This window comes from Sphingobium subterraneum (assembly GCF_014199435.1).
Taxonomy (GTDB): Bacteria; Pseudomonadota; Alphaproteobacteria; order Sphingomonadales; family Sphingomonadaceae; genus Sphingobium; species Sphingobium subterraneum.
This window is the reverse complement of sequence record NZ_JACIJP010000008.1, coordinates 1-55,338: the sequence shown is the minus strand read 5'-3', so window position 1 is coordinate 55,338 and position 55,338 is coordinate 1. Positions and strand designations below refer to the sequence as shown.

Here is a 55,338-nt window from a genome sequence, read left to right as displayed (position 1 = left end):
TTTTGCCTTCAACGAAGCGATAGCGGCGTGGAAGCCGCTGATCTCGCTTCCCTATGATCCCAATCCCTACAAGGCACTTCTGTCCGGCCAGGTCCCATCGGGGCTTTCCGCGCTCGCAATCGAACTGGAACTGCTGTTCTGCCTGGCGCTTTCCTTTGGGACCGGCTGGGTCTGCGAGAGAATGGCGCGCGCCAAGCCGATTACGACCCGAACCGCGCCCTTGCGCTTCGGATGGCTCCTGCCGATCGTCGAGAAGGTCGAGGCCGGTGGCCATGTCGCGGTCGGTTATGTGCGCACGACGAGCGGCCACAACGGTGCCTGGGTCGCCTATGAAGGCAGCATCCGGCGCCTGACGCTCGACGATGACGACGGAATCCGCATGGTGGTGCTCGAGCAGTGCGATCGCTTCATTGTCCGGATGACGGACGACAAGATCGAGCGGGTCGACATGGACAGCGCGCCGATCGCCATGATGCATCTTGCCGCCGACCAGATCGCCGATTTCGCAATCGAACTGTTCGAGGTTCCCGAGATCGGCGCTGACTGAGGCGAGCGGCGGCGTTCTGCTCAAAACATGCGGCACAAGGCGCGACACATCTGTGCCGCATGGTTTTTCCCCGTTCGTCATCATCCGCAAAATTTGCCCTTCCCTGCCGTTCCAGCAGCCCTGTACTTACCATAATCTCCCATTATGGTAAGTGAGAAAATCACGCGGGGAGGGCGGTTTACGCGGAGAATCGGCCTTGCACATCCCGCCTGGCCGGATAGCGGATTGGCGCCGTTCTTGTTTTGATAACGCCGAAGCGCTATATGCGCTGAACGATCCACGAGATCATGGTACAGGTTAGAAATGGCAAAGGCGGTAAGCTTGGTGTTGGCGACGGTGAACGCTCCTTATGGGGCGAACCTTTCCGCGCATCAACTCGCTGCGCTGATCGCCGACCCAAAGAGCGCGAGCGATTTCAACGCGCCCGTGTTTTCCTTCTTCTCGGAAGTAAGCCCGGCTCTGCAGCTGCAGTTCGTCGAGGAAATGGGTGTCGACGCCGACAAGGTCTGCGCGGTCGCCGACCAGTTCTCCCACCTCTCGGGCTACGCGCTCCCGCTGGCGGCGTAACGCATGGTCGAGCGCGGCCCAAGCCAGTGGCCGGTCCTGTTCGATCTTGCGATGGAAATCTTCGCCCAATTCGAGGAGAACGTCGGCTTCGTGCCCTCGTGGAGCTTCGGCGGCGGGACGGCGCTCATGCTCCAGATCGATCATCGTGAAAGCCACGACATCGATATCTTCCTTGATGATCCGCAAATCCTGCCTTTTCTCAATCCAGAGATCCAGGATTTCGCAATGACCCGTCGGCCGGACGAATATAAGAGCGACGGGACGCAGGCGCTCAAACTCGCCTTTGACGAACTGGGTGAGATCGACTTCATTTGTTCGTCCGCCATCCTCGATGTTTCCAGTGAGCGCCACGATGTGAGGGGGCGGACGGTCGACCTTGAAACTCCGGCCGAGATTGCAGCGAAGAAAGTTTACTTCCGGGGCTGGAACTTGCAGCCACGCGACATGTTCGATCTTGCTGCCATCGCCGAGCACCATGGTGACGACTATGTCGTGTCAGCATTGCGTGAATGCGGCCATGAGCGATGCCGCAAGGCGCTGGAAGTCGTCGAGAAGGTCAACCCGAAGGCTGTCGAGACGGTGATTGGCCAGCTGCTGTACAGGGAAAAGAACAGCCATCTGGTCGCAGAGGCGCAGGCGATTACGCACCGAATTTTAGGGGCTTCACTTTCCGATTAAGACGGTCGCAGCACGGGCGCGAGGAGCCGTTCGGCACGAGCCGAACCGTATTCCTTCACCGCACGCGCGAGCTGCGCGCTATTCATCTCCCCTGCCTTGGCAAGCGCACGCGGCAGGATGGCCACCTTGTCCTCGGGCAGCCTGTCGATGTTATGGAGGAGGTCGACAAGCAGGACTTCCTTGGACAGCCGCCTGGGCACCGACGGCCGCATCCGGAAATCGTACATCCGGCCATCCAGTTTGAACCGGCCATGGCGTTTGCGATTATAGACCACGGGCTCGTTGTGGAGCTGGGTCGTGCACACGCCAAGCCCATTGAATGCGCTTGGAGAGACCAGCAGGAACCGATCGTCGCCGAGAAATGTGAAGCTGCGATCCTACCGCGCCGCAGCCGCTCGAGGCTGAGCGTGTGCGCCTCGTACATAAGGCTGCCGCCGGTTTTCGCTGGTCACGATGCTCGGCTGAAGCGCGGCGCGGACCGCATCCGTGACCGTATAGACCGCATGACGCTGCGCACCGCGGTTCTCATGGTCCACGAAAAAGCCCTGGTAATGCCGTCTGATCAGTCCTGCCTTCACCAACTCCGACACCGCCCGGCTGATCGCCGTCATGCCGGTTTCGCGGATGCGCTCGCTGAGTTCCGCGTCGACGCGGCGCGCGGCCTCCACCGGATCGCCCGGCAATTCTCCTTTGGCTGCGAGCGCAGCCCGGACCTTATCGGCGGTGGCCCGGCGCTGGTGGTGACGCGCGCCGCTCGGCGCAATCGCCGCGGCCAGCCATTCGCGGATGGGCACCAGAACCTCGCCTTCTCGAACCAGAGGCCCCGCCTCCCCGTTCGTCCGGGCGGCCCTGGCGATGAGATCGAGCACCATGAAGGTGTAGCGCGGCCGACCCGAGTGCTCCGCGATGATGCGCACGATATCCGGCAGGCCAACTACTGGTGCTGGCGCCGGGGTTGGGATCGATGGCGCGAAGAGATCGAACTGAAGCATGGAACGAATCAAGCACAAAGCACGACTCTTGTGAATCCCCCAATCGCTCACAGAAACGACCGAAAGACGTTTTGCCATCCGTGTCACTTTACCCGACCGGTACCTGAAGGGTAAAGTGACGCAGCCGTCATTGATCGATGCATCTGCCCCGTGGCCACAATCATTGACATTTTGTGGCCACGCCCTATAACCATCGTCATTGGCAGCGAAGGTTGGTTGGTATGGACGTGCAGCTTCTAGCCGGAATCGAGAGGATCTGCTCCCTTCCAGAGCATCAGCTAGAGGTTGAACTCGGCAAACTGCTCGAAGGTCGGGCTCCGATGGCCACTATCACCATTCGCGCCGCGCGTGACAGCTTCACCAAGCTGCTTGCGCGTGCGCGTGACGGATCGGTTCAGCTTGTCGGCAAAGACAAGGGAGAGCAGACCGTGATCCTCTCGGTTGCGGCTTTGGCGAATGTCATTAAGGCAGCCGCTGGCGGTATTTCCGCCGGAGAATTTCTTGCCGCCACGCAGTTCCAGCCGTCACGCGGAAAGCTCGTCCATGTCGAGAGCGACGACGACAGCAGCCAGGAATTCACTGTCCGATCCGGAGAAGCTTCCTGGCAGCAGGCCAGCGCCTAAGCGGCCATGTATCTTCTTTCGACCCAATGCCTGCTTGACCGGATCACGGGTCAGGCGCCGGCCTCGATCGATGCGCTGCCTGCCCGAGAGATCCACCTGAGCGCGGTTTCCCTCGGGCAGGCGCTGCTGGCCATCGAGCAAAGCCCGGCGGGTGAACGCCAAGGCCACCGCGATGCGCTGCGCGGCTATGTCGGCATGGTGCGCAGCTTCGATAATATCGTGCCGTTCGACGAAAAGGCCGCCATGCTGTGGCCTGGTCTGCGGGCTCAGAAGCTGATCGCCACCAACCCGGCCGGTGCCGTGATCCCGGTCAGCGAGGCGACGACGATGGTCGTTGCCTCGGCTCTCGCTACCAATCTTGTCTTCGTCGACTATCCGCAGCCCTACCATAGCGGCGTCAGCGGGCTGACGGTGGTGAACCCTTGATATGACCGAGAGCGACGTCGGGATCAGGGAAGGTGCGCGCGCGCAGCCGGCCAAACGGTTCCGCATTCTGGCGCTGACCGGAGGTGGGTATCGTGGCCTCTTTACCGTTCGGATCCTCGAACAGATCGAGCGGACGATCGGAAAGCCGATCAAAGACCATTTCGATATCATCGCCGGCACTTCGATCGGCGGCATCGTGGCCATCGGCCTGGCCCAAGGCATTCGCCCAGCCGTGATCGGCGCCGCGTTTGAGAAGCACGGCCAGGCGATCTTCCCGAAGCGGGGTTTACTCGGTCGCTGGGGGCTGGCGCGCTCGCGCTATGACGCGGCTGGCCTCGCGCAGACGATCGACGCCGTTCTTGGCGAAGCGGGAAAGACGCCCCTGTCCGGCCTGAAGACACCCCTGATCGTGACCGCGGTCGATTTCGGCGCCTGGGCGCCGGCAATATACGAAACCACTGGCATGTCACCGAAGCTCGAAGGAACCTCGCTACGGGACATTGCCCTCGCCACCTCCGCGGCGCCAACCTATTTCCCCGACCATGTGATCGACGGGCATTCCTATGTCGACGGCGGACTGATCGCGAACGCTCCGGATAGTATCGCCCTGATGCGGGCGCTTGGGCGCTATGGGCGCACGCCCCAGGAAATCGACCTCATCAGCGTCGGGACCGCAGGAGAGCTGCGATGGGATGTGCCGCGTGCGCCCAGGCGCCGCGGCGGTGTGATGCTGATCGCAAAAGACGAGCTCGTGTCGAGGACGATGAAGGCGCAGGAGAGCCTGTCGCTCGACCTCGTGCAGTCCGTCCTGGGCTCGAGCTACGTCCGCATCGATAGGGTGCCTTCGCTCCAGCAGCAGAAGGAACTTGCGCTCGATCGGGCAACCGACAAAGCGGCCGAGATCCTGGGACAGCTCGCGCGCGACGCCTATGCGGGAGCCTCGGCGAGCAGCACGTTCAAAGCGATGCTTCGATAGGGGACGGGTGGCGGACTGACCAAGCCTTACGTTCCAGAAAATGCTGCCTGTCCGTCAAGCATCTGCCCAACATGACCTCAACACGGATCTACTCTGACGATGGCGAAGAAAACGACCAAAAGAACGCCGAAGGTCTTCCTGGATGCGAACATCGTCATCAGTGCCGGCAAACCACCAGGCGGGCCTGAAATCGCCCGTGTCGTCGATCTTGTCGATGCCGGTCTGATAACGGTGTTGACCACCGATCTCACCATCACCGAGGTTGCCAAAAAGTACATCCAGAGTGATTTCGACGCGATCAAGGAGATCAGCCAGCCGCATTTCCGGAAGATTGTCGAGGGAGCGACCGGCGTTGCGCTTCCCGCGCTCAAGCGGCCGGAGCTTCGCGCAAAGCTGAAATCGATCTACGATGAGTCGACTACGCAGATGTTCGATGCGCTGGAGGCCAAGACGCTCCAGATCGACGAGGTGAAGCCGTCGGCAGTGTTCAGCGCCTATGCGGCAGGGGAAGGTTTCTTCTCAGGCGACGGCAAGAAGGACCAGTTCCCCGACGCCTTTGCCTTCGAGTGCCTCAAGAAGGAGGCGTCGAGAAATAGCCCGGTGATCATCGTTTCGAACGATGGCGACTTTGATGGCCCGGTCGGGTCTGCGAAGCATATTTCGCTGGTGAAGTCGTTGCCCGAACTGTTCGCGGCGCTTGGCCTCGAGATGGCCGCGCCGCAACTCGATCCCTTCCTGGAGACGCAGGAGGAACAGATCGTCGACCTCGTCAGTCAGGAACTTACGAATTGGGGACTGCACAGTAGCGACGTCATGGATGCGGAGATCGACGAGATCACCGTCAATTCGGTCGAAGTGAAAAAACTCACCGCCTTCAAACCAAGTGAGGCAGGTAAATCAATCCTTGTGGTCGGCACGATCGAGGTCGCAGCATTGGTGTCTTTCACTCATCCCAACTGGGATGAAGCGATGTATGATTCCGAGGACAAGGTGCTTATCCCGTTCGAGGATGAGAGCGGGGAGACCGAGATCGAGCTTACCATCGACGTCGCCATGTCGATCGCGGTCGACGAGGCAGGCAATCCCGAGGAGATTGAAGCCTTGCGGTTTCGCAACAGCGATTTTCAGTATGTGACGCTCTATCCACCCGACATGTACAAATAGGGTCCGTGGATGAGACGATTCGAGGTCGAGAAGCAGTTCTGCGACATGGTCAGCCGGATCACATCGTTCAGGTCGAGTCGGCGACTCTGTTTCGGGTAGAAAAAAGCCGCCCACAAGGAGGCGGCTTGATAGTTGGGAGAGGATGCCTGAAAGGCCCGTCTCTTGTGCATTGCATCATAGAATATTGCAACTGCGAAATTCGCAACTATGGACACGCCTGATACCGGCGTTTGCCACTAGGTGCCGGCAAAAACTATCGCTCATGGCCTGTCCGGCCAATAAGCCGGAATCCTTCAATAAGGTCGAGCATTGAGATAGCGCCGCACGCTCCTCGCCACTATTAGAGGAATCCCGAAAAATTGCAGAAGGAACAGCATGATGAACAATAGCGACCTTGCCGATCATCTCGCCGGTGCGACCGGGGCCACCAAGGCTGATGCCCGCAAGGCGGTCGATCTCGTCTTCGCCGCAATAGCTGACGCCGCCGCCAAAGGCGAAGAGGTGAGCCTCAACGGCTTCGGCAAGTTCAAGGTCAAGGACGTTCTCGCCCGCGAAGGCCGGAACCCGGCCACCGGCGAAACCATCAAGATCGCAGCGTCGAAAAAACTCTCCTTCAGCGTGGCGAAGGCCGTCAAGGACCGGCTCAACAGCTAAAGCGGGCTTGACGCCTCGATACCAAGAGATCGAGGCGTCCCCCTTCCCCGCAAGAGGCTTCCCGCAAGACCGCCACTCGCGGCTTTAATGATCGAACGACGCGATAATCTCCGGGAAGAACATTGCAACGGCCTGTATCGGCGAACGGCGTGACCTGCCTGGACCTGCTGACACGACAGATCGCCATCCATGTTCCAGCATTGCAGGATTGGTCGTTCGTAGCGGTCGATGTCGAGCTGGCGGTACATGACATTGCCCCTCGCGAGCAAGGTACGCAAATTCTCGCGGCTATCGTAGGGATTGTCCCGCACGCAGAGCAAGTGCTGAATTCGGGCACGTCGATACCGTAAAGCCGGGAGTGACCAAACGCCTCGCACCGGATTATAGTCGCCGTCGTAGATGTAGGGGCGGATGCACGGCACGGGCTTGGTCTGCGCGGTCGAGAAATGACCACATCCTGAGTCCTGAAGTAGTTTGCCGGTGCTCTAGCACCGACATTTGGTAACGAGTCTTTGCAATGACTGTTGACAAAACACGTCCTCTATCTGTTGGCGCCATCGCGCAACGTAGCGGAGTCGCGGTTTCGACGATCCATTTCTACGAGGCGAAAGGCCTCATCAAGGGCGAGCGCACAGCCGGCAATCAAAGGCGGTATCCTCGATCCGTATTGAGACGGATCGCCATTATCAGAACCGCCCAATATGTCGGGCTTTCGCTCTCCGAACTAAAGGATTTTCTTGACCGGATTCCAGAGGGGCCGGTTACGTCAACGGATTGGCGTCGGCTCAGTGCCGAGTGGAGTACGCTATTGAACGAGCGGATAGCTAGTCTCATGAGGCTGCGTGACCGCCTCGAAACCTGCATTGGATGCGGCTGTATGTCCCTCACCGACTGCCCCTTGCGAAACCCCGAAGACAGGTTGGGCGCAGTTGGGTCAGGCCCTCAGCTCCTCTTGGTGAATTTCGCTCGTGAACCTCGTGATGATGAAGATAGCCCCGTTCATTTTCGCACCAAACGTCGCTCCTTGGCGGCGGTCAAATCCACTCTTGACGTTAACCAAGACACAAAAGGGAACGATGACTCATAGCTTGGTGCCCTTCCCCGGTCGTTCGGGGCGGTGCTTCAAAAATCATCCTTCCGGCATCACTCTTCGCATGAATGCATCGAACAGGGGCACGGTGAACGCTGTATCTCCATGCGCGGGACTATAGAGCATTCCTTTCGCGATCAGGCTGTTTCGCGTCGGCGCCACGCTTGAAACCTTCACGTGCAAGGCATCGGCAACATCTCCCGACCTGTGCGGTCCAGTGCCCAAAGTGGCCATGGCGCGCAGATAGCGCTTCTCGGCAGGGGTCAGACGATCGAACCGAACGCGGAAAAAGCTGGCGTCAAGTTCCGCGAGCGCGCTACGCGTTGCCGCCGCAACATCGTCTTGGGTGATCGGCGACGCCTCAGCTGCATCCCAGCTATGCTTTCCCCACTCCTGGAGGAAATAAGGGTAACCTTGGGTCTGCTCGCAGATCGCGTCCAACGCCGCATCATCGACAGCTTCGCCTTCCCGCTCGATTGGAAGCCGAATGGCATCGCGCGCGGCGTGATCATCGAGCGGTCCGACGGAGACGAACTCGAAAAGTCGCTCCGCATAGGACTTGGCCCGGCCCATCTGCCCAACGAGTTGCGGCAAGCCAGCGGCGATCATTGTAATGGGAAGCTGCTTCTGGCTGGCCCGGTGGAGCGCACTGATCAATGCGGCCAATTGCTCTTCAGGCACATATTGGAGCTCGTCGATGACGAGTACCACAGCTGACCCCTTCTCTCGCGCCGCCTCGCCGATTGCAACCAACAGATCGGCGAGATCAGCTTCAAGGTCGCCGCTGTCGGCCAGGCCCGGCTCGACGTCGAAATCGAGTCCCACTTCGAGATCGTCATATTTGACCTTGAGCTTTGCGAACCCGGCCAGCGCGCGAAGCGCGCGCTTAACGCCGTCCGAAGCTTGCTTCATGCGATCGAGCCTCAGCAGCGTCGCCCGAAGGGCAGGCACGAGGATGCCGGGGAGCGAACGGTTCTCGGGAGCCTCGATGGCGACGATAGCCATGCCCTCCCCCTCGGCTGCGTCACGCATCGTCGTGAGCAGAACGGTCTTGCCTACACCGCGCAGTCCATAGAGGACGCTCGGGCGTGCCGCGCGCCCCGCGCGGATTCGGTCGAGCGCGACCGCGTTGCGTTCAAGCAACGCATCTCGCCCCGCCAACTCTGGAGGGCGAGTGCCGGCGCCAGGCGCGAAGGGGTTACGACGAGCATCCATAGCGAGGTTATGGTGGTTTATCGTTTTTTTGTAAACTTGATAATCTCGCTATAAGTCGCGTCTCAAGGGTTGCGGAAAAGCGCCCCAACCGCTATTCTCCGTCACAGGAGAAAGCATGCGCTTCCCAAAATTCGACCTCGACACATATAATCGAACGAAGGATTTGTCCGGCGGTCCCATCTACGCGATTGTCGAGGAAGAGATTCCTGAGATCGAAATGATCACCGACGAAAACGGGAACCCCACTCGTGGCGGTCTAATAGGCTACGCCCTCGCCTACGTTTGCATGGCCGGCCTCGTGGGAGCGATGTTCTACATCCTCTAAGCTCTATTCGCGAAGCTTGGGGTCTTGGAAGAATCCGCGATCGTGGTCGCGGTTCACCTCCTGCTCAAGATCAGCGGCCCCTTGAACCCGCTGCCCTCGCATCGTCTGCGCCGCAGCGCGGTCGCCCCCCAGCTCTGCCTTGCCGGCCTCGATGATCGCAGCGGCGCCGACATCCCCGCCGCCGCCAGGACCGGCGGGCAGCCGCCCAGGACCATGCGGCCGGTAGGAGGCCCTGACATCCGCCTCGTTCCCCACGCTCGGCCGATTGACATCGACCAGGTCCGGATCGTGGAGGCGCCCCGCAATCTCCGCCCGGATGCCATCCTGCTTGTCATGCATCCAGCGCGTGATCATCTCCTGGCGCACAAGCCGCTGCTGGTCTGTGAGATCGGTTGCCCAAAGCTCGGGCGCGTCAAGCCCCGGATTTTCGACCTGTTGGCGGCGATACCATTGCGCAAGATCCTGGCTCAGATTCTCGCTGAGCTGCATGCCATGCGTCTCGGCATAGCTGGCGTCGCGTGACAGCTGCTGGGAAAGCTCCTCAAGGCGCCGGGCCGTCTCAGAGTACGACTTTGCCAGCGCCAGAGAATCCTCCGTACTCGCCGACGCCGATGATGTGGCGGATGCCCGGCTGAAGCTACCGCTGCGCGAATAGGTCCCATCGGACATCGAGGCGCCGCTTCCGCTCGAATGTTCGTCACGCACGCCACTCGAGGATGTGTTGGCGCTGTCGCTGCCGCGGGTTTCGTCAGTCGCATGCCTTAGCGCATCTGTCTGAGACCCTGATTTCGATACGCTGCCGCCAATGCCGGGAAGGCGGCCCAAAATTCCTCCGCGACCGCCCGACCCTCCAGCCGTCTGCCGTCCCGTTCCTGCGGACACCACCCCGGAGATCTGGTCGCTCGTCTGCGCCTGACGATCATGGCCCTGAGATATTCGCTGACCTTGAGAGATCGTATCCCGTTCCTCCAGACCCTGCGTGCTGCTCCCGGTCCGCCGGTCGAATTGATCGACGGACGTGTTCGCCTGCCGGCCGCTGCTCGAATCCCAGCCGGACGACCGCTCGGTCGAGGTGCCGAATGCACTGCGGTTGGCATGCGTAGCGGTCAGGACCTCGGCCGCGGCATTCTCATAAGCCTGCGACTGTCGGTGCGCCTCGCTCGCCATCTCCCGCCATTCCGCGACCGACCCGGTCGTCATGGTAGGGGTGAAGCCGAGGCGCGAAATGGCCCCCGACGTGTCGAAGACGTCCTGACCATTGCCAAAGCCGTTGATCATCGCGCCATTATCCTGGCGCCAGCCCATGCTCGGGGCGCCGCTCATATAGCTCGGCGCCGTGGTCCACTGATCGGCCTGCCGCATATTCGAAGTCGAGTTCGCCCAGCTCACATTGCCATAGGAGTAGTTTCCGGTGGTCTGCTCGAGCGCGGCGGCCTCCGCCGCGTTCTGCGCCGGCGCCAGCATCGACATGGACTGGCCAGCAATCGACATCGCGCCGCGAGCAAGACCGGCCGCGAGGAAAGGCACGCTCATCAGCATGAAGCCGGCGATCGTCGCCGTCTCGCCGTTGACCGCGCCGATGCCGGCATAACTTCCAAGCGTCACGCCTCCCCCGGCCACGCCGTTCGCCGCGGATTCCGCCCTTGTCATGCAGATCATGTGGAGGATGACATAGAGCGGGCCCCAGGCAGCCAGGTAGAAGAAGCCCATGGCATAGCCCTTGAGCGTGCCAACCCCCGTCTGGGGCATGAGGAACAGCGGGAAGATGACTGGGAACATCGCGAAGAAGACGACGGTCAGGACGATGTTGAGGATCGGCACCCAGGCCATCGCCTGCTGGGCAATCGAATTATAGGTGTTGCGCGCCTGGATGTCGGCGCGCGTCTGGGCGAAGGTGTCTATCGCGGCCGCGCCTGCCCCACCAGCCATGCTGTTGCGTGCTTGCATGAAGGCGTTGATCGCTGTGTTCTGCCGCATCGTTTCGGTGAAATTGCTCCCCGATCCGGTGAACGCCGTGTTCGCGATCGGCACGTCATGCTTGAGCTTGTCGGCGGCCAGGGCGTTGCTGAGCCTGGGATAGACCTCCTTACCCCAGATCGGAGCATTGGCCTCGATCATCGGCGCCCATTGCGCGTCGAGCGCCTGGTAGGCCTGGCGGCAGGTGATGATGAAGTTCTGAACGGTGCCGTCGCCCTGGCGCTCCAGCCATTCCTGCGAGCGCGCTTCCGAGCCCGGCCCGATCGCGGCCCACAGGTCGGGCGCCTTGGCGAGGTTCGTGAGCGACTTCTGATAGAGCATCACGTCGCCGAACACGCAGTTCTTGAAATGGTTTTCGAGGTTGGTCGAGAACTCCGCGTCGCGAACAACGAAATTGCGGGTCGCGTCGAACAGGCGCGCGCCATAGACCATGCCATTGCTCGAATAATTGAGCTCGCTGGGCATGACGAACACCGTCTCGGCCGTCCGCGTCAGCCAATCCCCGACCTGCGTCGTAAAGCTCGCCAGCACACCCAGGCCCATCGGCACATTGTCGATAGTCGATGGCGCGAGGCTCGGGTTGATCCGGTCGGTCACCTTGATGCTCACCGTGGGCACCATCAGGCAAAGATAGATCGCCGTCGCCTGGAGGAACCAGTTCATCCACGCCTTGTAGTTAAGCGTGAAGGCGACAACGAGCAGCGAGTAGATGAGGCCCATCACCATCACGACCCGCAGGAGCGAGCGGTAGCCCCCTCCCCCTGACCAGGCAGCGACGGCGTTGAACACGTTTACGAGATACTCGCCGCCCCCGACCGTGAAGACCTCCAGCATCGACGCGCTCCCGCTTCAGTTCAGCCGCACTAATTCAGACCTTGGGCGTTCAGCCCGCGCGAGAAGTTGAGCGCGGACGCCATCCCCGGCGTCATCGAGTTCTGCAGGGTAGACTCCAGCATGATGCTGCGGTTGATGATCTGCATCGTCACCTGCAGTTTGTTGTTGAGACGGACATCCCGCTGGCTGAACTTGGCGCGCGTGGCCGCGATCTGTTGCTTCCACTGCGTCGCGGTCTCCTGGTCGAAGGTCTGGTAGTGAACCTTCGCCTGCTCGACCCGGTCCAGCATATTGTCGAGCATGGCAGAGAGCAGGTCGACGGCCACAATCTCGGACAGCGTCTGGATCTCGCCGTCGGTCAGCGCATAGTGGGCATAGGCCTGCACGGCGAGGATCTTGTAGATCGGCACGGTCGCGAGGTTGAGGAGCTGCTTTTCGGCGGCGTTGAGCGGCGTGTCCGACCGGATCTTGTCGCTCATCGACTTGATCATCGTGGCGATCCGCGGGCGCAGCGCCGACGATGCCGGGACCGACAGGGTCTGTTCGCCGACATCGTAGCAATTCTCGTCGTTGCACTTCAGCATCTTGACCGGCGGCGCGTCCGCCGTGCCGTCGAGCAGCGCAGTGACGACGGCGTCTTCCGCCGGACCGAACATCACCACCTTGCCGCCAACGCTCGGGTCCGTCGACGGCGTCGTCACGACCGTACCAACGAGCGTCATGATATATTCGGAGAAGGACTGGTCGAACGCCCCGAACTTGGCGGACTTCTTCAGCGCCTCCCAGGTATAGTTGTGCGGTTCGCCGACCAGCTGGTCCTTCATCGACGCATCGGTGTTCCCGGCGATTGTCGAATCCCGCCGATTGCCGTTGTTGCAGCCCTGACGCGAGGCGGCCCAGTCGGAAAAGACGCCCTGGCTGTTGCCGACCGCCTCGCAAATGGTCGCCCGGGTCGAATCCATCTGGGGCCAGATTCCGCCGACCAGCGCCTGAGCGGTCTCGCAGCTGGAGATGTTCATCTGGTTGAGGAGCTGCGCCTTCTGGCTGAACTCGTCCATGACCTTACCGATCTCGGGCGAGACGGAATCGATGGCCAGCTTGAAGGCGAACCCAAGCGCGTTGTTGGCCGTCGCCTTCAGCATCGCCACGATCTCGGACGCATTGATGAAGGAGAAGCTTCCAGAAAACAGGTCGATGCCGCCGCAGCCCGCACGGGCGCTCGGAAGCTGAAGATTGAACGGCTGCACGCTCTTCTGCGGGAAACGCGTCCAGACATTGCCGAGAGAGTAATAGCCGGCCGACTGACCCTGATAGGCCGAGGGGCCGGTCACGTTGGCAGCGCCGCCCGCGTCGGAGAAGAAGTTGTTCATCTCGGACGCGACGTCGGCGCGCGCGACCCCGACGATGGAAAAATTGAGCGCGGCCATCATGGCCATCGAGCCGGCGGCCGAGCGGAAGAAGCGGCGGGCGCGCCCTTTGCGATGATCCTGTCCCATCAGTAATCGCTCCCCACTTTCGTGTTCGTGAGCGTGAAGATGCGATCCATGATCTCATCGGCGCTCAGGATGCCGTATCCAACCGGAATGGTCCGTTTGGTCACCGTGTCGAAGAGGACCAGCGCCGGTGTCTCATTGCCCGGCACGCCCATGCGCGCCCGCTGCCCGGAATCGACGACATGTTCCGGAAAATCGCGGCTCGGCCCCCCGTCCATCGATACGGCCATGACCGCCATCCGGTGGCTGTCGGTCACCGAGCGAAGGATCGGGGCGAACAGCTCACAGGCGCCGCAGCTCTGCGCGAAGAAGTAGAACAGCCCGTAGCGCTGCCCCAGGTTGGTCAGGACCGCGTCGCGATCGGCCTTTCGATTGTCGAGCCAGGCACGCTTGCCGACCGTCGAGACGGGCCTTTGCAACGTGTAGTCGATGTCGGGGTTCTGCCAGAGCGCGCGCTGCCACACGTCGGAGAAAGTCGAGGCGCGGTCGAGCTGCTCGCGCTGGAAGCGGACGTAGGCGATGACGTTCTCTTCGGTCGGCTCCAGGATCGCCTTGGCCTTCAATTCGTCGAGCTGCTTCGTGATCGCCGCCATCCGGTCGACCGCGCTCGGCGGCGGCGACGGTTGCGCCTCGCGCGGCAAGGGTCTGGGCTTGTCGCAATAGAACCATTGTCCGAGCTTCCGCTCGCCGCAGTAGAAAGCATCCGGCCGGTTCTGCTCGATCGTGTCGCGTGACGGCGGCGCATCCTGCGCCAACAGGGGAGCAGCAGTCCCAATCGACAGGGCGAGCAGCATCGAGAGTTTAGCGACGGGGGACATCACGCTTCGTCCTTTCATCGGCTGAGGCGGTTTGCGCGGAAGGGAGTGCGAGCGGTGGGTTGGGTGTCAGACTGTCCCAGGCTGCGGGGTGGACGCAGCAATCGGCCACGGTCGCGGGAGAGCCACCGCAACGATGGTGGGGCGTTGGGGCCGACGGTTGCAGCGCCAGGGATGCCAGGACGAGGGGCAGCTCGAGAACAGGGATAGGCATGGTCACTTTCCTTGGGTTTGCGCTGCGGCCCCTGCGGCAAGGAGATCGGATCGGCCCATCTCACTTGCCGTGGAGGTCGTAGTAGTTCTGAATTTTCTGCTGGATTTCGGTCATGGTCTGGACTTCGTCCGGCAGCTTGGCCGCATCCATGAAGTCCGCATAAACCTCGGTGAAATCCATTACCGACAGGTCGAGCCGCGAGAACTCGTCGATCGTGAAGCCAATGCACTGTTCCTTTTTCGGCGCCCCCCACGGCTTGCCGAGCTGCACACGGCCCTGCTCCTGGAGGATGCGGGAGAGCTTGCTCTCGAAGCAGCAATAAGCGGTGCGCCGCGTGCTGCAGATGCCGAGGAAACTCGACGAGCAATAGGTGCCGAGATTATGGCACAGGCCCATCCGGTCCTTGATGTCGAGCCTCATCTCGTCCTGTGAACATGCGAAAAGGACCAGGAAGGGGGTCGCGAGCGCGGCGATCGCCGCGGGACCGCCCGCCAGCGCAGCCGCGCCAGCGCCGACCGTCAACAAACCCGACGTCTTGCCCGCACAGCAGTTGATAAGGCCGAACACCGGCTTGTGGCAGGTCTCGCGCGTGCCGCTGAAGACCCGGAGATCGGCTTCGTTGAACTCCTTGCCCGCCTGGTCGATCGCATGCAGCGCAACGAGCGCGTCCTTGAACTCGGTCGACGCTTCGCGAACGATCGGCTCGCAGTCGCCGTTGATGCAATAGACGTCGTCGCCGCAGATATATTGCGGCGCATCGCTCGTGCCTCCGGAAGGCGTCGGGCACCTGTAGACGCGGTTCTCGACTTTGCAGGGCCCGCCATCAGGCTCCTCGTCAAGGCATTCTGTGCGCAGATAGGTGCAGCTCCCGTTCGCCTCGAGATCACCGCAGTCATTGGCTGTTGAGATCCGGTGGCATTGATAGGTCCGCTGCCAGGCCCAGCAGGGCTGGGTGACAGGAACGCCGTCGACGATCCGGGTGACCGGGTCGCTCGACGTGCACACTTCGGTCTCGAGCGTGCAGTTCGGGTCGCCGGCATTGGCGGCGCATAGCCCCTCGTTGCGCGTGATGACCGGCACGGCCGGTTCTTCCTGCTTCGTGAGCCAGTAATTGCCGGTCGAGAGCACATAGCCCGGATGATACTCGCCCGGCGTGATCCCCTGGGCCTCGGCGGTGCATTTGACCTCGACGGCGGTGTGGCCAAGGCTTTTGCAGGTCGGCGCCGCAGTATATCCATAGGCGCTCATATTGTCGCAATAGTCGATCGGGCGGCTTTCCCAGCAGATGCCGGTGGCGATCTCGTCGTCAAAAGCCGCGCGGGCGGGATAGGGCCCGCCATCTGTCGGCAGGAAGCTCAACCGACCCGTGTAATAGGTGTAGATCGTCCGCTTCTCGGTGTGAACGTCAAGGCTGACGTTGCAGGTCCGGGCTTCCGTGGTGACCTTGCTGCCGGCGTTGCAACTCGCCTCATAATAGCCCGCGCTCCCCGGCGCGGCGGGCAGCGGCACGCATGTGCCCTTGGTGCCGCCCATTTCCTCGCCAGCGAGATAGGTCGAGGGATCGTTTTCGACCGATGTCGCGCGCGCCGTGGTCGCGAGGATCTCGGAATTGCTGAACGTGGCCCGGCTGTGATCGGCATCGGTGGTGATGCGATATTGCTCGTTGGACGACTTGGCCGCCTGGGCGTCGGACTCAAGCTTACCGGGATCGTCGAAATAGGATCCTTCGGGCAAGCTCGTGCCGGAATAGCCGGGGACCGCGGCGGCTTGCGCATCGCTGGACGGCACCAGCGTGGAATCGTTGCGCTTCTCCGTACCCAGCGCCTTCCCCTCCTGGCGCGCCTCGTCGAGCGTCATCTGGGCAAGCGCGGGCGAACTCGCCATAACGACGCCGAAGAGCGCAGCCAGGACGAGATACGCCCTCATGGATGGGCCTTGCGCATGTTGGCGAGGCCAACCGCTGCGACCCGTGCGCCCGGGCCATTACCGTCCGCGAACTGCTCGAGCGCATATTCGACCGAGACGTTGCCGACGAGCCGATCATAGGGCGGCAGCTTGGTCTGGCAGGAGAAGCCGGCGCAAAGATCGAAGTCCGACGAGACACTGACGTATGTCGGCACTGCCTGGACATCGAAAGCGCGGAACAGCCGCGGATCGATGCCGACATTGGCGAAATCGTCCTGCCGGTCGATGATCTTGCCAAGGCTCGTGGCGAACTCCTTCATCGAATTGTTGGGGAAGCCGCGGAACACGACCACCCCGCCGGCCCTGGCCGTGTCGCCGATCAGCTTCTGCAGCGACTGCGGTGGCATCGACAGGCTCGCGAAGACGATGAACTGGGGCGCCTCGCCCTTCCCTGCCGTCGCGTTCGACGCGGCACCGGCCACGATCTCGTCGAAATCGACGGGGCCTGCCGGTCCCTTGGGCAGATCGCTCTTGGCGACCCGCTGCATGTTCTCCATGCCAGCGTCGCGAACGGTCTGCGCGTCCTCGCGGAAGGCGTCGCCCCTATCCTTCACATGGTTGACGAAAGCCTCGGCATCCGCCTGTAGGTCCGCCGAACGCTGCTTGATCGCCTGGACGTCGATCCCGTCGACGGTCTGCGCGAGCAAGGCCGTCACGCTCGCCAAGCCAAGGATCGCTGCGAAGCCCCAGAGGTATTTGCGCATTGGACGGCCCCCTACAGCACGCAGCAATTGCGTTTGCGCCAGACGAGGTAGCCCATGTCCTCGCCGGCGGCGGGATAGGCGCGACCTGCGTCAGGCGGCATGGTGGATGCCCCGATCGTGGAGCAGGCGAAGCGGCCGCTCACGGTGGGGATCGGATTGACCATCTGGAAGCGGTATTGCTGCTTGCGCATGATCGGCATGAGGTACTTCTTGCAGAGCCCGGCCGAGCCCATCGTCCCCCAGGCAAGAGCTTCGCGGTGCATCTTGTAGGCGAAGCGCGACAGTGCGAGCCGCGAGGACTGAACATGGCCGATCGAGGACGGCACGTTGCCGTTGAGCGGATACATGCTGCCCTGGCACCCCGCACACCAGAACAGCGGATCGAGCGGCAGGTGGACGGTCCCGGCGATGCAGTCGCCGGCGCAGGCGACCTGGGCGATCGGGTTAGCGAAGACGACGGCTTCCGGATTGATCAGCGCCGTCAGACTATCGTCCTGCCAGAGCGGATCGACCTCGGTCATATAGGCGATGTCGAAGCTCGCCTGCTCGAAGCAGACGAAGTCGGTCAGGATCTCCATCCAGTAGAGCAGCGGATAGACGTACCAGTGCACGTGCCATTTGGCCGTGCTCTGCGAGCGGCCGCCCACCATCGAGGGGCCGGCCAGATAGCCCTGGCCGATGTCGAACCCCGGCGCGATGCGCACACCCCCGAGATTAGGAAAGCACCAGGGCTTCATTGTGACGTCCGCGAGCCGCACCGGCTCCCAGAAGCCGACCGAGATGCCGATCCTGGGAAGCGGGCTGCCACAAAAGCAGATCGGGGAAGCGGGATTGCTCGTATCCGGCCGGCCGCTCGGCCAGATCTTGAGGCCGCCGACCGAGAGTGGGAACAGGCAAGACCAACACACGTCGGTGATCGGATTGACGAACTTCCCGTGACAGGTCGGCCCTGCCGCCTGTGCGCTCGGCGCCAGAAAGAAGGCTGCCAGCGCCATGACGAGAAGCCGCAGAGCTGATCGAAAGCCGCGCATCACTGATCCTCCCCGGCAGGTTCGAGAAAGGCGGTGTCCGCGCGATGCTTGCGCGCGAGGTAAAGCGCCGTGGTCAACAGCGTGGCCGCCAGCAGCGACGCGATCGCACAGGGCGCCGCCTGACCGCTGATCCGCATCAACGGCTGCAAGCCCGCGACACTGGCGGCCAGTAGCAGGCAAAGAACCTGCCAGATCCGGCGCAGCCGCCGAAGATCGCGAGTCTCGGGTGCCGCCATCGGCGTTCGGAGCATGTCGAGCCACAGCGGCATCAGCCCGGGCTCCCGGACTTCAACACCACCTCGGAGACGCGCATCACCTTGCCAGCCTGGGTGACCACGGCTGGCGTATGCTCGATGCCGAAGCGGGAAGTGAGCTTGCCTTGCTGATCGAAGTAGAAACGCCGCTTCTTCGCGGTCATCTGCTCGACCGGCGATCCACGCACGAAGATTATCTTCGCCTTGAGGTCCGTGTAGCGCGTCGTGGCCCAAGCGAGCTGCTCGCTATCGTCACCGTCGATGAAGACAAGGTCCTGACGGATCGAGACGAAGTCGAGCGGGTTGATCCGCTGTCCCGCTGGGGCGATCAGGTTGCCCTTCTGGTCGCGGATGTCGCGTTCCATCGTGACCGACGGATCGAAGTCCCAGCTCCGGGCGGTCCGGGCCGGGGTGACCCCCGTGACGGGATCGGGTCGACGAACTTTCGCCTCGACGCGCTTGGCGAACATCTCGTTGGTCCGGGCGAGCTCGCCGCTTGCCTCTGCGCGGCGCAGGCGGTTTTCAATGGTGGAGAGCAGATCGGGCTCGATGACCGGGAACGCCTGCGCGGCCTGGCCATAGTCCTTGGCCTCCGACCGCATCGGCCCAACGACGATCAACCCGCCGACCGTTGCGGCGATGGCCAGCCCGCCTGAGATGAGCACCCTCATAGGATCGGCTCCCCGGTTCCTATGACCTGGCGCGCGCATACGAAGCCGATTTCGGCATAGCGGCTGTCGAAGCCATCCTTGTGCGGCGTAGCCGCGAAATAGCATCCCTGCGGCACCGGGCCGGTTGCGCCCGGCGTCAGGCGTTCACCAAAGCGTGTGAGCGGTTTCATCTGCGCGACGAGGTGGCCGTTCACCGCAACCTGGCGGCCAACGTGGCTGATCGTGTCGCCCGGCATGCCGTAGACGATCTTGCCGAACATCCGCGGCTTCGCGCCGAAGTGGCGACGCAGGAGCGTGCTTGGCGGCGGGTCGAAGAAAACATAGTCTCCGCGCGCCGGCAGCTTGTGGCGCTGGATGAGGAAGGCCCAGTTCGGAAGCGAACCCGTCGTGTTGATCAGCAGCAGATGATCGTCGCGCCATGCGCTGATCGCGCTGAGCAGAACGCTGCCCGCGATGAACAGGCCGAACAACAGCCATAGCCGCGTGCGTGGCCGCCAGCTTGGGCGCGCCTCACTGGCCGCCGATGCCATCGGAGCCTCCGAAGGTCGAAACTTGCGCAGCTGGCGGAGCATATTGCGGAACCGGCTGCTGCTGCCCTGAAGACACCATTCCTGGCGCCGCCATGCCCTGTGCGGCCATCATGGGATCGATCGGAGGAGCAGCCCCGGGCATCTGGCCCGGCATCTGAGCCGGGGCTGCAAGTTGGGGTCTCGCGGCCGCCATCGCCTGGGCATTCATCTGCTGCAGCTCCTCGGCCGAAGCTTGGCGCGGCCGCGGGACGCCCGAGGCGTAGACCGATTGTCTGAGGCTGTCGGTTATATCGGGCACGTTCTTCGTGAGCACGGCTTCGCCGACGAGCACGATCTGGCCGCCAGCACTGCGCCGCTGCAGTTCCTTGTCGAGCGACGCCATGAAGCCCCGCATCTCGGCCTCGACCTGCGCCGGAGGCGATGTCGAGCGCGCCTGCGCCTGCACATATTCCCCGACGATCGAGGAGAGCCGCGCCGAGACGATATGATCCTGCTTGGGCGTCACCAGTGTCTTGGTGACCCACATGCCCCAGACCACAGTGGCCAGAAGGATCAGCCCGGCGAGGATCTGCATACGGCTGAAGCCAGCGAAGAATGTTCGTCTGGGCTTCGCTGGCGCTGCTGGCGATACCGGTGGCGCGGGAAGGTCGAGTTCGGGTTGCTCAGCCATGGCGGGGGTCTCCCTGCGATCGGGCCGAAGGCAGGATCCTGCCTCTCCGCAGGACCATGAGCCCCACGGAAAGGATGAGATGTGCGACGGCGAAGATGGTCTTGAACGATGCGACCCGATCCGGGGTCGCGATGACGTAGCGGGTGCTGAGGTTGTTGAGCTGGTTCATCAGGCCATCGAGCGAGAAGCCGCCAAGGGCGAGAAAAAACAGCGCGAACAGGCCCCAGGTCATGAGCAGCGTTGATGCGAGGAAGCCGCCGAAATACAGGGTGAAATGAAGCATCGCGCGCGCGTCGATCGACGGCGGCGCGGATGGCTGTACCCTCGGCTCTGTGCTGCTGGCCATGGCTCACTCCGCCGCTTGCGCGAGCTCGGGATCCTCGTGAGAGGCCCATTTTTCCGGGTTGTCCGGGAAGGCGATCCGCTCGATCGCCTCATCCATGGTGAGGCCCTGCGTGACGAGATCCTCAATGGCGGCGTAGACGGCCGGACTGGAGGAATAGACCGTGGACGAGAAGGGATCGAGCACCAGGCGGCCGACCGCCAACGTCTCTGGCCCCTTGATCAGAATGTCGGAATATTCGCGGCCGTTGATCTTCAGCGAGCGCAGCAGCGCGTCGGTATAGTCGTCCATCTCGAAACGATCATGCTTCTTGAAGTCGGCGATGGTCTCCGGCTTCTGCTGGAGAATGACGAACCAGTCGCTGTTCTCAAGGGCGGCGATCGAACCCGCAGACTTGTAATAGTCGTTGAGCGACTGGGTCGCGGTGATGAGCGACGCATAATATTTACGGCAGGTACGCGCAAAGGCCTCGATGAACTCGGCCATCGCCCCGCCGCGCATCATCTGCCACGCTTCATCCAGGAATAGCGCCTTGGGGATCGAACGGTCGACCTTACGCATCATTTGCTGTGACATGAACATGATCGCGGCCAGCACTACGCTGCGCAGTTCCTCACGTGACGAAAGATCGGAGAGTTCGAAAACGGTGAGCTGGGCCGACAACTCGAAGGACACTTCGCCCTGGAAGAAGCGGCCATAAGTGCCGGCGGAGGAGAATGGCCGCATAGCTATGCCAAGATCGGTGGCCTGCTGGTTGCCGGTCGCATCCAGGGCGGTGATGATATCATCGATCGAACCAGCCCGCCCCTTCTCCGCCCAGACCGTGTTGACTGCGCCGTCGATCAGGCCGCGCTCGGTATCGTTGAGCCGATCCATGTGGCGCGACATCTGGTTCACGATGGCCTTGAGCATTGCCATGCAGTCGAGGAGATAGTCCTCATCGGTCGCCGCGAGTTCCTCGTCGATCATGCTGAACGGGTTGAGACAAAAGCCCGAAGCCATCGTGAACTCGACGAAAGCGCCGCCCTGGAGCTTGGCGGAATGCTCGAACGAGCGTCCGTCGTCGATGACGACAACGCGGGCGCCGGCGCCACAGAATGACGCGCACAGCTCCTGCAGCGTCACCGATTTGCCGGAGCCCGACTTGCCGAAGACAGCGACATTGTGGTTGCCGGCCGCATTCTCGAACGGGCTCCAGAAGAAGGGCTGACCACGTCTGCCGATCAGCATCAGATGGGGCACCTGGCTCCCGAGGAACTCGCCCTGAATGGGGGCGAGATTAGCGGCGGTCGTGGTCAGCAATGTGCGCATCCGCTTCATGCGCTCGAGATCGCGCGCGAGACCGTTGGCCATCGTCATCGGCATCGCGCAGAGCAGACCCATGATCTGCAGGTAGCGATCGTCGAGAAGATCCCAGCCCGCTGCCCGGTACACGGATTTGAGTACCCGTTCGTTCGCGTCCCCCCGGCCCTTCGGGGAGAAGGCGGTGACACTGAAGAAGACGCGCACGAGCTTGCGGCCCTGGCGCAGCTCGTCGTTCACATAGCGCCATTCCTGGCTCTGATCGCGCAGCTGCGGCAGGAAGCGCGACGATTTTGAATCGGCCAGGCTCGTTGTGCGCATGAACTTGAAGCTGGCCTTGTTGCTCGCGGCCATCGGATCGGGGAATTCGACACAGAGATTGGTCGCGACCGGGCACGGCATGCGCAGCTTGTCGGTAAACATGTCGCCGATCAGCCGGGCGACGTCCCATGGCGCCCAGCGTGCCGGCAGGTTGCGCACCGAGAACGAGCGGACGTCGAAGACGTCCGGCAGAATTTCACCGATCTCCGGCGCTTCGTCGATGGTCTTGCCGGTGGGCCGGAATCGCTCGGTGCGAAGCAGCATCCGGTCAGACTCGATATGCAATTCGACGTCCCGGCGGATTGCCTGGTCCGCGATCGGATCGAGCGGATTATAGCTGACCACGTCCTCGCCGGCAGCAGTAGTCGGCGAGGTAATGTCGTCGATCCAGGCAATGAGTGCCTGCGGATCCATCGTCCTGGCCGACACATTGATCGAGGCAAGCGCCGAGATGATGCCGTCCATGACGGCGACGATCTCCTCTGCCGTCACGCTCGAGCTCTCGGGCGTCGAATAGGAGATCGCCACGCGGTGATTGCGAAGCGAAAAGGGCGCGTCGGCCGAAAGCGACTTCCAGACCCCGTCGGTCAGGAAGTCGACCCGGTGCTTGGCCATGCGCTCATAGACGCCGCGCGCGGAATAGCGCGGGAGATACCATTTGGAGAGGCGCTCGCCGATCCGCGGACTCATCCATTGGTGGAACTGCAGACAGCCGGGGGCAGGAATCGCCTCCGAGAGAAACTGGGTCAGGATCTCGCCCGTGCGTTCGTCCGCGCCGACGAGCGGCGCTGCTTCGATCACGAAGCCGCGCGATGCGCTGTTGTAGAATATCCCGGTCTTGGGATCATAGCTGCGATAGGGCAGCCAATGCGCCAGCATCGGCACGCCAAACTCCGGCCGCTCGGCGTCGGGCCGCTTGGCGTCGCCCAGGATCCCGGACAGCAGGCTCTCGAAGAAGCTCCCCGCCATCTCACTTGTCCTCCGGCACGGCAGCAGGGAAGTTCGCGGCCTTCACCGTCGCGCCGATCGCCGCCGGCGCGGCTGCCGCTCCGGTCTGCGCAACGCCGGCATCCCGGGCATCCTTAGCCGCGCCATTGGCGACCTCCTGATAGTGGGGATCGGCCTTCACGCGCGCGACCGCCGCCGCGCCGGTCGCGCTCATAGGCTGCGGAGCGGGTGCCGAGGCCGCCTTGGCTTCGGGACTGCCGCTCGCCGGTGCATCAGAGGGGGGATGAGGCACCGTCGAAGCGGCAGCCGGCGGAGTATGGCTCAAAGCCGCCGCCGTTCCCGAACCGGATGTCGCTGGCGCCCTGGGAGCGAGACGCGCCCTGACATCCGCTTTGATCGCACTGACCGGATCGGGGGCCGGATCAGGCTTGCGCGCCCGGGCAGCCGCAACGGCCGCCGGGTCCGGTCCGTTCGGATCGCTGTCGGCGAAGCCTGTCAGCGGCGGATCGATGCGGTCGACCGCATCACCAAGCGATTCCTGGATGTCTGGTGCCACCGCCGACGCCCGCGCCGGCATGGACGCCTGCATCAGAGCCTGCTGCCGCCATTCCCCGCTCGCGACGACCGCATGGACCGCACTGGCCTCGTGGAGCCGGCCACGCTCGTCGATATAGGGCTGAAAGACGATCCGCAGCACCTTCTCTTGGCTGCGTCCGGCATCGGTCGAGGCAAGGCGCGCGGATTGGCCCATCGCCACGCGATTGGTTTTCCCGCGCATCGGCTGCCGCATATTGCCGGTGGGCAGAGCATCGCCGTCCGAAGGGTCCGCCGAGATGAGCGCAAGCGCCCTGTCGTCGATCGTCGAACTCGGCGCGCAGATGCCGTCGGGCGCCGCGCAGGAAAAGCTGCCGCGCACATTGCCGCCGAAACTGGCGCAGCCATTGAGCGCCAGGAGACTGGTCAACCCGAGCACACCCGGCAGCCACAGACGACGGCGGCCGCCGCCATGCCCAACCAAGGACCGCCGGATCACGACTGGCCTCCCTTGAGCCAATTCTCGAGGAAGGCGCGCGGCCGGTAGCCCTCGATCACCGCACCGTCGCCGCGCACGATGACCGGCGTGCCGCTGAGACCATGGCGGTGGGCGAAGGCCTCGTTCGCATCGAGCCCCGAGGTGTTGCAGGAAGGTCCTGCCTTGATTTCCTCTCCGGCATAGGCTGCATGCAGCGCGGCCTCCCGGTTCCTGGCGCAGTAGACGCGGTCGGCGACATCGCGGCTTCCGAGCACCGAGATCGGCCGTTCGACGACCCGCACGTTCATGTCCTTCAGGACACTGGTGAGCGCCCGGCAATAGCCACAGCGGAAATCGGTGAAGACCGTGATCGTCTGGCCCGAAGGATTGCCCCAGACGATCGCACCGTCTCGGGGCAGCTCGGCGAGCGAGAGCTTCTGCGGCGTCGCAGGGCGGACTGGCTTCTCCACCCGGCCCGGCGTTGCCGCAGCGAGCTGTGAAGTATCGTCTTCGCCGCCCGCATTTGCCGCCGCATTGGCCTTCGCGGCTGCGCCGACGAGCATGTCGGGGTTCATCTCGAGCAGACGGGCGGCCGTGATGTCCTGCCGGGTCTGCATGTCATAGACGCGGCCGATGACGAGGAAACGCGCGCCCGTATCGACGTAGAACAGGTTGGCGCCCGCGGTAATCTCGCAAAGGCCGCTGATCTTGCCGCAATCGATAGCGGTGACCGGTGTCTTGGGCAGCCGCGTCTTTAGGAGCAACCGGACCCGGTCTTCCGGGCTGTTCGTGTCGGCCGCGAGCGCGATGCCGGCGACGCTCAGCCCGAGGAGCGTGGTGAGGACGAGGCGCGACGGGCGGCCCAGCGCGCGCAGACGATCAATTGCGAACATAGACACCCTCCAGGAAGACAATCTCAACATCGATGCCGGTCGGCATCTCAATCACGGGCTGGTATTGCTCGGCGCGTTCGATCAGATATTTGGAGACCATGTCGCCAGTCTGGGCGACGCCCTCGCCGAAACCGCCCTCGAGGATGTCGCCCGTCGAGAGCTTCTGGCGCTGGCCGTTGGTCGTGATGTTGGTGCCCTGGAAGACCGAGTTGGCATTCGCCGAGAAGCCACGGCCGAAGCCGCCAGCAAGGCCCGCCAGGAAGGCCTGGGTCACGAGCGAGCCTTCGCGGGACACCACCCGGCCACGCACGCCCGTCTTACCCCCGAAGGCGATGAAGCCCTTGACCTCGGAGACCGCGTAGCGGCCGCCGGGCTGCGGGCAGGTCATCTTCTGAAGCTTGACGTAGACCTTCTCGCTCGAGAGGTCGCCGCGCGCCGCGCCGTTGATGAGGCAGCCCTCTATCTTGGTCGTGAGCAGGCGGCCGTTCTGGTAGACCGAGCGCGCCGGACCCGTCACACGCAGCACGACGGGCAAGGGATCGCTCTGGCTGTTGACCCCCGCGCTCGCATCCACGCCCACGATCACCTTCGCACGCGCGAAGCTGTTGGGCGGCAGATAGTTGACGCTGTCGGTATAGACCGTGTTGCCCTTGGCAATGCGGGAGGCGTTGCCGCTATCCGTCGTCGTGAAGTTGACGAGCTTCACTTCCGCGGCCGAAGCGATCGGAGCCGCCGCTTGCGTTCCGCCCTGCGCGCCCGGTCGCTGATAGGCCTGCGGACCATAGGGCCCGTACATTGCGGCCGGGCCGGGCGCCGGTGCTGCGGCAGTCCGGCGATCAGCGACCTGCCGGCGAAGTTGCTCGTTTTCGGCCTGGTAGGCGGACAGGACCCGCTGGCCATCGGCCTGCATCGCCTGATTCTGGCCCTTCAGCGCCTCGACCTGCGCGGTCAGCGCCTCGAGCCGGCTATTCTGCCCGTCGATCGACTTGAGTTGGTTTTCTGTCGACTGAAAGCGGTTCTCCGAAAGCGCCATCCATTCCTGCTGGGAGAGGTTGCGGTTGACGAGATCCTTGGTGGAGACGTCGACCTCGCTGACGCCGTCGTCGGTCTCCTTCGATTTGTCGCCGTCGCCGCCGAAGATCCAGAAGGACGAAAGGACCAGGCCCACGCCCGCGACGCCGGCGAGGAGCAGACGCTGGCGGCGGCGGACTGCGTCATTGGCACCGAGATCGCCCGACAGCGGGGAAACTCCCTCTTCGGTGCCGCCCTCGCTGCCGCCGTCGAGAGGACGGCGACTGCGCTTCAGGAAATCGGAAAGAGCCATATCCTCACCTTCCCGTAGGAGTATTTTGGCCAGCCAAGGGGCTCGGACCATTTTGCGAGACGAGGTAGGCCGTGGTGACCTTGCCCGGTGCGAGCTTGGTGTCGGCGATCGAGACGGCGAGCGCGCTCGAAGGAGCGACCATGCTTGTGGTAAGCTCGACGCTCTGGTCACCCTTGTTCTCGATCCGAAGCACCCGGCCGGTCAGCTCGGAACCCCGATATTCGGCGATCATCTGGACCTTGAGAGTGCCAACATAGACGGGGCGCAGGGTGCGCTGGCGCATCTCGTAGCCATCGGCGACGGCATTCGAATACATGGCCTGGACAAGCTCGACGGCGGCATCCTGGGGTCCCAGCTGATTGGCGGGACCATTCTCGGCCGCCTTTTCGTTGGCGATCGCAGGGTTCGAAACAAAGACCTGGGCGGCCTGGTCCCCGCTGATCCGGCACACGAACTTGTAGACGTAGCCGCGCTTGCTGGTCGCGAAGAAGGAAAGCGCGGGTCGGCCAAACCCGTCTGGCACAGACAGGTAGATGTCACCGCGGACCGGCTCGTTGACGACCGAGAAGTCGTCCTGCGGATTGCCGGTCGAGATCTTCGACACGCTCGCGAACTCGTCCTCGACGAGGCTGATGCGGGTCAGATCCTTGGCCGACGCGGTGCAATCAACCTGCGCGCTGTCGCTCGCCATGATCGTCTGATCGGCGAAGGCCGGCTCGGCGATGAGGAAGACCGCCAGGGCGACGAGGCTTGCGCCGATGAAGCGGCTCGCGTGGCAAGTCACGCGCGAGAGGAAGGCAGTGCCGAGCGCGGCACTCCCGATAGCATAGACCGGCATCATGATGAGCTCCCCTGTTGGTCTTTCGCGGAGCCGGTCTTCACCATCCCGAAGCCCACCAGCTTCAGCGACAGGCCGGAATATTCCCAGTCGTAGCGGAAGGTGCGGTTCTCGCTGGAGATGACCTTGTTGCCGACGATCGTGTGCAGTTCGCCGGTCACCTCCGAGCGGAGGTTCCTGGTGTCGATCTCCATCTTCTGGATGGTGAAGAACTGCGAGATCGAGGAGCCGCGCTGCTCGCTGACGATCTTGAGCAGGTCGGCCTTGATCTTGCCCTGCGTGCGCGGGCTCGCAATGTCGAGCACCGCATTCATCCAGTATTCGAGGTTCTGCGGGCTGCGATCGAGCGTCAGCACGACCGTGTCGCGCGTGATCATCTCCAGATATTCGCGGCTGACGCCGGCAGAGCTGACCGTCAGCGGAGAACGCAGCACTGGTTGCAGCACCACCTCGCGGTCGCGCGACAGGCTGACCGTGCAGAGCAGCAGGGTGATCACGGCGAGCGCCACCGCGGCGACGGCCAGAATGTTGCGCTGGCGCAGGATCCGCTGGCTGTTCGTATGGCTGTAGGAAAGTTCCATATCACCCCGCCATCAGTCGAAGATATGAGGGTGGCGTGGCTCTCAGGCCGGTGAAGCCGGCCGGAAGATGCCAATAGGCCAGGTGAAGCAGCCAGGACGTCGCCCGGCCTGCCTTAGCTTTTCTGAGACCCCACCAGCCCGCCCCCGAAAGAAGCATGCCGATAAGGATGTGCTGAGACAGGATCCCCCAGACGAATGGGATAACCATCGCCAGGAACTCATCCAGCGTCCACAGCCCGATCAGCTCGGGATCGTCGAGATGAGTTGGAATGACGTACTTGTCTGCGGCCATTGCACCACCCCCTCCTGGACCTGGGCGGAGCTGCTACTCCGCACAGGCCTGGGATCGGTTCAGATCGTCGCGGTCACGGTGGACGTGACGATCGGCACGCCGGTTCCGGCACCGACGCCGACGCCGACCGGGATCGCGATCTGCCCCATCGAGAAGCGACCCGAAGCGAGGGCGACCACGCCGCCGGCGAGGCTGAGCACCGTGATGATCTTGCCGCCGGATCCCTCGAGGAAGTCGGTGAACTTAGTGAGCGCGGTGTTGAACGTCGTGTCGGCGCCGGCGAAGGCGGGACCGGCGAAGAAGAGAAAAGCGAACAGGAGTACGGCGAGGGCGAGGATCGCCAGCTCCGCGTGTCCGCTCTTTTGGAGGACAGACTGCATGTGGATTTCCTTCGATTGGAGACGCGACGGAACCGCGCCCAAACAAAGCTGGCCAATCACATCGCCGCACCGCAACGACGTATGGGATCAGCCCCCTCCCGAATCGGGAAAATTTTCGATCATGTTCGATGTCGGTGATGAAAATGGGGCACCGTGTCCCGGTGATCAGGGCATCCTGCCCCGTCATATGGGGCAAATTGGCCGGGTTGACGGGGCGTTATGCCCTGCAATTGCGGACAGGCTTCATTCGCGGTAGATTCGCGGCGCAAGACTCGTCAGATATTAACCATTGCCTGTTCATAATCCCGGCAAGGCAACCGACCATCGATCGGGCTCTAATGGATGAGGGCAGTTCAGGACGTGGGCACTATGGGCGCTGACTCACGAGACTTTACACTGGATATCTCCGAACGCTTCTTTCATCTCACGACTGAGAGCCTTCGCCTTCATTCTAATAGTACTAAGTGCTATCAGACGCTCGAAAATCTCGTGAACAGCCGCGTTCCAGGAATAGAAAAGATAGATGATGAGGATGCGGAGAACCTAAAGCGCCATCTGGTGGCTGTCCCTACAGGCGGAAGCATTCAGATCCATTTAGAGATTACGGAGACGAGTGCCAAAAATCTTGAGAGAATAAAAGAATTGCTCGAAACAAGACTCGAAACCAACATTTCTGTTGGGGACGCTCTTTCTGCCCTTTTATTCAACTATATAGTCGAGCAGCGGGCAGCTCGCGTGATTTCCAAGCTCCAGTTGGACGAGTTCGATCAACCTCGCGAGACCGGCCCATTCAAGGGGTCCCGGCACTAACAAGCGCGGTCACCAATGCGTTAGCCTTTCGGTTCGGACAAATCTGGTCGAAACCACGCTTGCATTGGCTTTTCTGCTATGATTGTCTTCCCCATCCGAACGGCATTGGGGGATCGATATGACATCTCTTGCCAAGTTAGGGGCGTAAGTTGTGGAGCTCGCCCAAGGCGACGAGCTGCAGAGGGACTATGTGCCTCTGATCCTGCGGGCGATGGCTTGCAAGAAAGCAACTCAACGCAAACTCGCCCACCTGACCGGTATCAGCAAATCGAGGCTGGGCGTTTTGCTGCACAGCAAGCCCGAAAAACGCGTCACCATGACGCTTCCTGAATTTGAAACAATATTGCACGCGCTCGGCATGAATCTAGTGCACGCATATGTGTGCCTGAAAACCTTCAAAGGTCTCGATGAATATTATCAGAAATGTTATTCGACGGCTGTCTTCATGCTCTGCGACATATGCGTGCGCGCGCCTGAGCGAATGATTGATGTGCTCGAGGAATTGGGTGGCTTCGATGGAACCGAGATCAGGCTGGCCTGGAGCCCGTCGCTCCAAAACGCATTGATCAAGAAGGTGACCGAGGAGGTCCAAGCTATTCATGAGCGCAGAAATCGCCTCACCCATGGCGACGATTTCGACCTCTAGCCGAACTGTTCGTGGACATGGATCAGCAAACCATGCGGCTAGAATGTCGAGACGGACGCCTTCCTTCCGATTGTTGGGCGCAGCTGCGTGTTAGGGCCGGCTGTCGTCGAAATGATTGTCGCCTGGCGCCCGATCCCGCTCAATCGCGACCAGTTGAGCAGAACATTGTCCACATAGGCTTGCGTTTCAGGGATCTGCGGGACCAGGCCATTCCGAATCCGCCCCGGTCCTGCATTGTAGGCGGCGAGCGCGAGATGATAGTGGCCGAAACGGTCGAGCTGCTGGCGCAGATATTTCGCGCCCCCGCGCAGGTTCTCATTGATGCTGTAACGGTTGACGCCCAGTGCAACTGCCGTGTCGGGCATCAACTGTGTGAGCCCGAATGCGTTCTTGCGCGAGAAAGCGTCGGGCCGATACCGGCTTTCCCGGATGATCATGGCATCGAACAGGCCAACCGGAATGCCATATTGGCATGCGATGTTGCTCATCATGTCGTAGTAACTAGCCCGGCGCATCTCGGCATCGGACGTCAGAAATCCGGTCGGCCGGTAACCCGGCGAAGAGCAGCCAGGCACATAATGATAAGCCGCCGACGCGAACATGGCGCCGCCTCGCATCCAGAGCGGGACAGGCACGCTGGATGCAGGCGGGAGCTGTGCTTCGACCGCCATCGCGCCCAACTGCGCGACGCCCACATGGGCGAACGGATCTTCGGCATCGGCAGGCGCCGACCGGGGATTTGTGTCCATGAAATTGTTCGCCATCTGGAATTCCACCCATTGCCGACTGAGGTCATGCACCCGAAAGTCCCCAACCGGCGGCAACAGTGTCGCATCTGGCAGATCCCGAACTGGCGCAGCCGGCGCCGCGACGTCTTGCTTCACCGGGGCGCCCATCGCGATGAGCTGGACGCTTCGGACCGCGTGTTCAGGCCTCGAGACGGCGGGCGCTTCGACGGAACAGATCAGGCCGACGGTGGCGACACCCAAGAAAAAAGCACGCATGACGACCTCCCCATTCTTGAACCGAGGAAAATGGACGCCAGCCGAGTCCATCTTGTCAATCCGCCCCGAGACACTCTGACGGCCGGCCGCACAGCTCTTGCGAGAGCGAAATGTGGCTGATCGCGCGATACAGCAATGGCTGCGGAAAGGGCCGAATTCCTCTTCCAGAGGCCGTTCGGAATGCCCTGGTTCGCTGGTACATCGGCCAAGGTGCCCGGGCCGATGAAGAAGCGGGGATCATGCTCGTCCAGCAAGCGCGCATCGGCGAAAAGTGGATCGCCTGTGACTGCTTGCCGCCAGGTGAACCGCCGCCCATCCTGACTCCCGCCTTCCTCTCGGAAGCTGAAACCTACTACCTGCGGCGTCTTACGAGCACTGATCGGCCCGAGCATCAACCCGATTGCCCGTTTTTCCGCGAACAGGCAACAAACCGCATCACCGAAGTGTGGACACAGGAAAGCCCTGCGGAACCGCCCGCCGGCTATTTCGAGGTTCTGCGCCCCGCGCCCGAGAAGCTTGCCCAACGTCCCGAGGAGGACAGCACCGATGATCGTACCCGTCAGGCATCGATCCCGCGCCTGGCGCGGTTGCTTTGGCGGCTTCTTGCTCTTTCCGGCTTGAATCGTTGCCTGCCTCCATCGTTCGATACGGCCGAGCGTTCCATCAAAACCGAATTCCGCGTGCTCTCCGTTGCGGCCGGAAAAGTCGAAATCGCGCCAGGCATTGAACTGGGTCGCGCGTTCTGGACGCATGCTCAGGCGCTACACAGCCGACGCATGTACGCGCGTCTGCGTGAACTTGCCCGAGGCTGGCCCCGCGGCCATGCTCCGCAGGCGTTCCTGGCCCTATTTGCTCAGGATGTCCGCGGCTCCACCATATATGTGCCGGGAAGCGATCCGGTTGTCCTCGCCAATCGCGTCCAATCGCCGTCGATCCGTGGAAACCAGATCAAGGGGCCTTACCTGACGATCGTCGTTGCTGGGGAATATCCTGAAGCCCATGGGTATGCGCCGCTCCGTGCCTACGCCCAGCCTATTTTCTCAGGGAAACGCTTCGTTCCGGTAGATTCCGAATTTGAACGCGCAGTGCTCCGCGAATTGATCAAACTCCAATGGACGTTCGATCGCATCGGAATCGACCTCACCATTGAGAAACCGGTTTTCGACACACTTACGCCGATCGGCGCCTGCCGGCCTGACTTCATCCTGGAACTGCGCTCTCGCGAAACCGGCGAGATCAGGTCGATCATCGTGGAAGCCATGGGATCAACTGATGAGACGTATCTAGCCGCAAAAGCTGTCACTCATCCGCGCATGGCGCAAATTGGTCCACTCGTGTGTGTATCACCGGCGGATGTGGAAACGGGCCGCATCGGCGCTATCGTCCGTCGCGCGGCGGGCGCCTAGCTCCAGCGCATCGATGTGGCGAAGAGAATGACGATGCCGAGCGTCACAGGCATGGAAGTCAGGTACAGCTTTTGCCAGCGCCACCATATTTTCGGGACAAACAGGATGGCGGACCGAAGGGAATTGACGCTGGACCAGCCGCGCTCGCGAACCACTTCCACCATTGTCGTCGCGCAGGAGAGCGCCATGGCGATCACGCAGCACGAACCGGCAGCGACATAAAGCGCCATCCAGTTCGCCAGTTCGATCGCCGTCAGATATCGCATCTCAGCAACCTGTATAGCCGATAATCGTGCACAAAGGCTAATCGGAGTATCAGGTACCGCAAAATTGGAACTTGCCTCATCTGAGATGCACAGATGCCAAAGGTCGGCGTTGCAACGCGATGCAGAAGATGCGTGCGCGTCAGTCCGGGTCCGACCGCAGTAGTACCCGCGCTACGAGGTCGTAGCGCGTCGGGTGTATCCGATCCCGCGTCGGAAAGCGCAGCAGATCGATCGTCTCATCAGCATAGGTCGCAGCGACCGAGTTCACAATGTAGGCATGTTGACGACTGTAAGGAAGAAGCCAAATGACCCGATGGCAGATGGTCCGGATACGGATACTCGTCAGCCTGGCGGCGAGATCAGACCTTGCATCGTCGTTGGATCCGACCGAAAAGACGCATGCGCCGTACTTCTTCGTTGGGAAACGCCATCCAAGTATCTGATGTGCATGCACACGCTCGGCCGCTAGCACATCGCACTGGGGGGCATATTTCGCGTTGATGGCGCGTGCGGTCCCCAGCCCGATGCTGTCGCCCAATATGAGGCACTCAAATACGGACCTGCTCCCCGGCATCGGGAACGTTGCTGTCTTGGTCTTCGATTTGTTGCCGGATTTCCGATACGTCCACCTTGCCGATCAGGTAATCCCCCTCATCCTTGAAAAACGCCTCAATCCGCTTCGTTTCGTCCAGAGGTGGCAAAAGCGAACCGAAGCGGGCCTGCCATTGCTGCTCTACAAAACCCAGGAGTGCCTTCCAGGAAGCCGCCTCGCTTGCGTGGACCTGGAGCATCTTATGACCCTCATGCAGGATGATAAGGACGGAGGCGTGCATGATGCTATCCATCGTAAGCGGCAAATCAGTACGGGCAGGCACGACCTGCCTTTTCGTCGCAAAACATGCAATTCCGGCCACCCGAAATCAAAAATACATATCAACTATGTCTATGTACTGCCAAACTGATTCTAGAAAATACAAGAAAAACCTTCACATGTGTAAAGAGAAAGTTTCAGTTAATTTTGTATATACTCAGAAATTTATCAGAATTGTTATTATAACAACAGTTCTATCAACTCACCAAAAGTGACTTGATAGGAATCTCAGGGTTTGCAAGTACAGATTTATCAGGAGTGGCCTGCGTGATAACGAGTGCCTTACCCTGAACATAGTCCTTCACAGAGTTGACGCAGTCAAGGGCCAGCACCTTACCCTTGCTAAGATATACGAGCGTGAAGCTGCGCGCTGCGCTCTGGCCCCGCACGACGACTTCATCGTATCCCAAGCTAAGCCCGATAGTCTGGAGCTTGAGATCATATTGGTTCGACCAGAACCAGGGAACGGCGTGGTACGGCGCGGCGTCACCAGCAATATGCCTGGCGGCCGTTATGGCCTGGTCATTGGCGTTCTGAACTGACTCCAACCGGATCCGCTGACCGCCAGCAAAGGGGTTGGCATGGATCGCGCAATCGCCGATCGCGTAAATGTTCGGCAACGAAGTCTGACAGAATTCATCGACTTCTACCCCGTTCCCGCTTGCCGCACCCGCCGCGATCAATGGCTCTACGGCCGGAACGATCCCGATGCCGACGACAACCATGTCTGCGGGTAAGACCGAGCCGTCAGACATCCGGACACCCGTTACCCATCCATCATGTCCAATCAGGCAATCCATTTTGGCGTTCAAATGGATCTCAACGCCATGCGCCCGATGTTCAGCCTCATAAAAACGAGAAAGCGGTTCACCAGCGACCCTTGCCAGCACACGATCCATCGCTTCCAGCACCGTCACTTGCTTGCCGAGCTTGGCGAGTACCGCAGCCGCCTCGAGGCCGATATACCCGCCACCGATCACCACGACATTCTGCACTTTCGGCGTCTCGGCCAGCATGCGGTCAGCGTCAGCACGAGTGCGGACGTTGTGGACACCCATGAGATCGCTTCCCGAACAGCTCAAGCGACGAGGCGCACCGCCAGTTGCCCAGATCAGCTTGCCATAGCCAATGCGGCTTCCGTCGGAGAGCACAACATTTTGCTCCGCCGGATCGACGGCCACAACCCGTCGCAGGAGCTGCAACTCGATATCGCGCTCGGCCCAGATTGCCTGAGGTCGAATGAGAATTCTTTCGAAGCTCTTTTCGCCTGAGAAATATTCCTTGGAGAGCGGCGGGCGTTCATATGGCGGATCTGGCTCATCTCCCAGCAGTGCCACACTTCCCGCATATTTATGCTGGCGCAGCGCGAGCGCGGCTTGAGCTCCCCCATGCCCGGCCCCAACAATAAGAACATCGTACCGCTCGCTCATGGGATAGATAGCTTCCTTACAGGATTACATAAGCCGTGCTTTGCTTGTCACGCCGTCGGTTAACGGCAAGAGCCTGATTGAGCTCTCTTTGCGAACTCAAGTGCCCTCAATCTTCCGGCGCAATCGTGATGCAAAGTCCGTCCAGAGCATCAGAGATAGTCAACTGACAGGATAACCGAGATCTTGAGCAACGGTGCTCGGACGAGTCCAGAAGATCGTCCTCATCCGTACTCATGGGTGGCAAGCGATCGAGAAACGCTTCATCGACCTGGATATGGCAGGTTGCGCAGGAGCAACACCCTCCGCACAATGCAAGCAACTCGTCGATGCCTGCGTCGCGGATCGCTTCCAGTAACGTGGTTGCGCCATTCGGTGTGACGGTCACGCGCTCGCCAGTGCGCGTTGTAACGGTAATCTCCATTAGTCCTCTAATTTCCAAATATGCTTTTTGGCAGTCTGCTATCGACTGAAAAACCTCCACGCCGCCTTGGCGCGCAAGGCTCATGGGGAAAGCGCGTAGTCCAATCCGATATCGGCCGCGGGAGCACTTTGGGTGATGCGCCCGACTGATACAAAATCGACGCCAGTCGACGCGATTTCCCTAATCGTATCGAGCCGCACGCCGCCTGACGCTTCGATGGGGACGCGGCCGCCGACAAGGGCGACGGCCTCTTTGAGCTTGGCAGGAGACATGTTGTCGCAAAGCAGACGATCCGCCCCCGCCATCAGCGCAGGCTCGATTTGTTCGATCCCGTCAACCTCGACCTGGACTTCCAGCCCGGTATTGGCGGCTTTCGCAGCCTTGACCGCTTCGACAATGCTGCCAGCGGCGGCGATGTGGTTGTCCTTGATCAGGATACCGTCATCCAGACGCATGCGATGATTCCGCGCCCCGCCCACCTTGGCGGCATATTTCTCGATCGCCCGAAGACCGGGAATTGTCTTGCGCGTATCGAGAAGGACGCAATCCGTACCGGCGATCGCTTCGGCATAAGATCGCGTCACCGTCGCGATGCCGGTCAGGTGCTGGAGCGTATTGAGAGCGGACCTCTCGGCCGCGAGCATGAGCTGCGCGCTTCCCGCAATTCGCATGAGGGGCTGCCCAGCGGCAACATTGTCCCCATCCTGCACCAGGAATTCGATAGCGACCTCGGGGTCGAGCTTACCGAAAAACGCGGCTGCCAGCTGGAGCCCGGCAACCACTATCGGTTGCCGGGCAGCCAGAACGGCGGAAAAGCGCGCGCTGGCGGGGACTGACACACGGCTCGTGACGTCTCCGCTCCCCAGATCCTCACTCAGAACATAATCGACGAAGTTGTCGAGTTGTTGCTGATCCAGGCCCGCGATCAAATCCGACTCACGCATCAGGAAACCGCGTCCGCCAGATCTTCAACTTCTTCCTTGTCGGCGAAGACGCCGGTCAAGCGCCTCTCCTCCTCGGAGACGTTGATCAGCCGCCAGTCATCGCCCTTGGGGACCATGCCCTCGAACGACATGAGCTTCGCCAGTGGCACGCGCGGTTCTACAGCACCCAGTGCCGGCTCGCCTTTCTGAACAGCCTGGGCGGCGCGATACATCTGGGTGCGGAAGGTGAAGATCGCCTTGTCGCTCGAGCCGAGCAGATCCTCGCTGCGGTCGGCGATCGGCCCCATCGATTCCCACATCGCCATGTCCTGACAGGGAATGCCGTAGATGCCGGTAAAGTCGCCGGCTTTCATCAGGGCCCGGTCCTGCAGATAGTTGTTTTCGGCGTTGCGCCGCTTTTTGAAGGTAACGGGCTCGACGTCCTTGCCAATCTCCGCCCCGCAGAACTTGCGCCAGGCATCCTGACTGATGCCCTTCGTCGGATGCCAGGCGATCCAATAGAACATGGTGTTCACATCGTCGATCGGAACCAGCATCTGTGACAGATGATATTGGTCGTTGGACGGGATGTGCACCGTGAACGGAGCCTGGAACAGAGTCATGCGTACATAGTCCTGCTTGTCCGCATCGATGATCGGCTTGCGGATAGCAGCATAACGAAAGCCGAACGGCGTTTTCTGCACTTCAATCTTGGGCGCCTTGTCGGCCGACGGGCGAAGCCACGCGGTGTCCGTAGCCGTCGAGCCGCTTACTTCGGTGGCCGTCGGCATGTTCGATGAATGCAGGCTCGAACTGTGCGCCGAATCGATCGACCCTTCGAGAACCTGCGCCCAGTTGCAGCCGCCATGCATTTTCACGATGCTGATCTTCTCAGCCGGCGCGGCCGACCAGTTCGGCGGGCTGAAAGGGATGACATTTTCCGGGTCACCCATCCACACCCAGACGAAACCAGCAGATTCTACCACCGGATATGCCTTGGTCTTCATCGTGCCGCGTAGCTTTGCATCGACCGGCTCGGAAGACATGTCGACGGCATTGCCGTCCACATCGAATTTCCAGCCATGATAAAGGCAACGCAGGCCGCATTCCTCGTTGCGACCGAAGGCAAGGGAAGCGCGCCGGTGCGGGCACAGCTCGTCGAGCGCACCGATGCGCCCCTCCGTATTGCGGAACACGACCATGTTCTCACCCAGCAAGCGAACACGCAACGGCGTGCCGTCTGGCTCGGCGACGTCCTCGATCATGCAGGCGGGCAACCAGTGCTGCCGCATCAGCTTCCCCATTGGGGCCTCGCCCTCCACACGGCAAAGCAGATCATTTTGTTCCGGAGTCATTAGCTACCCTCCTCATTTTGGCTTGGCACGAAGACGAATCACCCTCAGGATGCGCCCTTGAAATTACTTCTATATCGTAGTAATGGCTTTTTCAAGCCTGATTTTCGGGTTGAAGGGAGCGGCAGGCAAAGAATGGCAAATGCGTTGCGACTAGGAATCATTGGGCTCGGCCGGGGTTTCATGCTCACTCTGCCCGCGCTGAAGGCCGATTCTCGCGTAGCGCTTGCCGGGGCTTTCGACCTGCGCCGCGAAGCTCGGGAACGCTTCGCGGACGAATTCGGCGCGCCGGCGTTCGATACGCTCGACGCGCTCTTGTATTCGCCGGTTATCGATGCGGTTTATATAGCCACCCCGCATGAGTTGCATGCCGAGCAGGCCATCGCCGCTCTGCGGGCTGGAAAGCATGTGCTGGTCGAAAAGCCGATGGCGACAACGCTTGCAGATTGCGCGCGTATAGAGCGCGCCGCCGCCGATGCCGGCAAGGTGCTCGTGGTCGGACCCAGCCACGGCTTCGATGCACCCGTACAGGCTGCCGCGCAATTGGTTGCCTCAGGCAGGTTCGGTGCCGTGCGGATGGTCACGGCGCTCAACTTCACCGATTTCATGTTCCGGCCCAGGCGTCCGGAAGAACTGGATAGCGCCCGTGGCGGCGGCGTCGTCTACAGCCAAGCGGCGCACCAGATCGATGTCGTGCGCCGCCTTGTCGGGCAGCCCGTTTCATCTGTTCGCGCCGTCGCCGCCAACTGGGATAGCAGCCGCCCGAGCGAAGGCGCCTATACGGCGCTGGTGACATTTGAAGCCGGTGCTGCAGCGTCGCTGACCTATAGCGGATATGCGCATTATGACAGCGACGAACTGGTGGGGTGGATAGCGGAGCTTGGCTATGACAAGGACCCGGATCGCTACGGCGAGGCGCGTAAGAGGCTTGCGACGCTATCATCGCAGGATGAAATCGAAGCCAAACTGAAGCGCACATACGGCGTCCCGGCTGTCGCTGCCGACACGCCAGCGCCGCATCATGAGCATTTCGGTTTCATCATCGTCAGCTGCGACCGCGCGGACCTGAAACTGTCGCCCAAGGGGCTCTCAATTTATGGGGACACCGAACGCGATTTCCAGCCGATCGAGCCCCCTGCCCTGCCGCGCAAGGAAGTCATCGACGAGTTTGTCGGCGGTTGCCTAGGCATTCGCCGCCCGATCCATGACGGGCGCTGGGGACTTGATACCATGGCCTGTTGCGTCGCGCTCCTCGAATCGAGCCGACGCAATACGGACGTAGCGCCCAACCAACTTCTCGACACTCTATCGGAGAAACCGTGACAATGACCAGACTGAGCCTTTCCCTCGCCTGTTGGGGCTATGACCGCACCGAAGCCCTCCAGACGGGCGCGGTCCGGCCCGACGGCATCGACCTCAACTTTCAGGTTCTGGATGTCGAGGAAACCTTCTTCCGCATGCTGCGCAATCGAGAATTCGATGTCGCTGAACTGTCGATGTCGTCCTATTGCGTGACCCTGGGCCGCGAGAATCCTGGCTTCATCGCCATTCCCGTCTTTCCTTCGCGCTTCTTCCGCCACTCCTGCATTTTCGTCTCCGCCAAAAGCGGCATCGAAAAGCCCGAGGATCTCGTCGGCAAGCGGATCGGCGTGCCTGAATATCAGATGACGGCTCCGGTCTGGATCCGCGGCATCCTGCAGGACGAGTATGGCATTGATCCTGCGTCGGTCACCTACGTCACGGGTGGTGAAGAGGAGCCGGGGCGCGAGGAGAAGCTGAAGCTCAATCTACCCGACAAGTTCAAGGTCGAGCCGATCGGACCCACCCAGACCTTGAAGCGCATGCTGGCGGATGGAGAGATCGATGCGCTGCATACTGCGCGGGCGCCGTCGACCTTCTATTCGGAGCCGGGCAAGGTTCGGCGCCTCTTCCCCAATTTTGTGGACGTTGAAAAAGCCTATTTCGCGAAGACAGGAATCTTCCCGATCATGCATGTCGTGGCCATCCGGCGAGACGTGTATGAGAAGAATCGATGGATTGCTCAGGCGCTTTACAAGGCATTCGTAGAAGCCCAGCGGTTGAGCTATGAACAATTGTTGGTGTCGGCATCGCTGAAAACGATGTTGCCATGGCAGATCGCCGCAGTGGAGGACACTATTGCTACGATGGGCAGGGAATGGTGGCCCTATGGCATCGAAAAGAACCGCCACGTCATCGAGACATTCACGCGTTACCATCACGAGCAGGGCCTGTCGCCCCGCCAGCTCACCATAGAAGAGATGTTCGCGCCCGAGACTTTCGCCGAGTTCCGCATCTAAGAAACCATCCTGCACGAGGCCAGTCTACTGCTCACATGATGGTCCTCGGGACACGTTTAATATCCCGAGGACCATCATAGGAATATGGGTTTCGGGTGCCGGGTACGGTTTTGCGATGCGTTCGTGCGGCGTCTGTGCGAGTGGAGGATCGGTTGAACCCGTCAGGAGTGAACAGATGTCGAAGCACGCCCCCAAACTCGATCCGGAACTGAGTTTGGGCTATCAGGTTCGGCGCTGCCACCGACGGTTCGATCGGCTCTTGAGTGCCTATTTGGCCAAGCACGAACTCAAAACCGGTTTCTGGTACTATCTTCGTGTCCTATGGCTCAGGGACGGGGTGACCCAAAAATATCTGAGCGACATGACTAACGTCACCGAAAATACGACGGTCGCCATGATAAACGCCATGCTTCGGCAAGGGCTGGTGCAACGCGCCAAGGACAAGGATGATCGTCGAAAATTGCGGATTACTCTTACAGATCATGGCCGTGCGCTCGAAAAGGAGCTGATGCAATACGCGATCGACATCAACAAGGTCGCTGTTGCTGGCATCGAGCCGCGCGAAGTTGAAATCTGTCGATCGGTCCTCGAGCGCATATCAGCCAATCTCGCTGCCGAATTTGATAGGCTGCCTGCGAAGCCTGCTGACGAAGGATGACTCCTCCACATCATCCCTGGATCAGGGGCAACAGGCCATGAACAGGGAGGGACGTGTGCGCCATGGCTGAACGGGAAGGCCTCACGGCCACTCCAACTCCCGATAGAGGGAAGCCTTGGCGCAGCCTGACCGACCGTTTCGGCCGAACGATCACTTATGTCCGCCTGTCCGTCACCGATCGGTGCGACCTGCGCTGCCGTTATTGCATGGCCGAGCGCATGGAGTTCCTGCCGCGCCAGGACCTCCTCACCCTGGAGGAACTGGCGGAACTGGCCGATGCCCTGATCGCGCGAGGTGTGCGACGCATCCGCCTGACCGGTGGCGAGCCTCTGGTCCGTCGCGGCATCGTCGGGTTGGTGGAGGCGATCGGCCAACACATCGGCAACGGCCTTGATGAGCTGACGATGACAACCAACGCTACCCAGCTCGCCACAGTCGCGCGCGACCTCCATCGATATGGCATTCGCAGACTCAACATCAGCCTCGACAGCCTCGACCACGAGCGCTTCCGGGCGATCACCCGGCGCGGCGACCTGGACCAGGTGTTGGCCGGGATCGCCGCCGCGCAAGACGCGGGCCTCGCCGTGAAGATCAACATGGTTGCGCTCAAGGCGCTCAACGAAGATGAAATCGGAACAATGGTTGGCTGGTGCGGCGAACGGGGATTCGATCTCTCGCTGATCGAGACGATGCCGTTGGGTGCGGTGGAAGAAGACCGGACCAATCATTATCTGCCCCTCGACCTCGTGAAACGTCGGCTGGCGCGCGAATATGTCCTGATTCCGTCGCTCCACCGAACCGGCGGACCGGCGCGCTATTATGACGTTGCCGAAACCAGTCGGCGGATAGGCTTCATTACGCCCCTCACCGACAATTTCTGCGCCGGCTGCAACCGCATCCGCATATCGGCTACTGGCACCATTTTTGGTTGTCTCGGCCGCGACCAGCGCATCGAACTGCGCGATGCGATGCGTGTTGGTGGCCGGGATGCGATCGACGCGGCGCTGGATGCCGTAATGACCGCCAAGCCACTCCGCCACGAGTTCGACATTGCGCGATCACAGCCGGCTGTCGAACGCCATATGAACGTCACTGGCGGTTGAGCGCCTCCATGATCTTTTGTTCGCCGACGCAGTATGGCCGTTACTTTTTGCGCGGCTGGTCGATTGATTTTCATAAAATTGGTCTGCCTTGAGAAAATTGGTCCATTTCTGAAGAGAGCCCGAGCGGGCGAAAGGAATGGAGAAATATATGGGACGTCAGCGATTTACGCCGGAACAGATCATCGCGAAGCTGCGTGAGGTTGATGTGATTGTCGGGCGAGGCGGGACCACCGACGAGGCCTGTCGTCAGATCGGGATTGCCGAACAGACGCTATATAGGTGGCGTAAGGCGACAGCCGCTGCTTCATATTCGTTGATAATGTCGGTCTTCTTCGCCATGATAAGCTCGTACGCACTACGTTGTTCGACTGTCGCACGAGCTTAATCGCGCGGTCGATTCAGCTACCGTAGTAACGGCCTGTCATCAACAGCCAGCGCGTTCGTTTTTTGCCGTTTCTCTTTGACAATCCAGTTCTAAAGAAACGCTTGGAATCGGATGCGTCCTAACCGATCTGATGACAGACGAATTTCAAATTGAGATACTCATCGATCCCATATCGTGATCCTTCCCGCCCGAGACCGGATTCCTTCACCCCACCGAAAGGCGCGACCTCCGTCGAAATCAGGCCGGTGTTGAGCCCAACCATCCCATATTCAAGAGCCTCACTCACCTTCCAACTGCGCTCAAGGGATTGCGTGTATACATAAGCCGCCAAGCCGCTGTCCGTGGCATTCGCCAAATTGATCGCCTCATCCTCTGTCTGGAAACGGACGAGGCCGGCAAGGGGGCCAAAGGTTTCCTCCCGACATAGGAGAGCATCCGGCGAAACATCTACGAGAACGGTCGGCTCGAAGAAATGGCCTGCCCCGGGCACTCGTCGCCCTCCGGTCAATATCCTGGCACCATGTTTGACGCCGTCTTCGATATGGCTTTCGACCTTTGCAACGGCACGTTCATCGATCAATGGCCCCTGATCCGCGCCGGTCGAAAGACCCGGCCCGACGGCAAGCGCGCGAACACGTGCCGCCAGCTGCCGGGAAAAGGCTTCATAAACGCCGGATTGGACCAGAATGCGATTTGTGCAGACGCAGGTCTGACCTGAATTCCGGAACTTTGATGCTATTGCGCCTTCAACCGCATCGTCGAGTTTCGCATCATCAAAGACAATGAACGGCGCGTTTCCACCCAATTCGAGGGAAACCTTCTTCACGGTGCTCATACAACGGGCGGCGAGCATCTTGCCAACGCCTGTCGAACCAGTGAAGGTGAACTTGCGAACGCGCTTGTCAGCCGTCAGCACATCGCCGATCGGCGCGGGCTGACCGGTCACGATATTGAAAACTCCCGCCGGCACTCCGGCCTGGTCGGCCAGCCACGCCAAAGCGAGCGCTGAAAGCGGCGTCAATTCCGACGGCTTCAGCACCATGGTACAGCCGGCAGCCAGAGCTGGCGCTGCCTTTCGGGTGATCATGGCGAGCGGAAAATTCCAGGGTGTTACAGCGCCTACCACACCCACGGGTTCGCGTCGCACCAGGAGACGGTGGTCGGCCGCATGAGGTGCTAAGACATCTCCGTTCACACGCTTCGCCTCCTCCGCGAACCATTCGATGAACGATGCCGCATACACCACCTCGGCCTTGGCCTCGTGCAACGGTTTGCCTTGCTCGGCCGTCAGAAGGCGCGCCAGATCATCCGTATGGACGAGCACCAGATCATACCAGCGCCGCAAAATCGCGGCCCGCTGCTTGCCTGTAGCTTTTCGCCAATCGGTCAAGGCACGATAGGCCGCGTCGACGGCACCTTCGGCCTCGCGATACCCGAGATCCGGGACCGAGCCGACCAAGGAGCTGTCTGCCGGATTCAAGACGTCGATTCGCGCTTCGCCGTCGATCCATGCGCCATCGACAAAAGCTTGCGCCCGGAGCAGTTTTGGCTCCGCAAGGCTAAGATTCACGTTTGCTATTTCCCTGAAATCCAGTTTGGCATTCCCTAACAAATCCGGCCGATGGATGCCTTCGCGGTATGGACACTCTCATTTGATGAGAAGCCATCCATTCTGATAGCTGATGCATGTAAACGCCCGACGATACTCGCGGAATCTTGATTGCGCGAAACCAGATGAGAAGCGTTAGTCCGGCGTGATAGCGACCAGTTTCGAGACACGCACCGCGCTTCGAGGGCGTCGCGCACCGCTCATCAAGGCATCGTCTGCGATCGCATGGATGCTATAATAGATCAGCGTTGATAGCGCGTGGGGATCATCCACACACCATGCGCCCTCCAGCGTTCCTTGTGAAAGCAGATCGCTGATATAGCCCACAAGCCCGTCGTTCACGGCCACGGATCTGAGCGGCGTATCCCCACTGAAGAAGATCACATCCCGCAACTCGGGCGTGTCCAGATAACTTTCCACCGCCGTCTCGACCAGAAGATCGATCCGCGTGAAAAAATCGTCGGATTCGCAAAGACTGATCCTGCTTTTGACACGGTTCAATATCATGTTGCAGAAGTTGTCCCGAAGTGCCGCACGCAATTCGGTCTTACTTGAAAAATAATGGTAAAGTGTGCCCTTAGCGAGGCCAGTTTCAACGCAAACGTCATCCATCGTCGTCGCGTCATAGCCTCGCTCAACAAACAATCGCCTCGCCGCTTCCAGAATTTCGACGCGCCGAAGCTGAGCCTTCCTCGGACCGGGCGGGGCACCGGCCGGCCGGCGAACTGCGGCCGCGACCCTGCGTCGCCGGTCCCGAACGACCCGTTTCACCTGAACAGTCTAGCTGGCAAGCGGCTCACCCTCCCAAATCTCGGTACCAATTTGCGATTGGGCTTCCTTTGAATAACGAGGTCCCGAAACGGCGCCAAAAGCGAAAAGGGCGTCCACTTGGTCAAACACGACCTCGGAGATGGTCAACGACAGGGTATCCAGAATTTCATCGAGATGATCAATGTTCGTGGTCCCGGGGATCGGAACGACGAAGTCGCGCTTTGAAAGCAGCCAGGCGAGGCAGAGCTGCGCCGGAGTGCAATCTGCAGCCCGGGCCAACCCAGCCATCTGATCATAAAGCCCGAGGTTCCGCGTCAAATGAGGTTCCTGGAACCGCGGCATCGCGGCTCTCAGGTCGCCTTGCTGGAAACCTGCCGTACCCACACTTCCCGCCAACAAGCCGCGAGCCAGAGGCGAGAAGGCGATAAAGCCAATCCCGAGCTCCTCGCAGCAATCGAGTACGGCAAGTTCCACATTGCGCGTCCAGGGCGAATATTCGGTCTGGACAGCTGTCACCGGATGGATCGCATGTACCGCGCGGATCGTTTCTGCCGATACTTCCGACAAACCGATCGTGCGAATTTTTCCTGCCTCCACTGCCCGCGACAGGGCGCCGACCGACTCTTCCATCGGTACCTTCGGATCGAGGCGGTGAAGATAGTAGAGGTCGATGACATCGGTCCTCAATCGTATCAATGCTTCATCCAATGTCTGCGTGATCGCCGCCGCCGAACCGTCGAGACCGCGTTTTCCATTGATCTCGCCAAGCGCGCATTTGCTGGCAAGGACGAAATCCTTGCGGCGATGTCCCAAGGCACGCCCGATCAGCGTCTCATTTGCTCCGAACCCGTAGAGAGCAGCCGTATCGAAGAACGTGACGCCTCTATCCAACGCATGTAACAGTAGCCGTTCAGCTGCTTCAGCCTCGGGACGCGGCTGATACCCATGCGAAAGGTTCATGCAGCCAAGACCAATTGCTGACACGGAAAACGGGCCTAAAGCGCGCTTTGGAAGGGTCGCGGTCATACTATGCTCTTCCTGCCTGTGGTAGCGCGAAGGGATCAGCGGACAAGCTGCGCTTCCAGTTCGCCAAGCACGCGATAGCAATCGAATACGCCGGCGACTGAGGAATTGGGCTCGCGACCCTCGCGGATGGCCGCGACGAACTCACGATCCTGTAACTCGATGCCGTTCATCGACACATCCACCTGGGAAACGTCGATCGGCTCCTCCTTGCCGTTCACCAGGTCGTCGTAGCGCGCGATGTAGGTGCCGTTATCGCAGATATACCGGAAATAAGTGCCGAGCGGTCCGTCATTATTGAACGACAGCGAAAGGGTGCAGATAGCGCCGGTTTCGCTCTTCAATTGGATCGACATATCCATCGCGATCCCAAGTTCCGCATGGATTGGCCCCTGCAGCGCATGTGCCTCGACGATCTTTCCGGCCTGATAGGCGAAAAGGTCCACCGTATGCGCGGCATGATGCCACAGCAGATGGTCCGTCCAGCTACGCGGCTCACCCTTCGCGTTGATGTTCTTGCGGCGAAAAAAATAGGTCTGGACGTCCATCTGCTGGACGTTCAGTTCTCCGGCCCGGATCTTGTTGTGCACATATTGGTGCGACGGATTGAACCGACGGGTGTGGCCCACCATGCAGACCAGACCCGTTTCCTTCTGCTTGGCCAGGACCGCTTGCGCGTCTGCCCAGCTGTCCGCCAGCGGAATCTCTACCTCGACATGCTTGCCTGCCTCCATGCAGGCAATAGCTTGCTTAGCGTGCATCTGCGTAGGCGTGCATAGAATGACCGCATCGACGTCGTCGCGGGCAAGCGTTTCATCGAGTTCTGTAGTGACGTGGCCGACACCGTATTTCTCGGCTATCGCCCGGGTCGGCTCCAGCTCGCGGCCGACCAGCGAAGTGACGGTCACGCCATCGATGTTCTTGAGGCCATCCAGGTGCTTCTCGCCAAAGGCGCCCGCACCAGCCAGTGCAATCCGCATATGTGACATTTCCTTATGTTGGGTTGCTTCGCGAAGCAGCCAGTTGCAGTTCAGCGAGCCCCTGCTCGAGGTCATCAAAGGCCTTGCGTATGCGTCGAGTAGACGCCTGAAAATCAGTCGCTCTCTCGTCTAGCGCCACCGCCGGCCAGCGAGCTTGATGCTCAGCCAGCGCGGCGCGCAAGACCGACAGGTTTTTGCGAAACCGCGACCAGGCAGCCGAAGCACTCGCGTGCGCTTGCCAGTCATTCGTAGAATTGCTGACAAAGCCCAGCTTGCGCGACAATTCGAGCCTCAAACGAACCACTTCCTTCCGCCAGTCAGGCGGTTGGTCCTGGACAACCGAGGCGATCGATTGTTGCGTCTCACGCAGTTCGATCACTCTGGCCTTGAGGTCTTCGAAGTCCACTAGACCTCCGATGACGAACTCTCAGCCGGCCTCAATATGAGATGTCCGACCGCGGTATTGGACGCCGGGACGTGATAGTGCCGATGCAATGGCTTGACCATGCGGCCCAGCGCCCCGCGCATGATGAGCCACATCACCATTTCGATGCCTTCGGAGCCCGTCTCGCGCAGATATTCGATATGGGGAATGGTACGAAGCGTCTCCCCGTCATTTGTGCTCATCAAATCGAGGAAGCGGTTGTCCCATTCCGCATTGATCAGGCCCGCTCGAGGCCCCTGCAACTGGTGGCTCATACCACCCGTACCCCAGACCTGCACGTTGAGATCTTCGGGGAAGCTCGCCACTGCCCGCGCGATCGCCTCGCCCAATTGCCAGCACCGGTTGCCCGATGGCGGCGGATATGTGACCACATTCACGGCAATCGGAATGACCTTTACCGGCCAGGCCTCGGGCTGACCGAACATGAGACTGAGCGGAACGGTCAAGCCGTGGTCGACGTCCATCTCGTTGATGATGGTCATGTCGAACTCGTCCAGGATCAGGCTTTGCGCAATGTGCCAAGCAAGGTCTGCATGCCCGATCACCTCCGGCACCGGCCGCGGTCCCCAGCCTTCATCACAAATACCGTAGCGATCGGCGCAGCCGATCGCGAAAGTGGGGATTATCCGCATGTCGAAAGCCGACGCATGGTCATTGTAGACAATGATGACTACGTCGGGCTTTTCTTCGGCGATCCATTGCTTCGACCAGTCATAGCCGGCAAATACCGGCGCCCAATAAGGCTCGCCCGTCTTGCCGTTGTCGATCGTGGCGCCGATCGCGGGAATATGGCTTGTCGCGACGCCGGCGGAAATGCGGGCCATCACCTTTTCTCCCGAATCGAGCGGACGCCTTCAGGCGAGCGGCCGCCGGCAATCATCATCGCCTGATAGTCCTGGGGGCTCATGCCGGTCATCGTGCCGACGGCCTGTAGGAAGCTGAGCCCATCCGTCGAGAAGACCTTGGCCAGAAAATAGATATTGCCGCCGAGATCGAGGCAGCGATTATAGTCCCGATCCAGAACGGCCTGCTTCTGATCCTCGGTCATCGGCCATTCATCGATATAGGCACGCTCATCGGCTTTCCAGCGCTCACGGTTTTCGGCTTTCATCAGGCTCATCGCGAACTGGTTCATCCAATAGCCCTGCCGGGCACGTTTTGCCGTATAGACCCGCGTGCCGGGGATATCGTCGAACTCGGCCAAATAGGCGTGAATATCCCTTGTTCGACCAGTCACCGCCCATCCTCCCAGGTATAAGACAAAGGGGCTTCCCGAAAGGCGAACCTGTCGAGATGGCTCTCGATTACCCCCCGCAGGGTTTCAGCCTCTTCCGCGCCTGATGTGCGCAGGACGATACGGATACCCTCCGGATCGCTGGTAAAGCTCGCTGAAGCCACGTCAGAAAAGGGGACTAGGCCTTCTCCATCGGCATAGGACGTCTCGAACCGGTGGCTCCAATGCTTGATGAGCTGCTGGACATATTTGTCACCGGAAGCAGTCGAAACGAAGGCTTTCGAAACGAAGCTCACAGCCCTCTCTCCTTCAATCGGGAATCGAGCCGCGGAAAAACCCGGCGGGCGTTCCCTTCGAAGATCGCATGACGCTCCGCGTCGCTGATCACGAGCGCGTCCACATAACGCTTGGTATCGTCGAAATAATGGCCGGTGGTAGGATCGATGCCGCGCACCGCACCGACCATTTCCGAACCGAACAGGATATTCTTGTTGTCGATCACATCGGCCAACAGGTCGACGCCTGGCTGGTGATAGACGCAGGTGTCGAAGAAGATGTTGTTCATCAGATGCGCATCGAGGGCCGGCTTCTTCAGCATGTCGGCCAGGCCCCGGTAACGCCCCCAATGATAGGGGACGGCACCGCCGCCATGCGGGATGATGAAGCGCAAGGTGGGGAAATCCTTGAACAGATCTCCCTCGAGCAACTGCATGAAGGCGATCGTGTCGGCCGCGATGTAGTATCCGCCCGTGGCATGCATCGCGGGATTGCAGCTGCCCGACACGTGGATCATCGCCGGAACGTCCAGCTCCACCATCTTCTCGTAAAAGGGATACCAGTAACGGTCTGTCAGCGGCGGATGCTGGAAATGGCCGCCGCCCGGGTCGGGGTTCAGATTGCACCCGATAAATCCCATATCGACGCAGCGTTCCAGTTCCGCGATGCTGTTCACCATGTCGGCTGCGGGCGATTGCGGCAGCATGCACACGCCAACGAAAGTTTCCGGATAAAGGCCGACCACGCGCGAGATCAGGTCGTTGCAGCGGATCGCCCATTCCTTCGCGACACCGGCATCACCGACATGCGGGGCCATCGCAGACGCCCGGGGAGAGAAGATCGTGAGGTCGGCGCCACGCTCTTTGATCAGGCGAAGCTGGTTGGATTCGATGGTGTCACGGATTTCATCGTCGGAAATCTCCGGATAGGCCGGCGCAGGCACGCCCGCTTTGAAAGCCGCCTTCTGCTCCTCTCGCCAGGCATCGTGCCCCTTGGGCAGCACGGTATAATGACCATGGCAGTCGATAATCAGACTCATGCGGCGTCAACCCTCCCCACTAGTTTGGATTCCAGATCGGTGATTTTCTCGATTTTCGCGGAAAGCCCTTCCGGCGGAGGTGTGACCCCCAATCGACCCAGACGGCGATGCAGCGCGACAGCCTCGCGAGTCATCCCGCTTGCTGCCCCCAACCCTTCGAGCGTGAGCGCAACTTCTTCCATCTCGGCGGCGCGGCGCAGGCCATGAACCATCATCCGGTCGAGATTATAGTCCGCCTTGGCATCCCATTCGGGGCCGAGCGAGCCGAGCACTTCAGCCGTGACCCCTGCCCTTTCCGCCGCGAGCACGCATTCTGCGGTGAGGGCTTCGATACCTTTCACCATCACCGAACGGATCATCTTGATCGCCGAGGCCTGACCGACCTTGTCGCCCACTACCCGGATATTCGTGAAACCCAACCGCTCCAGTGCCGCCGCCGCGTCGCTCCCTCTGACGCCGCTCAGCAACAGCGGTACGGAGAGCTTGGCGGGATTGACCGGCGCCATGACCGCCACGTCCACATACCACCCGCCGGCAGCTTCAATCGTTTGTGCGGCGATGCGCTTGGTTTCAGGCGCCACGCTGTTCATGTCACAGAACATCGCAGCAGGAGCGACCAGCGAGGCGGCGGCGCGCGCGGCCACGACGGCTTGATCTGCCGTCACCAGCGAAAGCACCAGCGGCGAGCGGCTCACCGCATCGGCAAGCGTGTCGCTTCCCGCAACGCCAGCTGCCAGATACTCACGACGCTTGCGGTCGGCGCTGGCCGGATCATCGGTCAAAACGTCGAAGACACGCGCCGAAGTCGACCAGGACCCTGCTTCCGCAAAGCTGCGGCCCGCTTCTCCGAAACCAATCAAAGCGACAGCAATCTGATCCATTTGCCGAGATTAGCGGCAACCGTCCACGCACCGCCAATCGGATTGGCACCTAATGCATTAGAAATTACGAAGTGTGTTCGTCGCGCAGCACTGCGGCCTGTTCCTCGATAACCTCGATCAGAGCAGCCTGTGCCGGCGTAGGCCGCCAATCCGATCGGACGGTCAAACCGATGGTGCGCGACATCGGACGCACCGGGCCTGCAATTCTCACGAGCCACCCCGCCTCCAGTTCCACACTGACCTGATCGGGCGACAGCAGAGTGAGGAAATCGCTTTCGACAAGAATTTGCCGGACGATCATGACTGAGCCGCATTCCATCGGCACGCGTGGTGGCGTAACGCCGACCTCCTCGAACATCGACTGCCAATGCGCCCTTAACGGCGTACCAGCCGCGGCCACGATCCATGGATACCGCGCGAGCGCCGCAATCGTCGGGGGCCGGCGGGCCTGCGCCAGCGGGTGGTGCGCGCCGGCAAGAATGATGAGCGGATCGTCGAAAAGTTCTCTCTGTGCCATATCTGCCGATATATTTGTCCTCGCCGCACCGACCATCATATCGATATCGCCGTCACGCAGCGGCCCCGTCAGCTCGGCATAGGAGCCCTCCATGATGACGATATCGATATCCGGCTTCGCGCGATGAAACGCTGCGACGGCGCTCGGTAACAGGCGCGCACGCGAAAGCGGCATCGCTCCGATCGTGATGCGCCCTCTTTCGTGGCCTCGCAATGCGGCCAGCTCAATATCCGCCGATCGAAGCTCGGCAAGCGCGAGCCGGAAATTGCGCGCCATCGCCAAGCCGCGCGCCGTCAGGACAACACCCTTGCCGCGCCGCCTCACAAGATCCTGTCCCAAAGCGAGCGAAAGGTCGCTCACCGCCCGATGCAGCGATGCTTCGCTCAGACCCATGGCCGTCGCAGCATTTGCATAACTTCCCGCTCGCGATAAGCCGAGAAAAGCGGAAACCTGCGCCGCCGTCGCGCGCGTTTGCCCCAGAAGCCGAATGATCGCGGTAGCGCGCGGCGCCAGGATTCGTGCCTCATCCGTGGGGATCATGCGGCGCGGCTGCCGTTCGAAAAGCGGCACCCCGAACCGCAACTCCAGCTTGGCGATTCCCTGCGTCACTGCAGGCTGGGTAAGGTGAACCTCACGCGCGGCTGCCGTCACGCTTCCACTTTCCATGATCGCCAGAAAGGCGCGCAGATGCCGCAGATTCACGTCCAGCCGTTCCATGCTGCACGATTAGCAAATTCTTATTCATCGGGCAAAGAACGGATTTGCTGCAAGGACGGAACGGCGCGCATTCTCCCAGTTATCGTTGCCAAGGAGAGCGTTGTGTCGGGTTTAGTCGTCCAATCTATCGAGCGAGCGGAAGCGCCGGTAATCGACGCCCTCGCCTCTTGCGGCGTTGCGACGGTCCATGAAGCGCAAGGCCGCACAGGGCTGCTCGCCTCCCGCATGCGCCCGATCTATGCAGGCGCCCGTATCGCGGGCTCGGCGGTCACCATCTCCGCGCCTCCCGGGGACAACTGGATGGTGCATGTCGCCATCGAGCAGCTGCAGCCCGGCGACATTCTCGTGCTCGCCCCCACCTCGCCTTGCGAAGACGGCTATTTCGGAGACCTTCTCGCCACCTCGGCGATGGCACGGGGTTGCCGGGGGCTGGTAATCGATGCGGGGGTACGTGACGTGCGCGATCTGACGGCCATGGGCTTTCCTGTCTGGTCGAAGGCCATCTTCGCACAGGGTACGGTGAAGGCGACGCTGGGATCGGTCAATGTCCCCGTCGTTTGCGCAGACGCCGTGATCCGTCCCGGTGACGTGATCATTGCAGATGACGATGGGGTCTGTGTGGTCGAGCGCGAACGCGCCGCCGACGTGTTGGCAAAGGCCCAGGCACGCGAAGCCAATGAGGAAACGAAGCGTCAACGGCTCGCTGCCGGGGAACTCGGCCTCGACATTTACGATATGCGTGGCCGCCTCGCCGAAATGGGCCTGAAATATGTCTGACCCCACCCGCGTCATGTGGATGCGTGGCGGCACATCCAAAGGGGGCTATTTCCTCAAAGATGACCTCCCTGCCGATATCGCGGCACGCGACGCCTTCCTGCTCCGCGCGATGGGATCGCCCGATCCCCGCCAGATCGACGGGATGGGCGGGTCGGATCCCTTGACAAGCAAGGTGGCCGTGATCTCGAAATCCGAGCGTCCCGGCATCGATGTCGACTATCTGTTTCTTCAGGTATTCGTCGACAAGCCTATCGTTACCGATGCACAAAATTGCGGCAATATCCTGGCCGGCGTCGGTCCGTTCGCGATCGAACGCGGATTGGTGCCGGCACAGGACAGCGAGACGCGTGTCACCATCTACATGATGAACACCGGCCAGATTGCCGTGGCGACAATCGAAACACCGTCAGGGCGCGTGCGCTATGACGGGGCGGCAAGGATCGACGGCGTACCGGGCACGGCGGCTCCGATCCCGCTAGAGTTCCGCGAAACGGCAGGCTCATCCTGCGGCGCGCTGCTGCCTACCGGAAATGCCTGTGACATCGTGAACGGCGTGCCGGTCACGTTGATCGACAACGGCATGCCCTGCGTCGTGATGAAGGCCGAAGACGTCGGTGCGGCCGGCTACGAGAGTCGTGACGAGCTGGACGGCGCCAGCGATCTCAAGGCACGGATCGAGGCGATCCGCCTTGCCGTCGGCGAACGAATGAACCTCGGCGACGTGCGCGAGAAATCCGTACCCAAGATGATGCTGGTTGCACCACCGCGCGACGGAGGCGCCGTCACGGTACGCAGCTTCATCCCCCACCGCGCACATGCCTCGATCGGTGTTCTCGGCGCGGTCAGCGTCGCCACCGCCTGCTTGATCGAGGGATCGCCCGCCGCGCAGGTCGCGTCAATCCCAGGCGGTGCCCGCAAGACCCTGTCGGTGGAGCATCCTACCGGCGAGATGAGCTGCGTCATGGAGACGGATGCAGACGGCCAGGTCACCAGCGCCGCCATCTTGCGTACCGCGCGCAAGCTTATGGATGGAGAGATTTTCGCATGAGTCGTATCGTAAGCTGGCACGCCGATCCCTCACGCCCGCGGTTTGTACCACCCGCCGGCGCGGTCGATGCGCACTGCCATGTCTTCGGACCGATGGCGCAGTTCCCCTTCAGCGCGAAGGCCAAATATCTTCCCGAAGATGCCGGGCCGGACATGTTGTTCGCGTTGCGCGACAGGCTCGGTTTCTCCCGCAACGTCATCGTGCAGGCCAGTTGCCACGGCACGGACAACAGTGCGACGCTGGATGCAATCGCAAAATCCGATGGACGCGCGCGCGGGGTAGCGGTTGTCGATCCAGCCATCAGCGATGCCGAACTTGAAAACCTGCACCAAGGCGGCATTCGCGGCGTGCGGTTCAACTTCCTGAAACGGTTGGTCGACGATGCGCCCAAGGACAAATTCCTTGAGGTCGCCCGTCGCATCCAGGGCCTCGGCTGGCATGTCGTCGTCTATTTCGAGGCGGATATCCTGGAAGAACTCCGTTCGTTCCTCGACGCCATCCCTACGCTGATCGTCGTCGACCATATGGGGCGGCCCGATGTCACGCAAGGACCGGATGGACCGGATATGCGTGTCTTCCGGGCACTCCTCGACAGCCGCGACGATATCTGGACCAAGGTGACCTGTCCCGACCGCCTCGATGGCAGCGGCCCGCCATGGGATGCTTTCGCACAGGCCGTGCGCCCCCTTGTCGAAGACTATCCGGATCGCGTCCTGTGGGGCACCGACTGGCCGCACCCGAACATGCAAGATGCAATTTCGGACGATGGCGCGCTGGTCGATATGATCCCCCGCATCGCACCGACGCCTGAGTTGCAACATCGCCTGCTCGTGGACAACCCGGCCAGACTCTACTGGCATGATTAAAGCATGGATGCTGTCACCGTCGAAACGGGGGCATGCGCTTCATTGGCATGGAGATCGATAGCCGCCAACCAGTCTGAACCAGGCTGCGGCGGTTCCGCAGTTGAGTTCACGCAGACGGAGGGCGGGCATAGAGGGGGATACCTTATGACCGTCACGACATCGAAAGCCGAAAGCGCAGGCTGGGGCTCAATCTTTCTTGTCTATTGTTACGGTCTGCTTGCCATAGCGTCCGCCGGCAAGATGGCGCCGATCGCAGCGGATATGGGCAAGGCGCTCGGCTCTTCTCCGCAGGAGATCGGCTGGATTATCGGTCTCCTGTTCATTGCTCCCACACTCGGCTCAACCCTGGGCGGGTCAGCAGTCGATAGGTACGGTGCTCGGCCCATGCTCGCTGGCGCATGTGTGCTCATCGTGATCGCAAACGCCATTTGCTACATAAGCGACAGCTTGGGCCTGATCGAAGCGGCACGTCTGATCGAAGGTATCGGCTTTGTAGCGATCACCGCTGCCGCTCCTTCGCTCCTCATCATGACTACATCGGGAAAACGGCAAACCGGGGCCATGGCGCTCTGGTCGACCTATTTCGCCGCAGGCATAAGCGCCGGTCTGCTCCTTGCCGCTCCATTCTCCGCAACCGAACACTGGCGTCTGCCATTCGTCATTCATGGTGCGGCGGCAGCCGGCCTTGCCCTTTCCGTCGGCTTGCTCCCGGTGCCTGGACAGACGTCCCGCGGAACCGCTGGCAACGACGACGCCTTGCGGGCGGTGATCGGAGAATCGGGCGTACTCCGGTTGGCGGCCGCATTCGCGATACTCACGGCTCTGTTGCAAAAATCGTGAAGCTTGAGCATGCTTGGCGGAGATTGGACGGACGGAACGATGACGGATTTCAAGTGGCGCCATTTCCAGGGTG

General features: G+C 61.1%; 63 protein-coding genes and 1 pseudogene (1 of these 64 only partly in view). 23 read left to right on the top strand and 41 right to left on the bottom strand.

The window, feature by feature from the left end; genetic code table 11:
* The 3 genes from FHS92_RS16455 to FHS92_RS16445 all read left to right on the top strand — a co-directional run.
* Positions 1–547: the 3' portion of a hypothetical protein gene (locus tag FHS92_RS16455; protein ID WP_011950419.1), read on the top strand. It extends 188 nt beyond the left edge of the window; only the last 547 of its 735 coding nucleotides appear in the window; its start codon lies beyond the left edge, outside the window; it ends in the stop codon at positions 545–547.
* A gap of 303 nt (positions 548–850) precedes the next feature.
* Complete coding sequence (locus tag FHS92_RS16450) at positions 851–1,114, top strand: hypothetical protein (RefSeq protein ID WP_011950418.1); 264 nt, start codon at positions 851–853, stop codon at positions 1,112–1,114.
* 3 nt (positions 1,115–1,117) lie between these two features.
* Positions 1,118–1,792 (top strand): nucleotidyl transferase AbiEii/AbiGii toxin family protein, encoded by a 675-nt coding sequence (locus FHS92_RS16445; RefSeq protein WP_011950417.1) that lies wholly within the window; start codon positions 1,118–1,120, stop codon positions 1,790–1,792.
* Here FHS92_RS16445 and FHS92_RS16440 read toward each other — a convergent pair.
* Together FHS92_RS16440 and FHS92_RS16435 are read right to left on the bottom strand one after the other, a co-directional pair.
* Positions 1,789–2,097 (bottom strand): hypothetical protein, encoded by a 309-nt coding sequence (locus tag FHS92_RS16440; RefSeq protein WP_011950416.1) that lies wholly within the window; start codon positions 2,095–2,097, stop codon positions 1,789–1,791. The two genes, FHS92_RS16445 and FHS92_RS16440, sit on opposite strands and share 4 nt — an antisense overlap.
* 72 nt (positions 2,098–2,169) lie before the next feature.
* A complete protein-coding gene (locus FHS92_RS16435) occupies positions 2,170–2,784 on the bottom strand; it encodes a hypothetical protein (RefSeq protein WP_017184756.1) in 615 nt (204 codons plus the stop codon).
* A 320-nt stretch (positions 2,785–3,104) separates the two neighbouring features.
* Between FHS92_RS16435 and FHS92_RS16430 the strand changes: the two genes are divergently transcribed.
* From FHS92_RS16430 to soxR, 7 genes are all read left to right on the top strand, one after another.
* Positions 3,105–3,407 (top strand): hypothetical protein, encoded by a 303-nt coding sequence (locus tag FHS92_RS16430; RefSeq protein ID WP_156842021.1) that lies wholly within the window; start codon positions 3,105–3,107, stop codon positions 3,405–3,407.
* A gap of 6 nt (positions 3,408–3,413) precedes the next feature.
* Positions 3,414–3,833, top strand: coding sequence for a PIN domain-containing protein (locus FHS92_RS16425; RefSeq protein WP_011950414.1), 420 nt, complete (start codon positions 3,414–3,416; stop codon positions 3,831–3,833).
* A 1-nt stretch (position 3,834) separates the two neighbouring features.
* Positions 3,835–4,809, top strand: a complete 975-nt coding sequence (locus tag FHS92_RS16420; RefSeq protein ID WP_011950413.1) for a CBASS cGAMP-activated phospholipase — start codon at positions 3,835–3,837, stop codon at positions 4,807–4,809.
* 99 nt (positions 4,810–4,908) lie between these two features.
* On the top strand, positions 4,909–5,973 hold the full coding sequence (locus tag FHS92_RS16415) for a PIN domain-containing protein (RefSeq protein WP_011950412.1): 1,065 nt from the start codon (positions 4,909–4,911) through the stop codon (positions 5,971–5,973).
* A 378-nt stretch (positions 5,974–6,351) separates the two neighbouring features.
* Entirely contained in the window at positions 6,352–6,627 is a 276-nt protein-coding gene (locus FHS92_RS16410) for an HU family DNA-binding protein (protein ID WP_017184758.1), read from the top strand.
* A gap of 122 nt (positions 6,628–6,749) precedes the next feature.
* Positions 6,750–6,977 (top strand): hypothetical protein, encoded by a 228-nt coding sequence (locus FHS92_RS16405; protein WP_137903217.1) that lies wholly within the window; start codon positions 6,750–6,752, stop codon positions 6,975–6,977.
* 167 nt (positions 6,978–7,144) lie between these two features.
* Complete coding sequence (gene soxR, locus FHS92_RS16400) at positions 7,145–7,714, top strand: redox-sensitive transcriptional activator SoxR (RefSeq protein ID WP_081095122.1); 570 nt, start codon at positions 7,145–7,147, stop codon at positions 7,712–7,714.
* 42 nt (positions 7,715–7,756) lie between these two features.
* Here soxR and FHS92_RS16395 read toward each other — a convergent pair whose 3' ends face one another.
* The gene (locus FHS92_RS16395; RefSeq protein ID WP_026002697.1) at positions 7,757–8,932 is read right to left on the bottom strand and encodes an AAA family ATPase; all 1,176 of its coding nucleotides are present in this window, start codon (positions 8,930–8,932) and stop codon (positions 7,757–7,759) included.
* A gap of 115 nt (positions 8,933–9,047) precedes the next feature.
* On the opposite strand from FHS92_RS16395, the gene FHS92_RS16390 reads away from it, so the two are divergent.
* Positions 9,048–9,257, top strand: coding sequence for a hypothetical protein (locus FHS92_RS16390; RefSeq protein ID WP_017184762.1), 210 nt, complete (start codon positions 9,048–9,050; stop codon positions 9,255–9,257).
* Between the two features lie 3 nt (positions 9,258–9,260).
* On the opposite strand, the gene FHS92_RS16385 is transcribed toward FHS92_RS16390, so the two are convergent.
* The 19 genes from FHS92_RS16385 to FHS92_RS16295 all read right to left on the bottom strand — a co-directional run bounded on the left by FHS92_RS16385 (position 9,261) and on the right by FHS92_RS16295 (position 28,649).
* On the bottom strand, positions 9,261–12,068 hold the full coding sequence (locus FHS92_RS16385; protein WP_017184763.1) for a conjugal transfer protein TraG N-terminal domain-containing protein: 2,808 nt from the start codon (positions 12,066–12,068) through the stop codon (positions 9,261–9,263).
* A 29-nt stretch (positions 12,069–12,097) separates the two neighbouring features.
* A complete protein-coding gene (locus FHS92_RS16380) occupies positions 12,098–13,498 on the bottom strand; it encodes a conjugal transfer protein TraH (protein WP_037515325.1) in 1,401 nt (466 codons plus the stop codon).
* A gap of 65 nt (positions 13,499–13,563) precedes the next feature.
* A complete protein-coding gene (locus tag FHS92_RS16375; RefSeq protein ID WP_026002698.1) occupies positions 13,564–14,379 on the bottom strand; it encodes a conjugal transfer protein TraF in 816 nt (271 codons plus the stop codon).
* Positions 14,380–14,650: 271 nt separating this feature from the next.
* Positions 14,651–16,516 (bottom strand): conjugal transfer protein TraN, encoded by a 1,866-nt coding sequence (locus FHS92_RS16370; RefSeq protein WP_017184766.1) that lies wholly within the window; start codon positions 16,514–16,516, stop codon positions 14,651–14,653.
* Complete coding sequence (trbC, locus tag FHS92_RS16365) at positions 16,513–17,259, bottom strand: type-F conjugative transfer system pilin assembly protein TrbC (RefSeq protein WP_017184767.1); 747 nt, start codon at positions 17,257–17,259, stop codon at positions 16,513–16,515. Before trbC ends, FHS92_RS16370 begins: the two co-directional genes overlap by 4 nt.
* An 11-nt stretch (positions 17,260–17,270) precedes the next feature.
* The gene (traU, locus tag FHS92_RS16360; RefSeq protein ID WP_026002699.1) at positions 17,271–18,290 is read right to left on the bottom strand and encodes a conjugal transfer pilus assembly protein TraU; all 1,020 of its coding nucleotides are present in this window, start codon (positions 18,288–18,290) and stop codon (positions 17,271–17,273) included.
* Positions 18,290–18,559 (bottom strand): hypothetical protein, encoded by a 270-nt coding sequence (locus FHS92_RS16355; RefSeq protein ID WP_017184770.1) that lies wholly within the window; start codon positions 18,557–18,559, stop codon positions 18,290–18,292. Before FHS92_RS16355 ends, traU begins: the two co-directional genes overlap by 1 nt.
* Positions 18,559–19,215 (bottom strand): type-F conjugative transfer system protein TraW, encoded by a 657-nt coding sequence (traW, locus tag FHS92_RS16350; RefSeq protein ID WP_017184771.1) that lies wholly within the window; start codon positions 19,213–19,215, stop codon positions 18,559–18,561. Before traW ends, FHS92_RS16355 begins: the two co-directional genes overlap by 1 nt.
* A complete protein-coding gene (locus FHS92_RS16345) occupies positions 19,212–19,745 on the bottom strand; it encodes a S26 family signal peptidase (RefSeq protein WP_017184772.1) in 534 nt (177 codons plus the stop codon). Before FHS92_RS16345 ends, traW begins: the two co-directional genes overlap by 4 nt.
* A complete protein-coding gene (locus FHS92_RS16340) occupies positions 19,726–20,415 on the bottom strand; it encodes a type-F conjugative transfer system protein TrbI (RefSeq protein WP_026002700.1) in 690 nt (229 codons plus the stop codon). The genes FHS92_RS16345 and FHS92_RS16340 overlap by 20 nt, the downstream gene beginning before the upstream one ends.
* Positions 20,408–20,761: a hypothetical protein gene (locus tag FHS92_RS16335; protein ID WP_017184774.1), complete on the bottom strand. Its 354-nt coding sequence runs from the start codon at positions 20,759–20,761 to the stop codon at positions 20,408–20,410. Before FHS92_RS16335 ends, FHS92_RS16340 begins: the two co-directional genes overlap by 8 nt.
* Positions 20,762–20,764: 3 nt before the next feature.
* The gene (traC, locus tag FHS92_RS16330; protein ID WP_017184775.1) at positions 20,765–23,350 is read right to left on the bottom strand and encodes a type IV secretion system protein TraC; all 2,586 of its coding nucleotides are present in this window, start codon (positions 23,348–23,350) and stop codon (positions 20,765–20,767) included.
* Between the two features lies 1 nt (position 23,351).
* A complete protein-coding gene (locus FHS92_RS16325; protein ID WP_017184776.1) occupies positions 23,352–24,362 on the bottom strand; it encodes a TraV family lipoprotein in 1,011 nt (336 codons plus the stop codon).
* The gene (locus FHS92_RS16320; protein ID WP_017184777.1) at positions 24,359–25,234 is read right to left on the bottom strand and encodes a DsbC family protein; all 876 of its coding nucleotides are present in this window, start codon (positions 25,232–25,234) and stop codon (positions 24,359–24,361) included. The genes FHS92_RS16325 and FHS92_RS16320 overlap by 4 nt, the downstream gene beginning before the upstream one ends.
* Entirely contained in the window at positions 25,221–26,558 is a 1,338-nt protein-coding gene (locus tag FHS92_RS16315) for a TraB/VirB10 family protein (protein WP_017184778.1), read from the bottom strand. Before FHS92_RS16315 ends, FHS92_RS16320 begins: the two co-directional genes overlap by 14 nt.
* A gap of 4 nt (positions 26,559–26,562) precedes the next feature.
* Positions 26,563–27,399 (bottom strand): type-F conjugative transfer system secretin TraK, encoded by an 837-nt coding sequence (locus FHS92_RS16310; RefSeq protein WP_017184779.1) that lies wholly within the window; start codon positions 27,397–27,399, stop codon positions 26,563–26,565.
* On the bottom strand, positions 27,396–27,977 hold the full coding sequence (locus tag FHS92_RS16305) for a type IV conjugative transfer system protein TraE (RefSeq protein ID WP_017184780.1): 582 nt from the start codon (positions 27,975–27,977) through the stop codon (positions 27,396–27,398). The genes FHS92_RS16310 and FHS92_RS16305 overlap by 4 nt, the downstream gene beginning before the upstream one ends.
* Before the next feature lies 1 nt (position 27,978).
* Positions 27,979–28,269, bottom strand: coding sequence for a type IV conjugative transfer system protein TraL (gene traL / locus FHS92_RS16300; RefSeq protein ID WP_017184781.1), 291 nt, complete (start codon positions 28,267–28,269; stop codon positions 27,979–27,981).
* 59 nt (positions 28,270–28,328) lie between these two features.
* Positions 28,329–28,649 (bottom strand): TrbC/VirB2 family protein, encoded by a 321-nt coding sequence (locus FHS92_RS16295; protein WP_017184782.1) that lies wholly within the window; start codon positions 28,647–28,649, stop codon positions 28,329–28,331.
* Between the two features lie 489 nt (positions 28,650–29,138).
* Between FHS92_RS16295 and FHS92_RS16290 the strand changes: the two genes are divergently transcribed.
* Together FHS92_RS16290 and FHS92_RS16285 are read left to right on the top strand one after the other, a co-directional pair.
* On the top strand, positions 29,139–29,459 hold the full coding sequence (locus FHS92_RS16290) for a hypothetical protein (protein ID WP_230461512.1): 321 nt from the start codon (positions 29,139–29,141) through the stop codon (positions 29,457–29,459).
* Positions 29,460–29,610: 151 nt separating this feature from the next.
* Complete coding sequence (locus tag FHS92_RS16285) at positions 29,611–30,105, top strand: hypothetical protein (protein ID WP_017184784.1); 495 nt, start codon at positions 29,611–29,613, stop codon at positions 30,103–30,105.
* 38 nt (positions 30,106–30,143) lie between these two features.
* Here FHS92_RS16285 and FHS92_RS16280 read toward each other — a convergent pair whose 3' ends face one another.
* Positions 30,144–31,109 carry a lytic transglycosylase domain-containing protein gene (locus FHS92_RS16280; RefSeq protein ID WP_037515329.1) on the bottom strand — a complete coding sequence of 322 codons (966 nt, stop codon included), beginning with the start codon at positions 31,107–31,109 and terminating at the stop codon, positions 30,144–30,146.
* Between the two features lie 110 nt (positions 31,110–31,219).
* On the opposite strand from FHS92_RS16280, the gene FHS92_RS16275 reads away from it, so the two are divergent.
* Positions 31,220–32,515: a hypothetical protein gene (locus tag FHS92_RS16275; RefSeq protein ID WP_017184786.1), complete on the top strand. Its 1,296-nt coding sequence runs from the start codon at positions 31,220–31,222 to the stop codon at positions 32,513–32,515.
* On the opposite strand, the gene FHS92_RS16270 is transcribed toward FHS92_RS16275, so the two are convergent.
* The 7 genes from FHS92_RS16270 to FHS92_RS16240 all read right to left on the bottom strand — a co-directional run bounded on the left by FHS92_RS16270 (position 32,512) and on the right by FHS92_RS16240 (position 37,691).
* Complete coding sequence (locus tag FHS92_RS16270) at positions 32,512–32,781, bottom strand: hypothetical protein (protein WP_017184787.1); 270 nt, start codon at positions 32,779–32,781, stop codon at positions 32,512–32,514. The two genes, FHS92_RS16275 and FHS92_RS16270, sit on opposite strands and share 4 nt — an antisense overlap.
* A gap of 139 nt (positions 32,782–32,920) precedes the next feature.
* The gene (locus FHS92_RS16265; RefSeq protein ID WP_225900034.1) at positions 32,921–33,319 is read right to left on the bottom strand and encodes an SGNH/GDSL hydrolase family protein; all 399 of its coding nucleotides are present in this window, start codon (positions 33,317–33,319) and stop codon (positions 32,921–32,923) included.
* A gap of 10 nt (positions 33,320–33,329) precedes the next feature.
* The gene (locus tag FHS92_RS16260) at positions 33,330–33,626 is read right to left on the bottom strand and encodes a hypothetical protein (RefSeq protein WP_017184789.1); all 297 of its coding nucleotides are present in this window, start codon (positions 33,624–33,626) and stop codon (positions 33,330–33,332) included.
* Between the two features lie 223 nt (positions 33,627–33,849).
* Positions 33,850–35,082, bottom strand: a complete 1,233-nt coding sequence (locus FHS92_RS16255) for an NAD(P)/FAD-dependent oxidoreductase (protein WP_017184790.1) — start codon at positions 35,080–35,082, stop codon at positions 33,850–33,852.
* 106 nt (positions 35,083–35,188) lie between these two features.
* Positions 35,189–35,503 (bottom strand): 2Fe-2S iron-sulfur cluster-binding protein, encoded by a 315-nt coding sequence (locus FHS92_RS16250; protein WP_037478039.1) that lies wholly within the window; start codon positions 35,501–35,503, stop codon positions 35,189–35,191.
* Between the two features lie 80 nt (positions 35,504–35,583).
* The gene (gene nadC, locus FHS92_RS16245; protein WP_017184792.1) at positions 35,584–36,447 is read right to left on the bottom strand and encodes a carboxylating nicotinate-nucleotide diphosphorylase; all 864 of its coding nucleotides are present in this window, start codon (positions 36,445–36,447) and stop codon (positions 35,584–35,586) included.
* The gene (locus tag FHS92_RS16240) at positions 36,447–37,691 is read right to left on the bottom strand and encodes a Rieske 2Fe-2S domain-containing protein (protein ID WP_232332933.1); all 1,245 of its coding nucleotides are present in this window, start codon (positions 37,689–37,691) and stop codon (positions 36,447–36,449) included. Before FHS92_RS16240 ends, nadC begins: the two co-directional genes overlap by 1 nt.
* 222 nt (positions 37,692–37,913) lie before the next feature.
* Here FHS92_RS16240 and FHS92_RS16235 point away from each other — a divergent pair, with 222 nt between their 5' ends.
* The 5 genes and pseudogenes from FHS92_RS16235 to FHS92_RS18755 all read left to right on the top strand — a co-directional run.
* Entirely contained in the window at positions 37,914–39,101 is a 1,188-nt protein-coding gene (locus tag FHS92_RS16235; RefSeq protein WP_017184794.1) for a Gfo/Idh/MocA family protein, read from the top strand.
* Between the two features lie 2 nt (positions 39,102–39,103).
* A complete protein-coding gene (locus tag FHS92_RS16230) occupies positions 39,104–40,096 on the top strand; it encodes a PhnD/SsuA/transferrin family substrate-binding protein (RefSeq protein WP_017184795.1) in 993 nt (330 codons plus the stop codon).
* Between the two features lie 175 nt (positions 40,097–40,271).
* Positions 40,272–40,754 (top strand): MarR family winged helix-turn-helix transcriptional regulator, encoded by a 483-nt coding sequence (locus tag FHS92_RS16225; protein ID WP_017184796.1) that lies wholly within the window; start codon positions 40,272–40,274, stop codon positions 40,752–40,754.
* Between the two features lie 62 nt (positions 40,755–40,816).
* Positions 40,817–41,857 carry a GTP 3',8-cyclase MoaA gene (moaA, locus tag FHS92_RS16220; RefSeq protein ID WP_051034329.1) on the top strand — a complete coding sequence of 347 codons (1,041 nt, stop codon included), beginning with the start codon at positions 40,817–40,819 and terminating at the stop codon, positions 41,855–41,857.
* Positions 41,858–42,005: 148 nt separating this feature from the next.
* Positions 42,006–42,146 (top strand): annotated as a pseudogene (locus FHS92_RS18755) (transposase); the annotation flags it as partial.
* 214 nt (positions 42,147–42,360) lie between these two features.
* On the opposite strand, the gene FHS92_RS16210 reads toward FHS92_RS18755, so the two are convergent.
* The 11 genes from FHS92_RS16210 to FHS92_RS16160 form a co-directional block, all read right to left on the bottom strand.
* On the bottom strand, positions 42,361–43,812 hold the full coding sequence (locus tag FHS92_RS16210; RefSeq protein ID WP_017184799.1) for an NAD-dependent succinate-semialdehyde dehydrogenase: 1,452 nt from the start codon (positions 43,810–43,812) through the stop codon (positions 42,361–42,363).
* Positions 43,813–43,986: 174 nt separating this feature from the next.
* Positions 43,987–44,622, bottom strand: a complete 636-nt coding sequence (locus FHS92_RS16205) for a TetR/AcrR family transcriptional regulator (RefSeq protein ID WP_081095131.1) — start codon at positions 44,620–44,622, stop codon at positions 43,987–43,989.
* A gap of 9 nt (positions 44,623–44,631) precedes the next feature.
* Positions 44,632–45,648: an aldo/keto reductase gene (locus FHS92_RS16200; RefSeq protein ID WP_026002705.1), complete on the bottom strand. Its 1,017-nt coding sequence runs from the start codon at positions 45,646–45,648 to the stop codon at positions 44,632–44,634.
* A 35-nt stretch (positions 45,649–45,683) separates the two neighbouring features.
* Positions 45,684–46,625 carry a Gfo/Idh/MocA family oxidoreductase gene (locus FHS92_RS16195; protein ID WP_017184802.1) on the bottom strand — a complete coding sequence of 314 codons (942 nt, stop codon included), beginning with the start codon at positions 46,623–46,625 and terminating at the stop codon, positions 45,684–45,686.
* Between the two features lie 13 nt (positions 46,626–46,638).
* Entirely contained in the window at positions 46,639–47,031 is a 393-nt protein-coding gene (locus FHS92_RS16190) for a hypothetical protein (protein ID WP_017184803.1), read from the bottom strand.
* Positions 47,031–47,894, bottom strand: coding sequence for a class III extradiol dioxygenase subunit beta (locus FHS92_RS16185; protein WP_017184804.1), 864 nt, complete (start codon positions 47,892–47,894; stop codon positions 47,031–47,033). Before FHS92_RS16185 ends, FHS92_RS16190 begins: the two co-directional genes overlap by 1 nt.
* A complete protein-coding gene (ligA, locus tag FHS92_RS16180; protein ID WP_026002706.1) occupies positions 47,894–48,307 on the bottom strand; it encodes a protocatechuate 4,5-dioxygenase subunit alpha in 414 nt (137 codons plus the stop codon). The genes FHS92_RS16185 and ligA overlap by 1 nt, the downstream gene beginning before the upstream one ends.
* Positions 48,304–48,600, bottom strand: coding sequence for a DUF2218 domain-containing protein (locus FHS92_RS16175; RefSeq protein ID WP_017184806.1), 297 nt, complete (start codon positions 48,598–48,600; stop codon positions 48,304–48,306). The genes ligA and FHS92_RS16175 overlap by 4 nt, the downstream gene beginning before the upstream one ends.
* Positions 48,597–49,619: an amidohydrolase family protein gene (locus FHS92_RS16170; protein WP_017184807.1), complete on the bottom strand. Its 1,023-nt coding sequence runs from the start codon at positions 49,617–49,619 to the stop codon at positions 48,597–48,599. Before FHS92_RS16170 ends, FHS92_RS16175 begins: the two co-directional genes overlap by 4 nt.
* Complete coding sequence (locus FHS92_RS16165; protein WP_017184808.1) at positions 49,616–50,500, bottom strand: NAD(P)-dependent oxidoreductase; 885 nt, start codon at positions 50,498–50,500, stop codon at positions 49,616–49,618. Before FHS92_RS16165 ends, FHS92_RS16170 begins: the two co-directional genes overlap by 4 nt.
* A gap of 64 nt (positions 50,501–50,564) precedes the next feature.
* A complete protein-coding gene (locus FHS92_RS16160) occupies positions 50,565–51,734 on the bottom strand; it encodes a LysR substrate-binding domain-containing protein (protein ID WP_017184809.1) in 1,170 nt (389 codons plus the stop codon).
* 102 nt (positions 51,735–51,836) lie between these two features.
* Here FHS92_RS16160 and ligK point away from each other — a divergent pair, with 102 nt between their 5' ends.
* From ligK to FHS92_RS16140, 4 genes are all read left to right on the top strand, one after another.
* Complete coding sequence (gene ligK / locus FHS92_RS16155) at positions 51,837–52,511, top strand: 4-carboxy-4-hydroxy-2-oxoadipate aldolase/oxaloacetate decarboxylase (protein WP_026002707.1); 675 nt, start codon at positions 51,837–51,839, stop codon at positions 52,509–52,511.
* A complete protein-coding gene (locus FHS92_RS16150; protein ID WP_026002708.1) occupies positions 52,504–53,559 on the top strand; it encodes a 4-oxalomesaconate tautomerase in 1,056 nt (351 codons plus the stop codon). Before ligK ends, FHS92_RS16150 begins: the two co-directional genes overlap by 8 nt.
* Positions 53,556–54,425, top strand: coding sequence for an amidohydrolase family protein (locus FHS92_RS16145; protein WP_026002709.1), 870 nt, complete (start codon positions 53,556–53,558; stop codon positions 54,423–54,425). The genes FHS92_RS16150 and FHS92_RS16145 overlap by 4 nt, the downstream gene beginning before the upstream one ends.
* 144 nt (positions 54,426–54,569) lie before the next feature.
* Positions 54,570–55,265 carry an MFS transporter gene (locus FHS92_RS16140; RefSeq protein WP_184081784.1) on the top strand — a complete coding sequence of 232 codons (696 nt, stop codon included), beginning with the start codon at positions 54,570–54,572 and terminating at the stop codon, positions 55,263–55,265.
* Positions 55,266–55,338: the final 73 nt, after the last annotated feature.

Coding starts and splice junctions, on each gene's coding strand:
- trbC (WP_017184767.1), bottom strand. CDS start 17,259: ATGCGCAAATACCTCTGGGGCTTCGCAGCGATCCTTGGCTTGGCGAGC.
- FHS92_RS16340 (WP_026002700.1), bottom strand. CDS start 20,415: ATGGCTGAGCAACCCGAACTCGACCTTCCCGCGCCACCGGTATCGCCA.
- FHS92_RS16145 (WP_026002709.1), top strand. CDS start 53,556: ATGAGTCGTATCGTAAGCTGGCACGCCGATCCCTCACGCCCGCGGTTT.
- nadC (WP_017184792.1), bottom strand. CDS start 36,447: ATGCGTGAGTCGGATTTGATCGCGGGCCTGGATCAGCAACAACTCGAC.
- FHS92_RS16160 (WP_017184809.1), bottom strand. CDS start 51,734: ATGGAACGGCTGGACGTGAATCTGCGGCATCTGCGCGCCTTTCTGGCG.
- traL (WP_017184781.1), bottom strand. CDS start 28,269: ATGGCCGCAGACAAGTACGTCATTCCAACTCATCTCGACGATCCCGAG.
- FHS92_RS16305 (WP_017184780.1), bottom strand. CDS start 27,977: ATGGAACTTTCCTACAGCCATACGAACAGCCAGCGGATCCTGCGCCAG.
- FHS92_RS16165 (WP_017184808.1), bottom strand. CDS start 50,500: ATGGATCAGATTGCTGTCGCTTTGATTGGTTTCGGAGAAGCGGGCCGC.
- traC (WP_017184775.1), bottom strand. CDS start 23,350: ATGGCGGGGAGCTTCTTCGAGAGCCTGCTGTCCGGGATCCTGGGCGAC.
- FHS92_RS16140 (WP_184081784.1), top strand. CDS start 54,570: ATGACCGTCACGACATCGAAAGCCGAAAGCGCAGGCTGGGGCTCAATC.
- traU (WP_026002699.1), bottom strand. CDS start 18,290: ATGCGCGGCTTTCGATCAGCTCTGCGGCTTCTCGTCATGGCGCTGGCA.
- FHS92_RS16170 (WP_017184807.1), bottom strand. CDS start 49,619: ATGAGTCTGATTATCGACTGCCATGGTCATTATACCGTGCTGCCCAAG.
- FHS92_RS16415 (WP_011950412.1), top strand. CDS start 4,909: ATGGCGAAGAAAACGACCAAAAGAACGCCGAAGGTCTTCCTGGATGCG.
- FHS92_RS16200 (WP_026002705.1), bottom strand. CDS start 45,648: ATGACCGCGACCCTTCCAAAGCGCGCTTTAGGCCCGTTTTCCGTGTCA.
- FHS92_RS16395 (WP_026002697.1), bottom strand. CDS start 8,932: ATGGATGCTCGTCGTAACCCCTTCGCGCCTGGCGCCGGCACTCGCCCT.
- FHS92_RS16235 (WP_017184794.1), top strand. CDS start 37,914: ATGGCAAATGCGTTGCGACTAGGAATCATTGGGCTCGGCCGGGGTTTC.
- FHS92_RS16260 (WP_017184789.1), bottom strand. CDS start 33,626: ATGGATAGCATCATGCACGCCTCCGTCCTTATCATCCTGCATGAGGGT.
- FHS92_RS16335 (WP_017184774.1), bottom strand. CDS start 20,761: ATGGCCAGCAGCACAGAGCCGAGGGTACAGCCATCCGCGCCGCCGTCG.
- FHS92_RS16370 (WP_017184766.1), bottom strand. CDS start 16,516: ATGAGGGCGTATCTCGTCCTGGCTGCGCTCTTCGGCGTCGTTATGGCG.
- FHS92_RS16435 (WP_017184756.1), bottom strand. CDS start 2,784: ATGCTTCAGTTCGATCTCTTCGCGCCATCGATCCCAACCCCGGCGCCA.
- FHS92_RS16255 (WP_017184790.1), bottom strand. CDS start 35,082: ATGAGCGAGCGGTACGATGTTCTTATTGTTGGGGCCGGGCATGGGGGA.
- FHS92_RS16355 (WP_017184770.1), bottom strand. CDS start 18,559: ATGCCGCTGTGGCTCGACATGCTCCGAACGCCGATGGCGGCACCCGAG.
- FHS92_RS16425 (WP_011950414.1), top strand. CDS start 3,414: ATGTATCTTCTTTCGACCCAATGCCTGCTTGACCGGATCACGGGTCAG.
- FHS92_RS16430 (WP_156842021.1), top strand. CDS start 3,105: ATGGCCACTATCACCATTCGCGCCGCGCGTGACAGCTTCACCAAGCTG.
- FHS92_RS16185 (WP_017184804.1), bottom strand. CDS start 47,894: ATGGCCCGCATTTCCGCCGGCGTCGCGACAAGCCATATTCCCGCGATC.
- FHS92_RS16225 (WP_017184796.1), top strand. CDS start 40,272: ATGTCGAAGCACGCCCCCAAACTCGATCCGGAACTGAGTTTGGGCTAT.
- FHS92_RS16385 (WP_017184763.1), bottom strand. CDS start 12,068: ATGCTGGAGGTCTTCACGGTCGGGGGCGGCGAGTATCTCGTAAACGTG.
- FHS92_RS16270 (WP_017184787.1), bottom strand. CDS start 32,781: ATGCGATATCTGACGGCGATCGAACTGGCGAACTGGATGGCGCTTTAT.
- FHS92_RS16390 (WP_017184762.1), top strand. CDS start 9,048: ATGCGCTTCCCAAAATTCGACCTCGACACATATAATCGAACGAAGGAT.
- FHS92_RS16295 (WP_017184782.1), bottom strand. CDS start 28,649: ATGCAGTCTGTCCTCCAAAAGAGCGGACACGCGGAGCTGGCGATCCTC.
- FHS92_RS16195 (WP_017184802.1), bottom strand. CDS start 46,625: ATGCGGATTGCACTGGCTGGTGCGGGCGCCTTTGGCGAGAAGCACCTG.
- FHS92_RS16375 (WP_026002698.1), bottom strand. CDS start 14,379: ATGTCCCCCGTCGCTAAACTCTCGATGCTGCTCGCCCTGTCGATTGGG.
- FHS92_RS16410 (WP_017184758.1), top strand. CDS start 6,352: ATGAACAATAGCGACCTTGCCGATCATCTCGCCGGTGCGACCGGGGCC.
- FHS92_RS16445 (WP_011950417.1), top strand. CDS start 1,118: ATGGTCGAGCGCGGCCCAAGCCAGTGGCCGGTCCTGTTCGATCTTGCG.
- soxR (WP_081095122.1), top strand. CDS start 7,145: ATGACTGTTGACAAAACACGTCCTCTATCTGTTGGCGCCATCGCGCAA.
- FHS92_RS16250 (WP_037478039.1), bottom strand. CDS start 35,503: ATGGAGATTACCGTTACAACGCGCACTGGCGAGCGCGTGACCGTCACA.
- FHS92_RS16450 (WP_011950418.1), top strand. CDS start 851: ATGGCAAAGGCGGTAAGCTTGGTGTTGGCGACGGTGAACGCTCCTTAT.
- FHS92_RS16310 (WP_017184779.1), bottom strand. CDS start 27,399: ATGATGCCGGTCTATGCTATCGGGAGTGCCGCGCTCGGCACTGCCTTC.
- FHS92_RS16150 (WP_026002708.1), top strand. CDS start 52,504: ATGTCTGACCCCACCCGCGTCATGTGGATGCGTGGCGGCACATCCAAA.
- FHS92_RS16240 (WP_232332933.1), bottom strand. CDS start 37,691: ATGATCGAGGACGTCGCCGAGCCAGACGGCACGCCGTTGCGTGTTCGC.
- moaA (WP_051034329.1), top strand. CDS start 40,817: ATGGCTGAACGGGAAGGCCTCACGGCCACTCCAACTCCCGATAGAGGG.
- traW (WP_017184771.1), bottom strand. CDS start 19,215: ATGAGGGTGCTCATCTCAGGCGGGCTGGCCATCGCCGCAACGGTCGGC.
- FHS92_RS16275 (WP_017184786.1), top strand. CDS start 31,220: ATGTGGCTGATCGCGCGATACAGCAATGGCTGCGGAAAGGGCCGAATT.
- FHS92_RS16420 (WP_011950413.1), top strand. CDS start 3,835: ATGACCGAGAGCGACGTCGGGATCAGGGAAGGTGCGCGCGCGCAGCCG.
- FHS92_RS16380 (WP_037515325.1), bottom strand. CDS start 13,498: ATGATGGCCGCGCTCAATTTTTCCATCGTCGGGGTCGCGCGCGCCGAC.
- FHS92_RS16345 (WP_017184772.1), bottom strand. CDS start 19,745: ATGGCATCGGCGGCCAGTGAGGCGCGCCCAAGCTGGCGGCCACGCACG.
- FHS92_RS16315 (WP_017184778.1), bottom strand. CDS start 26,558: ATGGCTCTTTCCGATTTCCTGAAGCGCAGTCGCCGTCCTCTCGACGGC.
- FHS92_RS16230 (WP_017184795.1), top strand. CDS start 39,104: ATGACCAGACTGAGCCTTTCCCTCGCCTGTTGGGGCTATGACCGCACC.
- FHS92_RS16320 (WP_017184777.1), bottom strand. CDS start 25,234: ATGTTCGCAATTGATCGTCTGCGCGCGCTGGGCCGCCCGTCGCGCCTC.
- FHS92_RS16280 (WP_037515329.1), bottom strand. CDS start 31,109: ATGCGTGCTTTTTTCTTGGGTGTCGCCACCGTCGGCCTGATCTGTTCC.